Origin of the sequence: Streptomyces sp. NPDC052101 (assembly GCF_040680235.1) — a bacterium.
In the GTDB taxonomy this organism is placed as follows: Bacteria; Actinomycetota; Actinomycetes; order Streptomycetales; family Streptomycetaceae; genus Streptomyces.
Genome location: NZ_JBFAWH010000012.1, coordinates 166,100 through 221,548, shown reverse-complemented (window position 1 = coordinate 221,548; position 55,449 = coordinate 166,100). Strand labels below are relative to the sequence as shown.

Annotated in this window: 58 protein-coding genes and 5 pseudogenes (2 of these 63 only partly in view); 23 read left to right on the top strand and 40 right to left on the bottom strand. The window is 68.9% G+C overall.

Annotation, left to right across the window (positions count from 1 at the left end):
• Positions 1-568 carry the 5' portion of a LysR family transcriptional regulator gene (locus AB0L75_RS22800; RefSeq protein WP_365183739.1) on the bottom strand. It extends 329 nt beyond the left edge of the window, so the window shows 568 of its 897 coding nt (coding positions 1-568); it begins with the start codon at positions 566-568; its stop codon lies off the left edge, out of view.
• A 143-nt stretch (positions 569-711) separates the two neighbouring features.
• On the opposite strand from AB0L75_RS22800, the gene AB0L75_RS22795 reads away from it, so the two are divergent.
• Positions 712-1,446: a flavodoxin family protein gene (locus tag AB0L75_RS22795; RefSeq protein ID WP_365183596.1), complete on the top strand. Its 735-nt coding sequence runs from the start codon at positions 712-714 to the stop codon at positions 1,444-1,446.
• 46 nt (positions 1,447-1,492) lie between these two features.
• Here AB0L75_RS22795 and AB0L75_RS22790 read toward each other — a convergent pair whose 3' ends face one another.
• On the bottom strand, positions 1,493-1,993 hold the full coding sequence (locus tag AB0L75_RS22790) for an NUDIX domain-containing protein (RefSeq protein ID WP_365183594.1): 501 nt from the start codon (positions 1,991-1,993) through the stop codon (positions 1,493-1,495).
• Between the two features lie 35 nt (positions 1,994-2,028).
• Positions 2,029-3,385: pseudogene (locus AB0L75_RS22785) on the bottom strand (helix-turn-helix transcriptional regulator).
• A 225-nt stretch (positions 3,386-3,610) separates the two neighbouring features.
• Here AB0L75_RS22785 and AB0L75_RS22780 point away from each other — a divergent pair.
• From AB0L75_RS22780 to AB0L75_RS22765, 4 genes and pseudogenes are all read left to right on the top strand, one after another.
• Entirely contained in the window at positions 3,611-4,360 is a 750-nt protein-coding gene (locus AB0L75_RS22780; RefSeq protein ID WP_365183592.1) for a hypothetical protein, read from the top strand.
• An 82-nt stretch (positions 4,361-4,442) separates the two neighbouring features.
• Positions 4,443-5,353, top strand: a pseudogene (locus tag AB0L75_RS22775) (aminoglycoside phosphotransferase family protein).
• Between the two features lie 88 nt (positions 5,354-5,441).
• Positions 5,442-6,047, top strand: a pseudogene (locus AB0L75_RS22770) (class I SAM-dependent methyltransferase).
• Between the two features lie 30 nt (positions 6,048-6,077).
• Positions 6,078-6,656, top strand: coding sequence for an HAD domain-containing protein (locus tag AB0L75_RS22765; RefSeq protein ID WP_365183589.1), 579 nt, complete (start codon positions 6,078-6,080; stop codon positions 6,654-6,656).
• Between the two features lie 755 nt (positions 6,657-7,411).
• Here AB0L75_RS22765 and AB0L75_RS22760 read toward each other — a convergent pair.
• Positions 7,412-7,918: pseudogene (locus AB0L75_RS22760) on the bottom strand (type III effector protein); the annotation flags it as partial.
• 134 nt (positions 7,919-8,052) lie between these two features.
• Here AB0L75_RS22760 and AB0L75_RS22755 point away from each other — a divergent pair.
• Together AB0L75_RS22755 and AB0L75_RS22750 are read left to right on the top strand one after the other, a co-directional pair.
• A complete protein-coding gene (locus AB0L75_RS22755) occupies positions 8,053-8,487 on the top strand; it encodes an Hsp20/alpha crystallin family protein (protein ID WP_365183587.1) in 435 nt (144 codons plus the stop codon).
• Positions 8,488-8,580: 93 nt separating this feature from the next.
• Positions 8,581-8,968: pseudogene (locus AB0L75_RS22750) on the top strand (DUF2267 domain-containing protein).
• Between the two features lie 733 nt (positions 8,969-9,701).
• Here the strand turns inward: AB0L75_RS22750 and AB0L75_RS22745 are convergent.
• The 6 genes from AB0L75_RS22745 to AB0L75_RS22720 form a co-directional block, all read right to left on the bottom strand.
• Positions 9,702-10,190 carry an Asp23/Gls24 family envelope stress response protein gene (locus AB0L75_RS22745; protein WP_365183585.1) on the bottom strand — a complete coding sequence of 163 codons (489 nt, stop codon included), beginning with the start codon at positions 10,188-10,190 and terminating at the stop codon, positions 9,702-9,704.
• Between the two features lie 172 nt (positions 10,191-10,362).
• Positions 10,363-10,530, bottom strand: a complete 168-nt coding sequence (locus tag AB0L75_RS22740) for a hypothetical protein (RefSeq protein ID WP_167357509.1) — start codon at positions 10,528-10,530, stop codon at positions 10,363-10,365.
• A gap of 324 nt (positions 10,531-10,854) precedes the next feature.
• Positions 10,855-11,127: a hypothetical protein gene (locus AB0L75_RS22735; RefSeq protein WP_365183583.1), complete on the bottom strand. Its 273-nt coding sequence runs from the start codon at positions 11,125-11,127 to the stop codon at positions 10,855-10,857.
• A gap of 82 nt (positions 11,128-11,209) precedes the next feature.
• Positions 11,210-11,470 (bottom strand): hypothetical protein, encoded by a 261-nt coding sequence (locus AB0L75_RS22730; protein WP_365183581.1) that lies wholly within the window; start codon positions 11,468-11,470, stop codon positions 11,210-11,212.
• Between the two features lie 106 nt (positions 11,471-11,576).
• Positions 11,577-11,801, bottom strand: a complete 225-nt coding sequence (locus AB0L75_RS22725; protein ID WP_365183579.1) for a hypothetical protein — start codon at positions 11,799-11,801, stop codon at positions 11,577-11,579.
• A 4-nt stretch (positions 11,802-11,805) separates the two neighbouring features.
• On the bottom strand, positions 11,806-12,348 hold the full coding sequence (locus AB0L75_RS22720; protein WP_365183737.1) for a DUF5994 family protein: 543 nt from the start codon (positions 12,346-12,348) through the stop codon (positions 11,806-11,808).
• 278 nt (positions 12,349-12,626) lie between these two features.
• On the opposite strand from AB0L75_RS22720, the gene AB0L75_RS22715 reads away from it, so the two are divergent.
• Both AB0L75_RS22715 and AB0L75_RS22710 read left to right on the top strand, forming a co-directional pair.
• Positions 12,627-13,157 (top strand): DUF5994 family protein, encoded by a 531-nt coding sequence (locus AB0L75_RS22715; protein WP_365183577.1) that lies wholly within the window; start codon positions 12,627-12,629, stop codon positions 13,155-13,157.
• A gap of 154 nt (positions 13,158-13,311) precedes the next feature.
• On the top strand, positions 13,312-14,286 hold the full coding sequence (locus AB0L75_RS22710) for a magnesium transporter CorA family protein (protein WP_365183574.1): 975 nt from the start codon (positions 13,312-13,314) through the stop codon (positions 14,284-14,286).
• Positions 14,287-14,851: 565 nt separating this feature from the next.
• On the opposite strand, the gene AB0L75_RS22705 is transcribed toward AB0L75_RS22710, so the two are convergent.
• From AB0L75_RS22705 to AB0L75_RS22660, 10 genes are all read right to left on the bottom strand, one after another.
• Positions 14,852-15,607: a hypothetical protein gene (locus AB0L75_RS22705; protein ID WP_365183571.1), complete on the bottom strand. Its 756-nt coding sequence runs from the start codon at positions 15,605-15,607 to the stop codon at positions 14,852-14,854.
• A 260-nt stretch (positions 15,608-15,867) separates the two neighbouring features.
• The gene (locus AB0L75_RS22700) at positions 15,868-16,230 is read right to left on the bottom strand and encodes a UDP-N-acetylmuramoylalanyl-D-glutamate--2,6-diaminopimelate ligase (protein WP_365183568.1); all 363 of its coding nucleotides are present in this window, start codon (positions 16,228-16,230) and stop codon (positions 15,868-15,870) included.
• The gene (locus tag AB0L75_RS22695) at positions 16,227-16,778 is read right to left on the bottom strand and encodes a C39 family peptidase (RefSeq protein ID WP_365183566.1); all 552 of its coding nucleotides are present in this window, start codon (positions 16,776-16,778) and stop codon (positions 16,227-16,229) included. The genes AB0L75_RS22700 and AB0L75_RS22695 overlap by 4 nt, the downstream gene beginning before the upstream one ends.
• Before the next feature lie 12 nt (positions 16,779-16,790).
• Complete coding sequence (locus tag AB0L75_RS22690) at positions 16,791-17,882, bottom strand: ATP-grasp domain-containing protein (RefSeq protein WP_365183564.1); 1,092 nt, start codon at positions 17,880-17,882, stop codon at positions 16,791-16,793.
• Positions 17,879-18,679 carry a diaminopimelate epimerase gene (gene dapF / locus AB0L75_RS22685; protein WP_365183561.1) on the bottom strand — a complete coding sequence of 267 codons (801 nt, stop codon included), beginning with the start codon at positions 18,677-18,679 and terminating at the stop codon, positions 17,879-17,881. Before dapF ends, AB0L75_RS22690 begins: the two co-directional genes overlap by 4 nt.
• Before the next feature lie 389 nt (positions 18,680-19,068).
• Complete coding sequence (locus AB0L75_RS22680; RefSeq protein ID WP_365183558.1) at positions 19,069-19,611, bottom strand: NUDIX domain-containing protein; 543 nt, start codon at positions 19,609-19,611, stop codon at positions 19,069-19,071.
• On the bottom strand, positions 19,608-19,994 hold the full coding sequence (locus tag AB0L75_RS22675; RefSeq protein ID WP_365183555.1) for a hypothetical protein: 387 nt from the start codon (positions 19,992-19,994) through the stop codon (positions 19,608-19,610). Before AB0L75_RS22675 ends, AB0L75_RS22680 begins: the two co-directional genes overlap by 4 nt.
• A 95-nt stretch (positions 19,995-20,089) precedes the next feature.
• Entirely contained in the window at positions 20,090-20,935 is an 846-nt protein-coding gene (locus tag AB0L75_RS22670) for a helix-turn-helix transcriptional regulator (protein WP_365183552.1), read from the bottom strand.
• A 27-nt stretch (positions 20,936-20,962) separates the two neighbouring features.
• Positions 20,963-21,475 carry a DUF6879 family protein gene (locus tag AB0L75_RS22665; protein WP_365183550.1) on the bottom strand — a complete coding sequence of 171 codons (513 nt, stop codon included), beginning with the start codon at positions 21,473-21,475 and terminating at the stop codon, positions 20,963-20,965.
• On the bottom strand, positions 21,453-21,683 hold the full coding sequence (locus AB0L75_RS22660) for a hypothetical protein (RefSeq protein WP_365183548.1): 231 nt from the start codon (positions 21,681-21,683) through the stop codon (positions 21,453-21,455). Before AB0L75_RS22660 ends, AB0L75_RS22665 begins: the two co-directional genes overlap by 23 nt.
• Before the next feature lie 356 nt (positions 21,684-22,039).
• On the opposite strand from AB0L75_RS22660, the gene AB0L75_RS22655 reads away from it, so the two are divergent.
• From AB0L75_RS22655 to AB0L75_RS22640, 4 genes are all read left to right on the top strand, one after another.
• Positions 22,040-22,726: a DUF317 domain-containing protein gene (locus tag AB0L75_RS22655; protein WP_365183735.1), complete on the top strand. Its 687-nt coding sequence runs from the start codon at positions 22,040-22,042 to the stop codon at positions 22,724-22,726.
• A 102-nt stretch (positions 22,727-22,828) separates the two neighbouring features.
• A complete protein-coding gene (locus AB0L75_RS22650; RefSeq protein ID WP_365183547.1) occupies positions 22,829-23,275 on the top strand; it encodes a hypothetical protein in 447 nt (148 codons plus the stop codon).
• 93 nt (positions 23,276-23,368) lie between these two features.
• The gene (locus AB0L75_RS22645; protein ID WP_365183545.1) at positions 23,369-24,064 is read left to right on the top strand and encodes a hypothetical protein; all 696 of its coding nucleotides are present in this window, start codon (positions 23,369-23,371) and stop codon (positions 24,062-24,064) included.
• 1,667 nt (positions 24,065-25,731) lie between these two features.
• The gene (locus AB0L75_RS22640; protein ID WP_365183544.1) at positions 25,732-26,073 is read left to right on the top strand and encodes a hypothetical protein; all 342 of its coding nucleotides are present in this window, start codon (positions 25,732-25,734) and stop codon (positions 26,071-26,073) included.
• Positions 26,074-26,110: 37 nt separating this feature from the next.
• Here the strand turns inward: AB0L75_RS22640 and AB0L75_RS22635 are convergent, their stop codons facing one another.
• From AB0L75_RS22635 to AB0L75_RS22570, 14 genes are all read right to left on the bottom strand, one after another.
• Positions 26,111-26,539, bottom strand: coding sequence for a hypothetical protein (locus tag AB0L75_RS22635; protein ID WP_365183541.1), 429 nt, complete (start codon positions 26,537-26,539; stop codon positions 26,111-26,113).
• A gap of 341 nt (positions 26,540-26,880) precedes the next feature.
• On the bottom strand, positions 26,881-28,227 hold the full coding sequence (gene dnaB, locus AB0L75_RS22630) for a replicative DNA helicase (protein ID WP_365183539.1): 1,347 nt from the start codon (positions 28,225-28,227) through the stop codon (positions 26,881-26,883).
• A gap of 103 nt (positions 28,228-28,330) precedes the next feature.
• The gene (locus AB0L75_RS22625) at positions 28,331-28,939 is read right to left on the bottom strand and encodes a DUF721 domain-containing protein (protein WP_365183734.1); all 609 of its coding nucleotides are present in this window, start codon (positions 28,937-28,939) and stop codon (positions 28,331-28,333) included.
• Between the two features lie 50 nt (positions 28,940-28,989).
• The gene (locus tag AB0L75_RS22620; RefSeq protein ID WP_365183537.1) at positions 28,990-29,559 is read right to left on the bottom strand and encodes a hypothetical protein; all 570 of its coding nucleotides are present in this window, start codon (positions 29,557-29,559) and stop codon (positions 28,990-28,992) included.
• A 72-nt stretch (positions 29,560-29,631) separates the two neighbouring features.
• Positions 29,632-29,967 carry a DUF6083 domain-containing protein gene (locus tag AB0L75_RS22615; protein ID WP_365183535.1) on the bottom strand — a complete coding sequence of 112 codons (336 nt, stop codon included), beginning with the start codon at positions 29,965-29,967 and terminating at the stop codon, positions 29,632-29,634.
• A 491-nt stretch (positions 29,968-30,458) separates the two neighbouring features.
• Positions 30,459-30,845 carry a hypothetical protein gene (locus tag AB0L75_RS22610; protein ID WP_365183532.1) on the bottom strand — a complete coding sequence of 129 codons (387 nt, stop codon included), beginning with the start codon at positions 30,843-30,845 and terminating at the stop codon, positions 30,459-30,461.
• A 107-nt stretch (positions 30,846-30,952) separates the two neighbouring features.
• The gene (locus AB0L75_RS22605) at positions 30,953-32,692 is read right to left on the bottom strand and encodes a relaxase/mobilization nuclease domain-containing protein (RefSeq protein WP_365183531.1); all 1,740 of its coding nucleotides are present in this window, start codon (positions 32,690-32,692) and stop codon (positions 30,953-30,955) included.
• A complete protein-coding gene (locus tag AB0L75_RS22600) occupies positions 32,689-33,030 on the bottom strand; it encodes a plasmid mobilization relaxosome protein MobC (protein ID WP_365183528.1) in 342 nt (113 codons plus the stop codon). The genes AB0L75_RS22605 and AB0L75_RS22600 overlap by 4 nt, the downstream gene beginning before the upstream one ends.
• A gap of 381 nt (positions 33,031-33,411) precedes the next feature.
• Positions 33,412-34,407, bottom strand: a complete 996-nt coding sequence (locus AB0L75_RS22595; protein WP_365183526.1) for a DUF2637 domain-containing protein — start codon at positions 34,405-34,407, stop codon at positions 33,412-33,414.
• Between the two features lie 213 nt (positions 34,408-34,620).
• Complete coding sequence (locus tag AB0L75_RS22590; protein WP_365183525.1) at positions 34,621-35,325, bottom strand: hypothetical protein; 705 nt, start codon at positions 35,323-35,325, stop codon at positions 34,621-34,623.
• A 90-nt stretch (positions 35,326-35,415) separates the two neighbouring features.
• Positions 35,416-36,114: an ATP-binding protein gene (locus AB0L75_RS22585; RefSeq protein ID WP_365183733.1), complete on the bottom strand. Its 699-nt coding sequence runs from the start codon at positions 36,112-36,114 to the stop codon at positions 35,416-35,418.
• Positions 36,111-37,040 (bottom strand): hypothetical protein, encoded by a 930-nt coding sequence (locus AB0L75_RS22580; RefSeq protein ID WP_365183523.1) that lies wholly within the window; start codon positions 37,038-37,040, stop codon positions 36,111-36,113. The genes AB0L75_RS22585 and AB0L75_RS22580 overlap by 4 nt, the downstream gene beginning before the upstream one ends.
• 760 nt (positions 37,041-37,800) lie before the next feature.
• The gene (locus tag AB0L75_RS22575; protein WP_365183520.1) at positions 37,801-38,742 is read right to left on the bottom strand and encodes a ParB/RepB/Spo0J family partition protein; all 942 of its coding nucleotides are present in this window, start codon (positions 38,740-38,742) and stop codon (positions 37,801-37,803) included.
• Positions 38,743-38,861: 119 nt separating this feature from the next.
• Positions 38,862-39,104: a helix-turn-helix domain-containing protein gene (locus AB0L75_RS22570; protein WP_365183518.1), complete on the bottom strand. Its 243-nt coding sequence runs from the start codon at positions 39,102-39,104 to the stop codon at positions 38,862-38,864.
• A 786-nt stretch (positions 39,105-39,890) separates the two neighbouring features.
• On the opposite strand from AB0L75_RS22570, the gene AB0L75_RS22565 reads away from it, so the two are divergent.
• Positions 39,891-41,228, top strand: coding sequence for a tyrosine-type recombinase/integrase (locus tag AB0L75_RS22565; RefSeq protein WP_365183731.1), 1,338 nt, complete (start codon positions 39,891-39,893; stop codon positions 41,226-41,228).
• A gap of 66 nt (positions 41,229-41,294) precedes the next feature.
• On the opposite strand, the gene AB0L75_RS22560 is transcribed toward AB0L75_RS22565, so the two are convergent.
• On the bottom strand, positions 41,295-41,732 hold the full coding sequence (locus AB0L75_RS22560; RefSeq protein WP_003974483.1) for a hypothetical protein: 438 nt from the start codon (positions 41,730-41,732) through the stop codon (positions 41,295-41,297).
• Between the two features lie 571 nt (positions 41,733-42,303).
• On the opposite strand from AB0L75_RS22560, the gene hemL reads away from it, so the two are divergent.
• The 8 genes from hemL (at position 42,304) to AB0L75_RS22520 (ending at position 50,529) form a co-directional block, all read left to right on the top strand.
• A complete protein-coding gene (gene hemL, locus AB0L75_RS22555; RefSeq protein ID WP_365183728.1) occupies positions 42,304-43,620 on the top strand; it encodes a glutamate-1-semialdehyde 2,1-aminomutase in 1,317 nt (438 codons plus the stop codon).
• Positions 43,621-43,691: 71 nt separating this feature from the next.
• A complete protein-coding gene (locus tag AB0L75_RS22550) occupies positions 43,692-44,339 on the top strand; it encodes a histidine phosphatase family protein (protein ID WP_365183725.1) in 648 nt (215 codons plus the stop codon).
• Positions 44,340-44,486: 147 nt separating this feature from the next.
• Positions 44,487-45,746 carry a hypothetical protein gene (locus tag AB0L75_RS22545; protein ID WP_365183516.1) on the top strand — a complete coding sequence of 420 codons (1,260 nt, stop codon included), beginning with the start codon at positions 44,487-44,489 and terminating at the stop codon, positions 45,744-45,746.
• Between the two features lie 135 nt (positions 45,747-45,881).
• The gene (locus AB0L75_RS22540; RefSeq protein ID WP_365183513.1) at positions 45,882-46,472 is read left to right on the top strand and encodes a TlpA disulfide reductase family protein; all 591 of its coding nucleotides are present in this window, start codon (positions 45,882-45,884) and stop codon (positions 46,470-46,472) included.
• A gap of 1 nt (position 46,473) precedes the next feature.
• On the top strand, positions 46,474-47,244 hold the full coding sequence (locus AB0L75_RS22535; protein ID WP_365183510.1) for a cytochrome c biogenesis protein CcdA: 771 nt from the start codon (positions 46,474-46,476) through the stop codon (positions 47,242-47,244).
• 3 nt (positions 47,245-47,247) lie between these two features.
• Positions 47,248-48,960 carry a cytochrome c biogenesis protein ResB gene (locus AB0L75_RS22530; protein WP_365183507.1) on the top strand — a complete coding sequence of 571 codons (1,713 nt, stop codon included), beginning with the start codon at positions 47,248-47,250 and terminating at the stop codon, positions 48,958-48,960.
• Entirely contained in the window at positions 48,957-50,051 is a 1,095-nt protein-coding gene (gene ccsB / locus AB0L75_RS22525) for a c-type cytochrome biogenesis protein CcsB (RefSeq protein ID WP_365183505.1), read from the top strand. The genes AB0L75_RS22530 and ccsB overlap by 4 nt, the downstream gene beginning before the upstream one ends.
• A gap of 25 nt (positions 50,052-50,076) precedes the next feature.
• Positions 50,077-50,529 carry a hypothetical protein gene (locus AB0L75_RS22520; protein ID WP_365183503.1) on the top strand — a complete coding sequence of 151 codons (453 nt, stop codon included), beginning with the start codon at positions 50,077-50,079 and terminating at the stop codon, positions 50,527-50,529.
• 22 nt (positions 50,530-50,551) lie between these two features.
• Here AB0L75_RS22520 and AB0L75_RS22515 read toward each other — a convergent pair whose 3' ends face one another.
• From AB0L75_RS22515 to AB0L75_RS22495, 5 genes are all read right to left on the bottom strand, one after another.
• Positions 50,552-51,967 (bottom strand): condensation domain-containing protein, encoded by a 1,416-nt coding sequence (locus tag AB0L75_RS22515; RefSeq protein ID WP_365183502.1) that lies wholly within the window; start codon positions 51,965-51,967, stop codon positions 50,552-50,554.
• 128 nt (positions 51,968-52,095) lie between these two features.
• The gene (locus AB0L75_RS22510; protein WP_365183500.1) at positions 52,096-53,073 is read right to left on the bottom strand and encodes a 2-oxoglutarate and iron-dependent oxygenase domain-containing protein; all 978 of its coding nucleotides are present in this window, start codon (positions 53,071-53,073) and stop codon (positions 52,096-52,098) included.
• Entirely contained in the window at positions 53,054-53,503 is a 450-nt protein-coding gene (locus tag AB0L75_RS22505; RefSeq protein ID WP_365183498.1) for a nucleoside deaminase, read from the bottom strand. The genes AB0L75_RS22510 and AB0L75_RS22505 overlap by 20 nt, the downstream gene beginning before the upstream one ends.
• A gap of 72 nt (positions 53,504-53,575) precedes the next feature.
• Positions 53,576-54,586 (bottom strand): 2-dehydropantoate 2-reductase, encoded by a 1,011-nt coding sequence (locus AB0L75_RS22500; protein WP_365183495.1) that lies wholly within the window; start codon positions 54,584-54,586, stop codon positions 53,576-53,578.
• Between the two features lie 103 nt (positions 54,587-54,689).
• On the bottom strand, positions 54,690-55,283 hold the full coding sequence (locus AB0L75_RS22495) for a TetR/AcrR family transcriptional regulator (RefSeq protein WP_365183494.1): 594 nt from the start codon (positions 55,281-55,283) through the stop codon (positions 54,690-54,692).
• An 87-nt stretch (positions 55,284-55,370) separates the two neighbouring features.
• On the opposite strand from AB0L75_RS22495, the gene AB0L75_RS22490 reads away from it, so the two are divergent.
• Positions 55,371-55,449: the beginning of a hypothetical protein gene (locus AB0L75_RS22490; protein ID WP_365183492.1), read on the top strand. Its footprint extends 704 nt past the window's final position; 79 of the gene's 783 nt are visible here — the first part of the coding sequence; it begins with the start codon at positions 55,371-55,373; its stop codon lies beyond the right edge, outside the window.

Below are 55,449 nucleotides of genomic sequence, written 5' to 3'. Positions count from 1 at the left end.
GGCCGGTGGTGGACAGTTCGGACGCGCTCAGCTCGGCGTGCCCGGCGAGGGGGTGTGCCGCGGGTACGAGCGCCATGAACCTCTCGGTGGACAGCACCCTCGCGCGTACGCCGGTGACGTCGCCGGTCGCCCAGCTGATGCCCAGCCCGATCGTCTCCGCCCGCAGGGCGGTGAGCTGGGCTGTGGTCGGCATGGCCTCCGGCACGATCGTCACGTCGGGGAAACGGTCGCGCAGTTGCGGCAGACAGCGCAACAGCAGTTGGTGGCAGGTGTATTCGGCGTGGGCGACGACGAGGGTGGTGCGGGACCGGTCGCCGGCGGCCAGGGAGCGTCCGCGCTGCTGGAAGCGGCGCAGCTGGGCCAGGGCGGCGTGGGCGTCGGGCAGCAGCGCTTCGCCGAGATCGGTCAGTGACACCCGGCGGCTGGTGCGGTGGAACAGCCGCCCGCCCAGGGTGCTTTCCAGCCGCCTGACGGCGTCGCTGACGGTGGGCTGCCCCCGGTGCAGGCGCGCGGCGGCGCGGCCGAAGTGGAGTTCTTCCGCGACCGCGACGAACGCTTCCAGTTCCATCCTGTCCACGGGGCCAGGCTAACGCGATCGATCGGTGTGACCGATCGCTGTGTGCCGGAGTTCGGCGTTGATGTCGTGCCGTACGCAGGTTGTGATGGCTGGGCAAGCACGGATTGCCCCACGACCGGAAGGAGCGAAAAGACATGACAGTCAACGGTGTTGACCGTGAGCAGGATGGGCCGATGGTGACGGTGACGGTGGTCTACCACTCGGTGCACGGGCACACCCGGGTGCTGGCCGAGCACCTCGCCGACGGGGCGCGGCTGGTGCCGGGCGCCCGGGTGCATCTCGTCGAGATCCGGCCCGAGGACGTCACCGCGGGCCGTTGGCACGACGCGGAGGTGCTGGCGCTGCTGGAGCGCTCCGATGCGATCGTCCTCGGCTGCCCGACGCTGATGGGCAGCGTGTCGGCGGTGTTCAAGGCGTTCATGGAGGCGGCGTTCACGCCGTTCCTGACGCAGGCGTGGAAGGACAAGCTGGCCGGAGGGTTCACCATGTCCGCCTCGCAGAGCGGCGACAAGCTGGTGGTCCTGGAGCAACTGGCCGTCTTCGCCGCGCAGATGGGCATGCAGTGGATCGGCGTCGGCGACATGCCGGGCAACAACTGGAGCGGTGGCGCCCGCGACGATGTGAACCGGCTGGGCTCGTGGCTGGGTCTCATGAGCCAGAGCCATGCCGACCAGGGGCCGGAGCACGCCGGATCGCGCGGCGACCGGATCACCGCGAAGCGGTACGGCGAGCGGATCGCCCGGCTGACTCAGCGATGGGTCAACGCCGTCCCGTACGACACCCCCCGGATGACCGAACACGAGGCCCGCACCCTGTCGGCCTCCCTCAGGGAGACGGACGACGCACCGACAGCGCTGACCGGAACCTGACCTCCCAATCCCGCGAGACCAGGTATCCGCTGTCTTGCACGTGCGATTATTTCCATCCGTCCAGTGAAACGTCGGGGCCTCCAGCAAGATATCGATGGAGGGCGCTGGCGGTGGTGTCCACGAACTCGTCGGGAACGGCGTCGGCGTCGACCCAGCGGACTTGGGCGTGCTTGCGTGGCTCGCGGTTTTCGGGTTCGCCGGTCCACTCGTGGGCAGCGAAAACTACGGTGAGGAAGCCGCTGGGCGCTTCGACGCCCCAGGCGCCGTGGATGATGTGGGCGACCTTCAGGGCCTCCGGCTTCACGGTCAGACCGGTCTCTTCGTACAGCTCGCGTACGGCGGTCTCGATGATCGGCTCGCCGGGCTCGCTTTTGCCGACGGGCAGGTCCCACATGCCCTGGGCGAACTTGGCGTTCTGGCTGCGCTGGAGGAGGACGACGCGGTTGGTGGCCTTGTCGTGGACGATGACGGCGGCGACGAGGAGGGTCATGGATTCGAGGGCGGGCGGGAGGGCCTTCGACTGGTCGTCGGTTGTCCGCTGAGCCACGGTTGTGTCCCTTCGTCGGCCGGTTGGTGGGCAGCTTAGGCCAGTGCTTCGCGTGCGCGGCGGGCGAGTTCGGCGGCTCCGGGCACTTTGCGGCGCTGGTAGACGGCGAGGGTCGATCGGAGTGAGGTGATCGCCTTGCGGGTGCGGTCCGAGGTCATGCCCTCCATGAGGGACAGGGCCTGGGACCAGGCGGCGACGGCTTCGTCGGCGCGGGCCTGGGCGGCGAGGCTGTCGCCTAGGTTCGCGTAGGTGAGCGCGTGGACGCGCTTGTACTTCTGTGCGTCCCAGCGCACCAGGGCATCGCGGTGCTGCTGCTCGGTGCCGACGTGGTCGGCGAGGTCGGTCAGGGTGCGGGCGGTGTGGCTGGCCACGGTGCCGGCGGCCGGGCCGCTGACGCGGGAGTAGCTGGGCTGGGGGCCGTCGTCGCGTAGGAGTGCATCTTCGGCGGCGAGCAGGGCGAGGGCCGCTGCAGGCTTCTCGCCCACAGCGGCGTACGCGCGGGCATGGGCGATGTGGAGCAGCGCCTCGGTCTGGCCGTCGACGTGACCTAGACCGCGGGTGAGGGCGCCTTCGACGAGGTCGACGCAGTGGTGGGGCTGCTTGAGGCTCAGGGCCTGGTGGGCGAGGGCGCGCATCATCCAGGCGGCGTGGCCGTACGGGTCGGCCTCGCAGGCGAGTTGGTAGCCGACCTGGTAGTAGTGCTGGGCGGCACCTTCCTGACCGAGGTCGTGGTGCTTCCACCCGGCGAGGTACGTGAGTTCAGCGACGGCGCCGAAGGCCGCTTGGCGTAAGGCTTCATTCGGGAAGCGCCCGCGGAGCATGGGGGCGGCGGTGTCGGCAAGGTAGGCAGTGACGGTGGTCAGGCCGTGGCCGCCGCCGAGGCGCTCGTCGGCGGCGCTGAAGGCTGCGGTGATCTGGCGTACGACGTCCACGTCCTCCATCCCGACCACGGTCGTACCGGTGCGGGCACGGAGCATGCGCGCCGTTGCCTCGTGGTCGTAGGCGAGTGGCATGGCAACGCCGGCTGCTGTGAAGGCGGCTACGGCAAGGAAGCGTCGGCGTTCGACATCGGCTCGACCCAGATCACTCGCGGCCAGAATCGGATCAGATTCCTCTGCCAGGGCTGTCTCGGATGTGCGAAGGCCGATCTCGGTCAGAGTGATGGTGCGGCCTGCCCGACGGGACAGGGCTTCGGCGAGGTACTGGCCGGTCCGGCCGGTGGGCTGGCGTGTGCCGTTCACCCAATGGGAGACAGCCGACTTGTTGGTCTGGAGGATCTCGCCGTTCTCCGCCGCGATGCGCCGGATGCCTCTTCGCCAGAGCCTCGTAGGTGCAGCCGATCGCTTCGAGGGCCTCACGCAGGCGGGTGTTGGGTCCTCTCGGCGCTGCCACGATCGCCTCCGCTCCAGGGCTGTAAACCGCGTATACCGCTTCAACCGCCTCTCACCGTACCCACTGTGCGTGACGGCGTGTTCACTGAATATCAGCCGACCGGCCCGGTCCGACACCGTGACCAGGCTCCCCGCTTCGGCCGGGCGGCTCCCTGAAGTTCCGTACACCCGCTCCGGGTTCGGGCATTGCTGTGCCCGAACCCGGCCGATCAGAGACGGAGACACGGTGACCACCATCGACACCACGGCCATCACGGTCGAGCTGCCCGAGGCGTTCGACGAGCGCTGGAGCCGCCTGCCCGGCATCCGAGTCGACGGCCGACGCATCACCATCGACCCGGCCGAGTACTTCTTCCGCTTCGAGTCCCACACCTGGCTCGTCGCCGACTGGGAGCTGGCCAAGTCCCAGCTCCTCCACGCGGAGGAGACCACCGAGAGCGCGGTCGAGCAGCTCGCGCTGGACTTCATCAAGGCCCACGCCCACTCCACGTCGGACGCCTCCCGCGTACTGTCCACCGCCTACGAGGTGTACGCGTACCTCTTCCGAGACGAGCACCTCGCCGGCCTCGGCCGGCCGCAGATCACTGCTGAGCACCTGCGGATGCTGCGCGAGGCGGCCACCCTGATGGCACTGAACAAGGTCGAGCTGGACGGGCACATCTCCAACGTCGGTCCATGCTGGTTCTTCCCCGCCGCCACCTCCGTCGTCTTCGACCTGGACGACGAGATGGGCGGGATGCTGGACGAGGTCTACCACGGCGGCTGGTTCAACGAGCACCGCCGCATCGAGTCCATCAAGGCCCACGCAGCCCTCGGCGGCCGACTCGTGCACGGCTGCCAATCCGTGCCGGACCAGTCCGGCGGCGTCGTCGCCCCCTACGGTGCGTCGATGACCGCCTTCCGCGACGACCTCGCGGCCTTCAAGTCCCGCTGGATCGAACGGGTCTACTCCCACCGCGTCAGCCCTGCCGCGTAGTACCTGCACCGCACGCCCGGCTCCGGGGAGGGCTGGCACTTCTCTCCCGCCCCGGACGCCTCCACCGCACTGGAGCCCCCTCATGGATGCGACCCTCAACGCCGAACTCCTGGACAACCTGCTGACCATCGCCGACCGGACCGCTGCGGCGCGCGAGGAGGTGCGCGTCTGTGCATGTCCGGCGTCGAACGCCTCACCTTCACGGACGGCGCCACAGCCATCTTCAAGTACGCCAAGAGGCCCTTCGACCATGAGGACCAGGCACTCCGGTTGGCCCACACGCTCGGCGTCCCCGTGTCCGCCGTTCGAGCCTCCGCTGTCCTGGACGGCTGGCTCGGCATGCTGCTGGAAGACCTCGGCGCTCCCCTGCGCAAAGCCGACGATCTCGACGGGGCCGCCGCTGCGGTGGTCCTGCACCGCACCCGCACGTCCGCCGCCCTGCCGGTCCTCGATCAGGAAGGTCTGCGCGGCCTCCCCTCACGGGCCCTGGACCACCTCGGCCAGCTACGGAAGGCCTCCCGGTGGGAGGACACCCACGACATCGAGGACGCTCTCGACCGCATCGCCCAAGCCGCCGAAGCGCGCTCGGCCGGTGCCACGGTCGGCCCGTTCGGCTGGGTGCACTCCGAGTTCCATCCCACCAGCCTCCACATCGGCCGGCGAGGCTGGCGGCTGCTGGATTTCGCCCGCGCCTTCACCGGCCCCGGCCTCCTCGACCTCGCCAGCTGGCACGGCACCATCGACGATCCCGACCCCGTACGCCTGCGGTTCTTCCTGGAGACGTACGTCAGCGAAGGCGGTACCCCAGACGCCCTCGCCGAGCGTGGTGGGCTCCCGACCGAGAAGTGGGCGCTGGGCTGGCACCGCATGTGGGCCGTCGAGTGGTTCATGGAACAGTCCAACCGCTGGATCAACGACCCGGCCACCGACCCCGCCTACATCAAGACCGTACGCCGCCACCTCACCGACGTCCTCCACCTCCTGGAGGTCTGACGTGCTCGCCCAGGCATCCCCGTGGTAAGTCCACGCCCTCCAGCGCACCACGGCCAGCGCGGCCGAGCCTCTGTCCGTCCCCGCGCGGATGGAATGGACCACGCGGCCCGGCAGCGGGCCCGGTGCCGAGATCCTCGGGACGGATCTGCGCCACAAGCGGCTGCTGGAACTCGGCTGCGGCCCCGGCCACAACGCCGCCCATCTCTGCACCCGCTACGGCGCCCAGGTCACCGGCGTCGACCTCGTCGGGCTGCAGGTCCGCCGAGCCCGCTCCCACTACGGCCGGCTGAACAACCTGAGCTTCGTCGCCGGCCACGCCCTGCACTACCTGCAAGCCTCCACCGAGCGCTTCGATGCCATCTACTCCGTCTTCGGAGCCCTCGGCCTCGTCGCCCCGGAGCTTCTGCTCCCGGCCATCGCCCAGCACCTCAAAAACCGGATGCACCCTCGCCTTCTCCGTCCCTCACCCCCAGCGGGGCGGCAGGCGCCCTTCCACCGACGACCGGCCCAGCCGCGACTACGTCACCCTCCCCGACCGCAAGCGTCTGCCCATCACGCGCTGGGAGTTCGACGCCGAACGCTGGGAGAAGCACTTGGCCGAGCGGGCCTCTGGCTCGCCTCGGTCCGGGAGTTCCGCGACGCCCGCCTGGGCCGCTGGCCCACCACCCTGCTGATCACCGCGCGCAAGCTCTGACCCCCGCCCCGGCTCCCCTGGGAGAACCCGATGCGCTCGCCCTACCTGCTCCTCGACGTCGACGGCGTCCTCATCCCCTTCCCGGACAGGGAGGAGCTGGCCCCGAGACCCACACACGCCACGACGTCGTTCCCCACCGGCCGGACCGCTGACAACCCGGTCGCCATCTGGCTCAACCCAGCCCATGGCCCCCTGCTCATGCACGTGATCCGAACCGGCCTGGTCACCCCCGTCTGGTGCACCAGCTGGCGACGGGACGCCACCACGCTCATCGGCCCGCTCCTCGGGCTCCCGGCTCTGCCGCACGTCGACCTCCCGCGCCCGCAGATCACGACCAGCCACCCCAACGGCTACCTGTGGAAACGCGATCACGTCGACACCTGGCTCGGTGACGCACCCGCCATCTGGATCGACGACGACTTCACCAGCCTCGACCACGCATGGGCGACGGAGCGCACCGCCTACGGCCAGGCGACCGCCCTGATGCAGCCTGATCCCCATGTCGGGTTGCTGGCCGAGCACCTGGTAGAAGTGCTGGCTTGGGCCGCAAAGCAGCCCGCTGCACGGGCTGGAGTGTCGTGCGTCGCCCATGAAGCCGAAGCCGCGTAGCAGCACCGTACCCAAGACCTGGCCGCCTGACGGCCCTCCTACGGCACTCGCCAGGACGGGAACCGAGAGCCCCGCCCGAACCCGACGGAAGCCAAACTCACGGCCACACAAGGCAATAAGGCTGATGCCCCGCCTCATGCAACCGATGGCTGAAGTCCTGCCACTCGTGCAGCGATTGGTGATGGGAGGGCGCTGACCTGGGGTTTCGCAGGGGTATGTGTGTTGACCTGGGAAAACTCCTCTCGGTAGTTCTCACGGGTCAACGCCGTTTCCCAGGCTCATGTGCCCTGGATGTGCCCTGGGACGCTCGCTCGTGGGCTGGGGTATGGCGAGGCGGTTGCCCTGCTGGCCACTGCCGCGAGGCGATCCGGTGATTGCCTCCGGGCCTTGCAGGACAGGCCCGCACAAGCAATCGTCCTGACGTCTTCACGTGCGGACGTTAACTTGACCCGGTGTTTTCCTGTCGAGATGGCGGGATTTTAACCCACGACCCCTTCGTCCCGAATGAGGTTCGGTTACTGATCTTGCCAGCGCGGATGGCATTTTCCCTGGTCAGACCGTCGGTCTGTCGCGGTCTCGGGTGGTCTCGAAGGGGCTCGGGGAGCGGGTTGGCTCCCAGATGGCTCCCAGCGGGCCGCGCCTCAGTCTCGTGCTGCCAGGGCCATCGGTGCGGTTGGTGTCAGTTGCCAGCTTGGCCACAGCCTAGGAAATGCCGGAGATCCCGATTTCGGCAAGCAGGACGGCCAGGCGGTCGTGAGGTCGGCAAGTGGGGTGCGGGCGGCGGCGGGGAGGTCGGTGAGCGCGGTGATCTGGCCGGCGAGCTGGCGCAGGTCCGCGGCGTTGGCACGGGCCCAGGCGGTGACGGTGCGGTTGGCGGCGCGGCGGTCGCGGGTGGCCCGTACTCGCTGCTCGCCCGTGGACCCTGGGTTTCCTGGGCGTACGCGCAGGTAGCGGCGTTCGGCGGCCTGGCGGCTGGAGACGCCGAGGGGGTGGGCGAGGTCGGCCCAGCTGGCGCCCGCCTCCCGGGCCGCTTCGATCAGGCCCGGTTCCCACTCGGCGAGCTGATCGCGCGCTTCGCGGAGCAGCAGGAGCGCGGCGAGTGCCTGCTCCAAGCTGGCCTGGACGGGCTCGGAGTGGTCTCTGTCCCGCGATGTCCGGGCGGCGCAGGGCCTCGTGGATCGTGTTCAGCGCCGCGGCGGCGGCGAGGAAGGGCATGGGGTGAGACCGCGGGCGCGGGGGGTTGGCTGATCGTCAACGGCCATGGAGCCTCCAAACCTGCGGTGTCGTCATCTCGACGATGCTCTACATATCACCACTTAGGTGACATGTCAGAATGAGACCAGGTGAACCGCATTGGCAGCAACGCGCCTGACCTGAACACTGGAGGTGTTTCACGATGTTGATGCGCACCGATCCGTTCCGTGAATTTGATCGACTCACTCAGCAGCTCCTGAACACGACCGGCACCTGGTCGCGGCCGTCGACGATGCCGATGGACGCCTACCGTGAGGGCGAGGTGTACGTGATCGCCGTCGACCTGCCCGGCGTCTCCCCGGACGCGATCGACATCGACGTCGAGCGGAACATGCTGACCGTCAGGGCCGAGCGTCGGCCCGTCACCAAGGCGGACGACGTGCAGATGGAGCTCGCCGAGCGGCCTCTGGGCGTCTTCTCCCGCCAGGTCGTGCTGGCCGACACCCTGGACACCGAGCACATCAAGGCGGACTACGACGCGGGTGTGCTGACCCTGCGGATCCCGATCGCCGAGCGCGCCAAGCCCCGCAAGATCGCCATCGGTGGCGGCTCCGCGCACAAGGAGATCAGCGGCTGAAGTCGCCTCCCAGCCGCGCTGGAGGACGGGGAGACGACCTCCCCTGCGGCTGCCCCGTCCTCGGCTCGCCACCACACGCGCAAGGGAGCAGCGATGGCCATGAGATGGGAGGCGTTCCTGGATCAGATCGAGGAACGCGGCGCGTACGAGACCGCCGAGGAAGCCGAGCGGGCGGCTCGAACCGGTGCTGGCGCTGCTGGGCGCGCACTTGGGTGAGGTATGTGCGGAACTGGCCGCCCGGCTGCCGGAGGAACGGGCGCTCATCCTGCTCAATCCGCTCCAGGCGCACGAGCCGCTCTCCCTCGAGCGGTTCGTGAGGGCCACCGCGGCATGGATCGAGGGATCAATCGAACACGTGAGCGCTGTCCTCAGCGTGGCCGCGGACACCGCGGGCGAAGAGCTCACCCGCCGCATCCTGCTCCAGCTCCCGGCGGGCTACGCCCTGCTGTTCGGCCGCGCCGAGCTCACCCAGGCGGCCTGACGCGCGGGGAGATGGTGCACGGCTGTGGAACGAGGCTGGGACACCGCGGCTGAGAACTCCTCGTAAACCGATGCAGAGGCCGTCTTCGGCGGCTGGGCCAGCGAGTTCAACGAGATCGCGGACGACAAGGCCGGCTTCCGCCGGGTGCCGGAACGGCCGGTTGAGGTTGAGGGTGTACTGGCTGCGCCGTTTGGCCTGGTGCCGGCGCAGGTAGCCGGCCTGTTCGAGGTCGGCGAGGTTGGCCCGGACCGTCCGTCCGGTGATTCAGCCGGACGTTCGGGTCCGGGGCGGTGGCTATGGCGAGCGCGGGGTTGAGGTGACGGGGTCGGTTCCCTCCCCGATGCGGGTGAGGAGTGCGAGCTGGCGGTCGTTTAGCGGAGGCCAAGAGAGCATCGCGATCGTCGTACCGCCTGTGGTCACCTCGGCACAACCCGTAGGAAGAGCCTCGTCCGGGGCGCGCAAGGCTCACGGGGCGTCCGAGGGTGGAAAGCCACTCGCTGTGGCCGTCGGGGGCGCCGGTCCGGCACCGACGGGCACGATCATGCGCCGCGCGGGCCGAATCGCGGCGGCAGGCCCGGAACGCCGGACCACGGCAGCATCGGCGCAGTTGTGCTAGCAGCCACCACACCAGGAGCAGCAACAGCACACCGAGGACATCGAAGACGGTCGGCCAACGCCAATCGCTGTCACGGAAACCGGTGCGCTCCATGCTCGCTTCGGCTCAGGCAAGCGGTTACTCGAGCCGCCGCTCTGGTTGTTCCTCGCTCTCGTCGGGCAAGTGCACATCGCCGACCGCGATGTTGACCTCGACAACCTCCAGACCGGTCATCCGCTCGATGGCAGCGATCACGTTCACTCTGACGTCGCCCGCGACATCGATGATGGAGACGCCGTACTCCACGACGATCTCCAGGTCTACCGCGGTCTGTACCTCGCCGACCTCGACCTTCACCCCGCTGGTGACGGCCTTCCCGCCGGCACCGGGCATACGTTCACGCATCGCCCCCATGCCACGGGCGAACCCGCCGCCCATCGAGTGGACGCCCGGCACATCCCGGGCCGCCATCCCGGCGATCTTCGCCACCACGCCGTCGGCGATCGTTGTACGGCCACGCGACCCCGGATCGCTTCCGTGCGGCACCCCCGCACTCTTCCCGCCGCGCTCGCCCAATGACACCGCGCGAGGGGTCTCGGGCCGGCTCGGCAGTCCGGTATCCGTCATCTTCGGTCACCACTTTCCGACGCGCAGGCGGCCTGTCGTGCCCCTTCCTTCACGCTAACGGCGAGTGCCCGACGTCGCTCAGGCAAGTGGCATGCGAGCGATGTCGGGCACGGCGCCAGGAGACGGTGGTACGCGATGCAGAAGGGCAGGTCGGGTGGCCGGTCGAGCCGTTCTACCGGACGCGGGGTCGGCGGCTGCGCCCCATCCGCGTTCTGAGGAGCACAAGGTCGGCGATGAGCACCATCACCCCGATGATCAGCAGGTAGAGCGTGTCCCTGCCGAGCGCCCCCATGACGCCGAGCGCAACCGCCACGATGAGCAGCAGAAGAAACAGCACCACGTCAGCCTCCGGGCGTCAGCTGCGGGCCAGTCGTTGTCCGCCGTCCACGTGGACGGCGGACTGATCTCTTGGCCCTTCGGGTCGACGACGTCGCAGTTGATCCACTCGCGGCGATCGGCCGAGTGGATCACACCTTCTCCCTGTGGCATGGGCCGGTGACGCAACGACCCCGGCGTATACACACCGGGGCCGCCCTTCCGGGTCGTTGCACGTGAGAGTGCACCGGCCCACTCACCAGGGTATGCCCAGGATCCCATTTCGGTCATATAGGAGGACGTGGCCGTCATGCGGCCAGCCACCGCCCTGAGGGTGGCTGGGGCAGTGTCAGTCACTGTCCTTCTCCTCGGTCTCCATGAGCTGGATCCCCTTGTGCGTCAGTGTGACCATCGCGGGTGTGTTTCCTCGGGCCCAGTCGACCTGGATCAGTCTCTCGGCCGCCAGATACGTGCAGGCGGCGGCCAGGTCCTCCTCGGGCATGGCGAGATCCTCGCGCAGCTGCGCCCCGGTGAGGCCGAGGAGGCGATTGCCTTCGATGGCCTCGTACAGGGTCTTCATGATCGCCTCGCGGTAGTGCTCCCGCTCGTGCAGTGTCGCCATGATCTCCCGCCTCTCGTGCGGCACCGACGGAAACCCGTACGTCTGAGGCGGTGTCCTCCTCCCCCCACTGAGGCCCATCTCCTCAGATTTCGTCCGGCTGCGTGTGATCCTCCCTAGAGGACTGGCTGGTCAACAGCCAGGAGCGCACCGGCTCCGCCATGCGTGTGGTGTCCACGGTGAGGTGGAGGCGTGTTCCGCCGTCGGCACCCGCGGGGTAGCTGCGAGCTTCTGTGGCGGCGAAACAACGGCGGAGAATCTCCGCGACATGGCGAGCCGCCTCCGGGTCCGCGGCGACGATACGGACCTCCGCGTGCCCGGCCAACGGCAGTTCCGGTGACTTCAAGGTGACCCCTTGCTCCTTCAGGAAGACGTGCATCAGGGGCGACGTGCCGATGGGTGCGACGGCCGTCGCCTCACACCCACCCCCGGCTGGAAGCAGGTCTGCGGCATCAGCGGCTCCCCTCTCGATGCTCACGGCGTGTGGCGTCGGCCGGAGGGCCGTTCGGCACGGTGGCACGTGGGCTCTTACGGGTCCGCCGACCGATTCCCGGCAGGGCGTCGCTGTAGCGGAACGCCCCGATCCTTTCGTCATGCTGCGCGTTGAGCCGGTGGATCAGGAACATGCCCGCGATGATCACGAAGATGATCACGGCGACGGTGACGGCTGTCTCCACGTCCTCACCTCATCAGGGCGGAACTGAAGATCCCGACCGCGGCTCCGCCGTCGGTCTCCCATTCCTCTTCCCGGCTCTGAGCATCCATCGCGTCGTGGCCGATGGCCTCGTCGGCCATCAGACCGCTGGCGGTGCGGATACCTCTCGAAACGGTTGCCGCAGCCATCAGCCGGGCGGCGGCGGCCGGGTCCGTCTCCGGAGGGATCACCAGCAGGTCCAGGCGGCCCACCGTGTAGGAGAGGAGGATTACTTTGTTCGGGTCCTGCTCGGCGGCGAACCAGCCGACATGCACCGTGTGCCCCGTGACGGGGACCTTGCGCGGGATGACGGGCCAGTGGGTCGGGTTCACGGTGACGTGGGTGATCCGGCCCCAGCACGCGTCCAGCGCGTCTGTCAGAGTGGGGATCTCCCGGAGGAGATCGCGGGAGCGGGGCCACCAGGCACCGTCCAGGAGACCTGGAGCCGAGCCGGTCGGGGCCAGGGACAGCCGGGCCGGCGCCGAAGGCAAGCGCTCTTCGATGATCGTGGGTTCGATGGTCGCGGTCATGACGCGGACCTGTCCCCGGGCCTCCTCTCGGAGGCCGGTGTTGTTGCTCGCCGGGAACGACACCGACATGGCGGCCGGTGTGCGAAGTACTCCCGGTCCTTTCACTCTACGCCGTCCCGAGGTCCCGGAGCGTGCGCGTGAGCGGGCGCTTTACCGAGAGGCAGCGAGTCCGGAACCACCAGCGAACGCAGCCGGTGCGGCGGCGCACGACTTACGGTGAGAGGAGGAGGTCCCGCGTTCGGCGGTGACACCGAAGCCCGCAGACAGGCGGACATGCCATGAACGAATCCGACACCCCTCGCGCCCCCGGGCTCCTGCCGGACGCGATCCATCGGGCCGCGAAACCCGGGACAGTTCTTCTGCGGCTGGAGACGACACAATCCCGGGAAGGCAACCTCGACGGCGCGTGGTGGCCGCGTTCCCGCGACATCGGCACGGAGCTGCCCGACCTCATCCACGTGCTGACCGGGCACCTCGGCCCCATCACGCGCGTCGGCCTGGACGCCACCGCCTGGGATGAACTTCCCACGCGCCTGGTCATCGACGACCAGGTCGTCCATATCGACTCTTTTCCGGTCGGTGATGACACCGTCCTGATCACTCGGGGCGACCAGGACCACTTCTCCCTTCTCGTGGTCCCGCCACACGCGACACCCGACGCCGCCCGTGCCGCGATGGCCAGGGCCGTCCGAGCCGACAACGACACCTGTGCCGCACAGATCCTCATCGACACCGGCACCCACCAGGCACACCCGATCCCCGCGGAGGACCCTCGGACCGGCGAGAAACGCCACGAGCCCGAGGAATGACCCCTGGAACCATCTGGAGGGCCGGCGCCCGTAGGGCTGTCTCTGCTGGGCGGGCACCCCGACCGCAAGGCGATCGAGGCGGTGCCGCCCGTCGGGGTGGATGTCCGGTAGTGGTGTCCGCTGATGTTCCGCCGGTGCCGTTAGGGTGCGCGACATGGCCCGTACTCGGCTGTACCGCGACGGCTGCCTGGTCGAGGAGAACTTCCCGGTCCGGGACATCTCCCGGCATCTGGCGGACCGGTCTTCGACCGTGTGGTTGGACCTGTACCGCCCGGACCGCGCCGAGTTCACGGCGGTCGGCGAGGAACTCGGTCTCCACGAGCTGGCTCTTGAGGATGCGCTGCACGAGGGACAGCGGGCGAAACTCGACAACTACCGTGCCCATCACTTCCTCAGTGTCTACGCGGTCGCCGTCGACCCGGACGGCGCCGGACTGACGATGAGCGAGCTCGCGGTCATCCTCACACCGCAGGCGCTGATCACCGTCCGCAAGGACGCCGCGTTCGCCCTGGACGAGCTGGTCGCCCGCTGGGACCGTACCCCGGCTCTGGCGGCACACGGGGTCGCCTTTCTGCTCCACGGCCTGCTCGACCATGTCGTCGACGGGCACTTCGCCGCGGTACGGCAGCTCGACGAACGTATCGAGGAATTGGACGATCTGCTCTTCGCCGAAGGAGGCCGGCAGATCCAGACCGTACAGCGCCAGTCCTACGCCCTGCGGAAATCACTGGTTCGGCTCCGTCGCGTGGTCCTGCCCATGCGAGAGGTTGTCAACGCCCTCATGCGCCCCGACCTCGACGTCGTCGACGGCCCTTTGCTGCCGTACTACCGAGATGTGTACGACCATGTGCTGCGTGCCGGCGAGTGGACGGAGTCGCTGCGCGACCTGGTGGCCTCGGTGATGGAGACCAACTTGTCGGTGCAGGCGAACCGGATGAACCTGATCATGAAGAAGGTGACGAGCTGGGCCGCGATCATCGCCGTGCCCACGGCGATCACTGGCTTCTACGGACAGAACCTTCCCTACCCCGGCTTCGGACACCAGTCGGGATTCATCGTTTCCAGCGCCGTCATCGTCGTTGTCTCTCTGACCCTGTACTTCGCTTTCAAGCACTGGGACTGGCTCTGACCGCACACGCTCCTGCGCGCTCGTCGGCAGACGGGCCCTGGGAGCCGGTTCCCGAAGTCGGCTCCCAAATAGCTCCCAAAATGGGCCCGCAAAGCAAATCAGGCCCGGTGCTGATCTCTCAGCACCGGGCCTGACCTGGTGTTACGGCTGTCGGGGTGGCGGGATTTGAACCCACGACCTCTTCGTCCCGAACGAAGGGCACACACGGTCCCAAGCTGCCGTGATCGACCTTTGTGCAGGTCAGGGTGTTGGTTTCCGTTGGTCTGGGATGGCTTGCGCAGGTCTCTGGGAGAAGATCTTCTCCCAGATTTCTCCCACGGGCGTCGGATACCTTGGCGCTGATACCTGGCACTTGGCATTACGCTGGCGAATTTGCTCCCTTGCTGCGGGTGCTTGGATCGAAGCCGAACCTGTGACACCTGCTTCAGGAGTGGGATCGAATCCTTGCCAGGTGGTGCTCGACGCTGCCGCATGGCGCTGTTTCACCAGAAGCTGGAGATCGAGGGCACCCACACGCAACGGCTCGCCTTCTATTACGCCGAAGGGTCAGCAGATCCGGGGCCACTCAGGGCCCAAGCACGTGGAAAGGCGCAGCTGGCGACCCAGCCCACTCAGGCAGATGTCGTGCTCTCTGGGTCGGCGAAGGATCGGAACAGTTCGTTGAGGGCCTGGGCTCGCTCCCTGAGGGGACTGGCAGGTTGTCGAAGGCTTCCTCATCGTCCGGATAGTTGCCATACAGGGCGGCGAGTGCGGCTTCGAGCGCATCTTCGCGCTCCGGACACGACCATCCGGTGCCGTCGGCGATGGATGCGCCGACGTTTTGCCAGACACCGGACTGGTTCTCCGTGGCGGTCTTGCCCGTCAGCCCGGCGAGGTGGGCCAGAGCGCTGGGCGTGACGAATGCCTGCACCGCCTTGTCGTCCCTGACCTGCAGGTGGGACCGGATCTGCCCTGGGGCGACACGCTGTTCCTGCAGGTAGGCCGTGACCGTGCCAATAAGGAGGTTCAGGTGTTCCAGGGCGTCGGTCAGGTGGTACAGCGTCATGCGCTGCCACTCGTAGAAGGGCAGGCCCGTGTAGCGTGCGCGATGAACGGCGTCGTTGAGGTAGCGGCAGATGGTGTCCGCGTGGAAGCGGACGAGCGCTGACAGCTCGCTCGGTACGGGTCCGTCACTGGCCGACGCCCAGGGCGGCTGGTTGAGTACGTCTTCGCGGTGAGCGAGCCGCTCCTCGCGGAGGTCCTTCAACGCGGCCTGGTAGGGCTGCCCTGTCACCTCTTGGCGTACACGTGTTGCGTTCTTCTCGGCTTGGCTGCGGGACACGCGATTCCCATCCGGCGGCGGCCCCGTGACCCGTCGCCCGCTGGGGTGTGTTCAGACGAGTCGACTGGAGTGATGCCGCAGGGCGTCTTCGGGTCGTGAACGCTAGACGTGATCACGGGCCACGTCAGCTGGGCCGAGGCCGTCACTAGGCGACCGCTTTGGTGAACGAGCCATCCCTTCGCCAGGTCACGCCATGCGAGCGGTTGTGGTGCAAACGCGGCGGTGTCGCGGCGCACGGCACCTAGCGGGTTGGAGGCGACTCACAGGCCCGTGACGGGTTGCCCGGTGAGGGCTTGGGCGATCTGCCAGAGCTGGCCGCCGCGGCTGGCCTTGATGAGCACGACGTCATCGCGTCGGAGGATGGTGCTGAGGTAGGCGGTGGCGGTCTCGTTGTCGCGCACCAGCGCGATGTCGGGGACCCCTGCCGCGCCCGCTGCGAGAGCGAGTTGCTTGGCGAGGTCACCGCCGACGGCCACGACGAGATCGATGCCGGCCTCGGCCGCGAAGCGCCCGATCTCGCGGTGGGCTTCAACGGCTTCGTCGCCCAGCTCCAGCATCTCTCCGAGTACGGCGATTCGCCGGCCGCCTGCGGCCTCGGTCGTTTCGCCGTCTGCCTCGGTCATCGGGGTTCTCCGTTGGGGGTCAGGGGCGCGAAGGTGATCGCGCGGCCGGTGTAGGAGTGGGACAGGCGGCTGAGGGTGACTCGGTCGTGTGTCTGGCCCCACGCCGACGGGTCCCGGAAGAGGACCACGGGGTCGGGGCCGTCCTCGTAGCCGCGCAGGATGACGAGGTGGCCGCCGGAACGGCCGTCCTCGGGGAACTGCTCGGTCACGGACACGATGAGCGGTGCGTCATCGAGGCGGCCGAGCAGTTCTTCGACGGGCACGGGCTCGGCGAGAGCGGGCACTCCCAGGTCGGTCGCCAGGCTCGCGATCCCCGCGTGGAGTGCACCACGCGGGGTCAGGACCTCGTGTTTGACCGCGAGTTTCAGGAGTTCCGTCACCGTGGGCGCCTCGTGCCCGTAGGCGAGCAGGATCATTCTCAGCGATGCCAGGCCGCACGCCCGGTTGGACCATTCGATCCTGTCTCCCAGTGCCCAGCCTCCGTGTTGCTCCCATTCGGCGGGGTCGATCAGCTGTCGGCACGGGGGGACATCGTGGACGCGCGGCACAGCGGCAGGCTCCTACTGCGAGACGGCAGCCTCCCGAGTCAGTGTGGTGCTGGAAAACGCGGGAGTGGGCAGGGGGACATCGTACGGCGGACGGGCCAGGGCCTCGTGCAGCATCGCCAACACGACGTCCGTGTGCGTGAGTCCGACCATCGCGGCTCCCACCGCGAAGTTGCTGTCACGGGACATGCCCGGTGTGCTGTTGACCTCCAGCGCATACGGCTCGCCGTCGGCGGTGAGGATGAAGTCGATACGGGCTGCCCCGCGCAGCCCGATCCCGTCCCAGAGCGTCTGGGCGTCTCCGGTGATCTTGTCGAGCACGTCGGGTGCCAGCTCGGCGGCGCGCACGGTGACGGTGCCCCTGGAGTCCACGTCGAGCTTGGTGTCGGCGTCGTAGAAGTCGGCCTCGGTGGCTTCGGTGGCCAGCGGCGGGAAGACGACGACCGAGCCGCCCGGCAGCTCCAGCAGTCCCACGGTCAGCGGCGTGCCGACCACGTACTCCTCGATGAGCACGGCCGCACCCTCGTCGCCGGCTGCGATTGCCAAGGCTCCGGGCAGATCCGCCGGATCGCGGACGAGGCTCATGCCGACGCTGGATCCGCCCAAGGGCGGCTTGACCATCACCGGGCGCCCGTTCCAGGTCGCCGGCCCGCCGGTCCAGGCATGCCAGCCGGGCGTCGGGACGCCGAGGGTGAGCATCACGCGCTTGCAGAGGATCTTGTCGGCGGCCACCGCGGAGGCTCCGACTCCGCTGCCGCAGTAGGGCACGCGCAGGTAGTCGAGCAGGCCCTGCAAGCGGCCGTCCTCTCCGTACGGGCCGTGCAGGTTCGAGAGGGCTACGTCGTACCCGGCCAGGTCCATGATGAAGTCCGGTTCGCACGGGTCCAGCACCGTCCAGCGGGCGCCGATCTCCTCCAGCGCCTTGGCCAGGGCGGTGACGGAGCGCTGTTCGACGGGGCACTTCGAGTGGTAGAGCCTGTCCTCGACGGAGACGGGCCCGTAGATCAGGGCGACGCCGAGGCCCTGGCGGCTCTGCCCCCAGGAACGAAGCTCCTCGGCAGCCTCCTGTACCGCGAGGTCCGAGCTGGGGCTGAGGAAGAGAGTCATGCGAGTACCCCTTCGAAGGTGTGGGTGACCGGCCCGCCGACCCATTGAGTTCGGTTCGGCCGGGCCTCGTGCGGCCGGACCGTGAGCGGTTCGCCGGCGCGGTTGTGGACGGTGACGGCGCGGCGTGCGACCAGCCCCCGCATGGTGGCGACGACGACGGCTGCGACTGCTCCGCTTCCGCACGACAGTGTTTCCGCTTCGATGCCGCGTTCGTAGGTGCGGATCTTCAGCGCCTGGCCGCCTGCGGACTGAACGAAGTTGACGTTCGTACCCAGGGGAGCCAGGTCGGGATGGTGGCGTACGAGGTGGCCGACCCATACCGCGTCGATGGCATCCACGTCGTCGACGATGGCTACGACGTGCTCTGTGCCGGTGTGGGCGCTGTCGAACCAGGTTGGCCTGCCGTTGACGACTGTCTGTAAACGACGGGGGAGGATTTCGCCCACCTCGGCCGTGACCCAGACGGAGTCGTCCGAGACGACCGCCTCGTGCGCCACTCCGGCCATGCGCAGACTCATCTGGTGAAAGCCGTGATCGTGGTGAGCGGCCCAGGCGGAGCATCGCAGGGCGTTGCCGCACATTGTGGCGACCGAGCCGTCCGCGTTGAAGCACGTGACATCAAGGATGGCGGGGTCGTCACTGACCAGGCGGCTGAGGACCAGTCCGTCAGCGCCTACGCCGGTGCGCCTGGTGCAGAGGCGCTCCGCCTCCTTGGGCCAGTCCTTGTCGTCGTCGGGTTCGAGGTCGGAGAGCAGGACGAAGTCGTTCCCTGCACCGTGGATCTTGCGAAAGCGCATGACAATGCTCCTCGCGTAGTGAGGTGAGAGGGTGACGCGGGCCCGAGTGGGCAGAGATCAGCGGTATTCGATGGGCCGGTAGACGGTTCGGGCCTCACGCATGATCCAGGGGCAGCGTCCGGCGAAGTGCAGAACGCGGACCGATGTGCTGGGGGCCCTCATGTCCTGTATCCGCTGGTAGCGGCCGTCGAGAAGAAGGAAGTCGCCAATGCGGACGTCCCAAGGAGTCCTTCGTGATCCCACCGTCCCGACCGGCGGAAGGGGCGGGTCGGGCAGAGCCACTTTGAGGGCCTTGCGTACGTACATTCAGCCCCTCCAGACATCGAGCAGGATGGCGCCCCCGACCGCTACGACGCATGCGATGTAGGCGAGCTGTTGGTTGCGGGGACTCACCGGATTCCGATCAAGTGGCGCTCGACGCGGGAGCGGACTGCCGGGATACCGATCTCGGTGAGAGGCACCCAGGCCGCTGCGCCCGTTTCGATCATTGAGGGGAAGACCGCGCCCGAGTGGGCCCGGAAGAGGTAGCGGATGCCGACCCGCAGGCGCGGCCCGTACCTGTGCTGCCCTGGCCTCGTCACGTCGACCAGGAAGGGGCCCTCGGTGCCGGGCTGCGTCCACACGTCCCAGACGCCGACCTCCTCGGCCAGCAGGCGCAAGGCCGCCTCGCTGAGGGATTCGTCCTGGTGCTCCGGCTCAGCCTCCGCGAGCGCGTAGCCACCCTCGTGCCGCAGGCACAGGACGCGATTGCGTTCATCGACGAGGACGGCTCCCGTCATCACGAGGGGGCAGCACTGGTCGTGGGTGCAGGCTCGGCGCCGCGAGTGGTCGAGGGCTGCGTCGTAGACGGGCATCAGGGCCGTCTGCTCGGCAGGGTGTTCGTGGATGTAGTGGGAGAGCTCCCGAATGATCTGGTCTTCCCTGACGCTCACGGTGCATCCAGCCCGTTCCGCTCGGAGTAGATCCACAGCAGCCGTCGCGTCAGAAGGGCGACGTCGCGGAGGTACAGGAAGGTTCCGAACGTGGGTGTTTCGGGGGTCGGCCGGTTGGTGAGGTCGATCAGCCTGGTCCCTTTGCGGACCAGCTCCCGCACCTCGCTGTCGTCCTCGGCGCCCAAGTCCTCGCTGAGCAGACGGTTCAATTCCTTGGCTATCTGCGGCAAGTGCCTGTCCATCGCCGCGCGGGTCGTGGTGCCCATCCGCAGACAGAGGACGGCATCCGTTTGTGAGGAGATCACCGCCACGTTGATGGAGCAGTCATCGGCCTCGGTGTCCTCGGCCGCCTCCATCGCCTTGCCCGTGCTTGCCACAGTCATCACTGGCCCCTCCGGAGCACGCTGTAAGCCGTGCCAATAAAGCTAGGAAGGGGGAGGGACGAGGCTCCACGAGTGTGCCCGAACTTGCCCGGCCTTCACCCTAGAGATTCGATGGCAGAGGTGATGAGTTCACGCGCGGCGGGGCCGTAGACGGCAAGTTCGGCCAGCTCACCGAACGTCTTGGCATACATGGCAAGTTCGTGTTTCTGGACGACGGTGAGATGAGCCGAGACCAATTCGACGTTCACCAGCTCGTCGTCGTACAGGAAGAATCCCTCGACGGGCCACAGGCCCGAGCGGTCGGCGTTCTGGGGGATGATGCCGAGGCTCACCGAGGGGAGCGCCATGACGCTGAGGAGGTAGCCGAGCTGGCCCGCCATCACGTCGGTGCCGCCGATGCGGTATCGCAGGACGCTCTCTTCGAGGATGATGGCGAACTTGTGCTTCCCGTAGACGACCTGCTGCTTCTCCACTCGCACCTTGACGGCCGCCGGCACATCGTCGATGAGTCCTCGGCGGTCACGAATGGAGGTCAGAAGCGCGGTGATGTATGAGGCAGTCTGCACGGGGCCGGGGATAAGCCAGGGCGAGTAAATACGGAAACGCTCGGTGCGCTCCCACAGGGGCACCACCGATTCCTGTGCCCACTTGAGCCCGTGGCGCTCCATCTTGCGCCACTCGACGTACATGCCCTCAATTCCGCGGGCCGTCGAGATGAGATCCTCCGTCTCACCCTCCGCACCGCACGCGGAACACCAATCGCGAAGGTCGCGCTCCGAGGGGGCCCGGGCGCCGCTCTCGAAGCGCGAAGCCTTCGACTCATGCCAACCCAGACTCTGGGCCAGCGCTCGCTTGGTGAGACCGGCTGCTAGCCGGATCTCGGCCAGGCGCTGTCCGAGCGCCTTGCGGGCTTCCTGGACGCTCGAAGATGGCGATGTCATGTCAGGGTGACGGTACTGGTCGGACGGTCAGGCCGGCTCGAACTCTGCGTGCGGCGTTCCCCGCTTCCACACGGCCTCGAAAGCCGACTCGCAGAGCTTCGCCACCCCCGGGTCTTCCGTGAGTTCGACCTCCATGTTCTCGCCCTCGCCGTCGAAGTGGTTGACGAGGACGAGGTGGGAGTCGAACAGCCAGAAGTCATTGCCTGGAAGTGCGAGGTCGGTTGCACTTCGCCGCGAGAGCCAGCGCACGTCTTCGCCGGCCGCGATGTTCAGGCCGTCCGTCACGTCGTACTCGAAGCGGATGTACTCGCTGACCGGTGTGGAGACGATGCGGGCGCGTCGGACCTCGACGCCTCGTGAGGTCGCCTCGGTGACGATGGCGTGCCAGTCGGCCCAGCGTTCGGCCGGATCGAGGTCCACGCCGGCCTTCCAGTCGATGAAGGCCGCGTCCGACTTCATGTATGCGTCGCGCATCTCCAGGTGGACAGCGGTCCTCTGGCAGTCGCGGAACAGCTCCTCAAACGTCGGGGTCCTCGTCACGCTGCTTCACCTCCTGGAAGAACTGCACCATGCGCCGGGGGATCTCCACCACCGTCTCGTGACCGGGGATGTCCATCTGCCCGAGGCGCTCGGCGTCCTCCACCTTCCACCCCTGCACGAGGTAAGTGTCCTTCTCCTCGTCGAGGTAGACGGTGGGGGAACCGCCGCTGGGGCTCTCCGGGTCCTTACCGAGCCTAATCAGGGCCATGATGACCTCCTCGGGTGCCGGTAACGAATTCTGTGCCAGAGCTTGCCCGGGCGTCGGCTGTGAAGCGAGGAACTTGCCAGAACTTGCCAGGACTTCGAGAGCGACCTAGGTAGGGAGACCTGGGCGACGGTGCACGGGGCGCCCGGAGGTAGCCCACTTCGGCGGCTCACTAGTTCACCGGCGGCAGACAAGAAAGATCCCCAAGCCTCTGGTGCACGGGGAGCGAGGTATGTCAACGTGGACGACCTTCCGAAACCCCAGGTCAGCGACGGCAGTGCCCTGTCCCCGAGCCTACGGAGGCGCCCCTGCAACCGCACCACCCCAGCGAGCCCTTCCCATCCGAATTGCCCGACCCCGTGTACTGGGTCACCCCACGCCACTTGGCCGGCGATGACGATGCGCTCGCCGAGCGGATCGGCGACACCCTGGCCAGCCTCGGCTGGCGCATGTGGCCAACCGCCCGCCACACCCTGCTCTACGTCAGCCCGGACGGGCTGTGCGGCGCCGAGTGGATTCTCGCCGCCCATCCGTTCGAGCTGGGCGGACTGCCGGTGGCCTGGCAGCTGAGCGCCCGCGCGCATGCCGACTCCGTGATGCCGACGTGGAACGCGTACTTCACCACCGGCGTTCCGTACGAGGTGCTCGTCGATCTCCTCATGGCAGTCGATGCCCGTGAGGCGGCCGACGTCGGCTTCGAGGGGCCGGAGACGGTCCTCAACGCGCTGAGTGCCCGCGGCTGGATTCGCGATGCGGACCGCCCCTGCACCACTGCCATCGACCCCGGGTTCTCCTGCAGTGTCTCCCTGGAGATGCTGCCGCCCCTCATCGAGGACGCCGACCCTCGTCCTGATTTGGTGGGCTGGCAGGCGTGGGCGGAACCCGTCCTCGGCACCCCATACCTGTGGTGTGCCAGCTTCAGCGCCAGCGTCCCCCACGACCTGGTCGCCGCGTTCGCCTCCTCGCTCGCTTCACCGTTTCCGGTGCCCCGCCGCACCGTGCCCGAGAGCGCGGAGGGCCGGCTCACCGTCGTCCGCCGTACCTGACGACTCCCGCGCCGCCGGAGCCGCTGTCGTGCGGCCCGTCGCCGATCTCCCCGAGCGGAGGCACGTGCCCTGTGCCCGCCAGATGACAGAGAGGAAGGGATCTTGTTCTTTCGACGCGCTCGCGAGGACCACGCATTCCGTGAAGCCCAGCATGCGGGCTACGCGATGCTGCTGCGGCTACAGGCCACGCAGCCCTGGCCCGACACCCCCGAGCGGAACGCACCGGCTCCGGCCGAGGAGGACGCGGTGGCGCCCGACTTCCTGCCCCCGGACCTGCGAGTGCCGTCACGGCAGGAGGTGGCCGGGCTGATGATGCGCTGGCAGCAGCCGCTCGTCATCGACGGCGAAGTCCGTACGTGCCCCGGGTGCGGCGCATACCGGGACTGGATCATCTTCTGCCTGCGCGACGACTCGGTGTGGCTGCGCTGCCGGGCCGGCCACGAGACGAAGGAACCGCGCTTGGACGCGGCCTGGTACAACCGCCACTCCGGTCCCGTCGACCGGTTCCACCCCACCCTCGAAGAGGGCCTGCGCCACCTCGGCCACTGAACCCCCGAACCCCCTCCGCCCCTTCGTACCGCCGGCGCCCGGAGGACCGGCCTGGCCAACCCGTCCGCTTCGCAGACCACCAAAGGGGTTCGCATGCGCCTTCACACCACGACCATCCTCAGCCTGAGTGTCATCGCAGTCCTCGCCCTCACGGGCTGCTCGACCGACAGCGCTGATTCCACCGACTCGGCCCCGTCGACGACCGTCTCGGTGCGCCCGGACGGCGAGAGTGCCCCGGCATCTGATCCGCTTTCCTCGGCCGCACTGGCCAAGCGGCTCCTGGACGAGAGCGACCTGGGCGAGGGCTACACCCGTGTGCCGCAGCGCTCCGCGCAGCACGACGACGTGACCGTGATCGGCTGCCCGGCGCTGGCGATGCTCGGCAGCGAGGCCGCGGTCGGCGGCAGCCTCGACTTCCCGCACAAGGCGAAGGTGTCCTTCACCTATGCGGGCGGCAGCGGCTCCGAGGTGGCCGAGGAGCTGTACAGCGACACCGAGGACAAACTCTCCCGGAGCGTGGGCCGGATCTTCGAGGCGATGACCTCCTGCCCCACCTACCAGGTCCTCACCGGCGGTACCCCCGTCACGGTCACGACTCAGAAGGTGCTCGTCGCGCAGCTGGGCGACGAGCGGTGGAGCCAGCTGCTGACCTTCACCGCCGGCGGGCGCAGCAGCTTCGTCAAGCAGACGGCCGTCCGCACCGGGACGGTGGTCGTCGTGGTCTCCGGCAGCCCCGGCCTTGTCGATGCCCACGTGCGCAAGGCGGTCGCCAAGGCCACGGTGGATTAGCTCTACGGGTTGATGAAGCGGGACCGGCAGGCGGGGCAGGCGTGGGCGGCTCCAGCTCCGTAGCGGCGCATCGGCCGGCCGCAGCCGGGGCAGGAGCCGATCTCCCACACGGGGCACCCGTACTGTTCGGCTGCCTCCTGGCGTTCCGCACCGCTGATGGGCCGTCCCGATGCCTGGCTGGGGATGCGCGGTGGCCAGCTGGGCGAAGGTTCTCACGCCGCGGTCGTCGGCCCCGCCGCGAGCGGGGCGAGGGTCGTTGCGCACGGTGCTCTCCTCACCGAAGCGGCACTTCGTGTCCAACTCCTCCTCGTGGAAGGTGAGGTCCTCGTCGGGCGGTGCTTCTTCGCAGATGGGGGCCGGCTCGTGGTCGCCGATGCTGAGCCAGCGCTCGCGGTCCTGGGCGGGGACCCACATACGGGACGCTCGCCGGGGATCTGCGGGCAGAGGGACTTGGAGTGGAACGAAGGAGCCGTCGGCGCTGGCCACCACGAGTTCGTCCACCTCGGTGTGGCGCTTCATCGGCAGGCACAGGGCGGGGAGTTCCCAGATGGTGTGGAATGCGCCGCAGCCGTACATGCTCGCTGACTTCTCCGGACACTGGCGTTCAGCGCCCGCCACACATTTCCACTCCTGCAGGTGACGGACACCACCGCGGACCAGCATCCGCGACCGTGATGCGATCTCCTGCCATGGCAGGTCGTCCACCATCGCCCAGGGAGCCCTGTTGATCAGCGCAGCCTGGTCAGTGTCGGTGACCCACAGCGGAGTGATGCCTGCCTCCACGGCGATCTGAGAGCGCCTGCGGACCGTGGGCGCGGTGATCGGCGAGTACTGGGCCTCCCAGCCGACGGTCCGAGCCGGACCGGACACCCGTACGTCACTGCGGATCTTCCGCTTGCTGCCCTGCGCCGTGGTCTCCGCGTCGGCTGTCAGACCGCGGCGCTCGGCAGCTCGGACGATACGTTCCTTGAGGGCTTGATGCCGCATGCTCTCCGGCTTCGTGGGCGCACTGCGCACCGGTAGGTGGGCGGCGACCAGGATGAGTTCGTCTCCCCGTCGGCACCGTCGGACGGTCATCCATGGTGACTGTCCCTCCTGCTCGGCCTTGCATACCCCGTGCTCGTGGTGGTTGAGGCATTGCAGGCGTTCGCGTTCCCGTTCTTGGAAAGGGCGGGTGATGTCTTCCAGGACCTTGTCCGGTGTGAGGTCCGCCAGCAGGCGGTGCCGGTAGTCGTTCAGCCCGAGGTCGGAGCGGGTGAGGTTGATGGGGATGTCGTATTCGGTGTGCCAGATTCCGTTAGCCATAGCGCGGGACCGTAAGGGCAGCCACTGACATTTCCGGCTGCTTGGGGTGATTCCTGGCACTGTCCTACTGACCGCCGTTGACGGCCGTGACAGGTGGCCTGACCGGCCAGCGCTTGGCTCTTGAGCACCGGTCCGTCAAGGCGTTGCGTACGGCATCAGGTATATGGAATCGGTTCTGCCTGGTTGACGTGAGCAGCGGGGCTGTAGGGTCCCGCGGCTCGTGTCATCCGCCGCGTATCTGGCCTGGGCGTTCTGCAGGCATCTCACGCCGTGTCACCCGTTGGTTGTCTCAAGGCCCGTGTCATTCCCTCAACTCTCGTGGTCGAGTAAGCAACCGTCCCGCGATCGTCATGCCGGACGCCGTGGCCGTGCTGACCAGCTGTCTCCGCTCGGCCCTCGCGGCAGCCGGCGAGCCCGTACCCGTGGTTTCCCGCATCCCCTCGCCCCGTCCCGCGCGGTTCGTGCGTGTCGAACGAATCGGTGGCCTACAACAGACCGTCGTGTCCGACCGGCCCCGACTCGACTTCCATGCGTGGAGTGAGACCGAAGCCGACGCGCATGACTTGTGTGCCCTGGTCCGCGCCCTGGTCGGCGTGGTCCCCGGGGTCCGGGGTGGGGTCACGGTGTACAACGCGACCGAAGTCGGTGGTCCGCAATGGCTGTCCGATGCCCCGAGTTCGCAGCCGCGCTATGCATTCGCCTGAATTCCACATGCGGGGTAGGACACTCTGAATTGCGTCACTAGACCCCCGTCACTTCTAGTGACCTCTGGGCCTCTTCCATGAAGACCCTTAACGCGGCCGAGAGTTCTCTGTGGCCCTCGCTGATGCGGTGGTGATGGACGCTCGTCCTCTCTTTGTAGCTACTGAACTCTTCACTCTCGATATCGCATCGAATATCAGCAAATTGCTCGGGTACCTGTGCAGGATCTATAAGGCTGTACAGACTTTCCACACGTACGACGATATGGTACGACCGCTCCATTAGCTCCAGGGCTACATCATTTACAGAAGATGGCCCCAGGAATAGCGTGTCCATGCAGGCTTCCTTTATTGCACTGTGCATGGGAAAGACTGTCTCTGCGTTAGCTGTATCATCCCAGTAGGCATCCTCTCTAACGCAGCGCGCTAATCCCTCGCATATCCCTCTCGCTCGCTCTTCCAGTTCCATACATGAGGTCGCAAGTCTTTTGTACGCGTCGCGCCGTGGAGTCCGTAGTTCTCTTTGATGTTCAGCGCGCACCGTGGCGCGCACCGTGGCACGTGCCGACCACGTGGACAGAAACGAAGCCCCAAACGTTGCTGCTGCACCTGCGAGTGCGCCACCAATGGCGGCCAATCCTGCGTCCATAAACGCGCATCTTACTGCCGTGCGTCGAGTTGCGTGCCTAAAACCCGAAATACGAGTGATAGTCGCGACCTGTGAGTCTCAATTCTGTGTCGGATCCGAAATTGATCCGACATCGACCGTGAGATTCCGACACGGAAATTGAGATCCTACAGGGGCCCCGGCTATGTCTGCGCCATGTCGACGAAGCGGGAGTAGTGGCCCTGAAAGGCGACCGTGATCGTGGCCGTGGGACCGTGCCGGTGCTTGGCGACGATCAGATCGGCCTCGCCGGCGCGAGGGGAGTCCTTCTCGTAGGCGTCCTCGCGGTGGAGCAGGATCACCACGTCGGCGTTGTCTTCGAGTGCCCCGGAGTCGCGCAGGTCGCTGATCAGGGGCTTCTTGTCGGCGCGCTGTTCTGGTCCCCGGTTGAGGGTGGAGATGGCGACGATGGGCAGCCGAAGTTCCTTGGCGAGCAGTTTCAGACAGCGGGCGATCTCGGAGATTTCCTCGTAGCGCGAGCCGAGCTGCCTCGTACCGAAGGTGAGCATGTGGACTGCGTCGACCACGATGAGCTGGACGCCCATACGGCTGTGCAGGTACCGGCAGTGGGCTCGAAGGTCGTGCAGGTTGGCGTAGGAGCCGTCCTGGATGTAGATGGGTGCGGCGCTGACGTCGGGCATCCGGCGGGCCATCCGGGTCCAGTCCTCATCGGTGCACGTGCCGGAGCGGATGTGGAAGAGGGAGACACGGGCCTCGGCTGACAGGATCCGCATGCCGACTTCCTTGCGGTCGGCTTCGAGCGTGAACAGGGCTCCGGGCAGGTCGTGCTTGATGCTGGCGTTGCGCAGGAAGTCCAGCGCGAGTGTGGATTTGCCCATGGCCGGCCGGGCCGCGACGACGATGAGCTGGCCGGGGTGGAGTCCGCCGGTCAGAGCGTCGAGGTCGGTGAAGCCTGTGGGCACACCCGGAAGGGTCGCGTCACGGCTGCCAGCCGCCTCGATCCAGTCGAGTGTGTCTTCCATGACGTCCCCCAGGGGACTTGCTGGGGGCAGCAGGGGACGCCGCGTGGTCGCTGCGAAGATCTCCGCCTGCGCAGCGTCCGCGATTCGGTCCGCGGAGTCAGGCTCCGCATCGGCGATCAGGTCTTCGATGTGGACGGCAGCGGCCTTGGTGCGGCGCAGCAGGGCGGCGTTTTCTACGCGTTCGGCGTCGGCGATCCACTTCCGCGAAGGCGACGGGCCGTCGACCAGTGCGGTGATGTAGGCAGCGCCGCCAGCTTCGTCCAGCTGTTCATGGTCGCTGAGGTGGGCGATCACCGCAGTGGGATCGGTTGGGTGGCTGCGCCCGTACAGGTCGAGGATCGAGTTGTAGAGCAGGGCGTGGGCGGGCCGGTAGAAGTCGTGGCCGCTGAGGACTTCGACGATGTCGGCGATAGCGTCCTTCGACCGCAGCATCGCCCTCAGGACGCCTTTCTCAGCGTGCAGATCATGTGGGTGGTGCAGTGCTGGCTCGGTGTCCTCGACGGTCACCTTGGAATCCCCCTCCTCGTACCTTCTCCCCCCGAGTGGCCAGGCAAGTGGTGGCCACAGGCGAGCGTATCTGCGGTGCCCCGGCGGGAGTAGCTGATCGTCTCTACGGGCCCTCATAGGGATGAAGGCGCTCACTTCCCGTTCCCGTGCTGGCCGAGGAACCTGACGGCTCACGACAGCCTGCGGGTTCATGTGGAAGGCACTGCCTTTGGCGCTGAACGGCGGCCTGGATGGCAGGGTCAGGCAACGGTGGTGCGGGCTGCCATCGCCGCGCGCGTGTGCCGCCCGGTAGCGCAGGGGGCGGTAGGGCGGAGGGTGGTGGGGGGCCGGTCGGGTCCCGCTTCACCAGACGGATACGGCGTACGGTCTGGGAGCCGAGTTCGACGTTGATCCGTTGGATGAGCGCGTCTGTGAGGAGCTTGACCTGGGTGATCCAGGCGGTGGAGGACTCGCACAGTGTGAGGGTTCCAGATTCCCGGTCGAAGCCTGCCAGGTCCACGTGCCCGACCATGGGTCCGGCTACGGAGAGCCAGCAGTTGAGCAGCGTCGCTTCGGTCTCGCTCCAGAGCCCGTGCTCGGAGAACATCTCCAGCAGCGCCTTCCCGAGTTGCACCGGCGGTGTACGCCCGCGCACTTGCCTACGAACGGCGGGGGAAGCCGATCGCTCGGTGAAACGGTGCAGACGGGCGTCTTCCTTGGCTCGCCTCAGCATCACCCGGGCCAGATCTGGGCGTTGCCCGCCGCCCGCCGCCCCTTCGTGAGTCACAGGTCGACCTGTTGGCGGAGGGTTGGGGTGCCCCAGGTGCGGACGACGTTGTGGTCGGTGAACGCATACACGAGCCGGTAGGCGGGCGACGGGTTCGGCTCTTGCCGCAGCTGCGCCAGGTACTGCTGTGCGTCCGATTCGCTGCGTCGAGGTGTTCCGCACACCTGCCAGGCTCGGCCGTTCCACATCTCGGGGATCCAGCGCTTTTGCGGCTCGGGCTGTTCGGCGCGCAGCCGGTGCCGAGACTGCACCCGTGCTGCGGGGGCATCGTCGTCGGGGTCCGCGGAGCGCGGCCGGGGCGGTGTGCGCCGACCCGCCCGGCGGCGGGTCTCACAGAGCAGGCACAGGTCGGCGGCGTCCGGATCGACCGGTCCGTTCGGGTGCTCGGAGCATCGGGTGACCGCCTTGGGCGAGCTGATCGTCTCGTCCAGCAAGGCCACTGCGCGTTCGAGGTCCTGGCGGATCTCCTCCACATTGAAGACGGCCTCGCCGCCGGTGAGCCGCTGCTCGTGTTCACCGGCGACGCGCAGGGCACGGCCCAGCGCGGCGAGTTGGGCATGGTTCATGGGCGGGCCTCTCCTTCGTCTCCGGCACCTATCGGGGATTTTGTCGTGCCGCTGTGCGGGACCAGTCCTTGGTCAGCGGCGTGGTCGTGGGCCTCGGGCCAGCCGGATCCGCATCGCCCGCCACAGCTCGGCCGCGCCCGGACTGCTGCTGGGAGCGCTACGGTGCAGGCCCGGGCAGCAGGCATCGTGAGCCACTTTGGCGGTGCCATAGTCACGGTGGTGAGGTCCGGGCCGCGCGATCCCGCCGGCGAGATGGTAGACCTCGTCGTCGGCGAAGTGTCGAGCCGGGTAATCGCCCGGCATCAGGGCGATCCACGCCACTTCCTTGTCGGGTTCCTCGCCCTCGACCGCGGAGACCGGGGCGGCCCCCGCCTGGGGCCGGTAGATGTTGACCCCGTCGTAGTCCATGGTCCGGTGACGGTGTGTGGGAAGACCGCAGGCCGGACACGGCACCGTCAGCTTGCGCCCCCACGACGGCACGAGATCATCTGCCCAGCCTTGCCGGGGAGGGACGCTCATCGCCACCCGCCACCTCCGATGTGTGAAGGACCGCAGGGGGTCGGCTCGCCCCTGGGCAGCAACCTCCAGGGTAGCGACCCGAGTTGGCACCACGGCAGCAATCAGCATGCCCGATGGCTGCCAGCCAGCTGCCATCCTGCCTCGGAGCACAAGCAGATGGCCGACGGCGCAGCAGGTACTCGACGTGCGCAAAGCCGGGCCTCCCGTTTGGGAAGCCCGGCTTTGCGCTGTGGTTTTGTGTTCTGGTGCCTCCTGCGCGTCACAGCCCGTGGCCGCTGGGGGCGGTCCGTCCCTGCCTCGGGGTCTGGGTGGCGGATGACGGTATCGGCCCCGAGCCCGGTCACTTCCTCATATCGGTCGTGGCGGTACGCGGGCCGTCGTCAGAAGGTGTTCGGGGTGAAGGGCCGAAGCGGCTGGATCATGAGGCCGAGTAGCCGCTCGAACTCGGTCCGCTCGTCCTCGTTCATGAGCTGGACGGCGTTGCCGAGGTTCTTCTGGGTCAGCTGCGCCATGAACGGGGCGAGGAAGCTCTGGAAGGCTTCCGGCGCTTCTTTCCATGTACGCCGGTACTCCCGGTACCGCGCGAGCTGTGCGCTTACCTCTTCGACTTCGACGCGGGTGGCGGTGAAGGCGAGGGCCTGTTCCTCCTTGCTGAACGGGCGTCCGTCGCGGTGGCTGTATGTGTCGGTGTCAGGCCGGCGCTTGAAGTCTGCGTCGCACAGGAGGGCGACGATGTCGGGGCGGGGTCGGATGTCTGTCGCGGGCATGCAGGTGTTCCTCATGGGAGTCGGGTGGGCGGATGCATCAATAGTCCGGAGGATCGCCGGTTTGGGTAACCGGCGATCGTCGGCTATGTTTCGCCCGTTTCGGCCGGTCAGCGTCGACGGCTGGAGTCGTTCACCGCGCTGGTCGCCACTTGTGTGGTGGGCGCCGGGGACACGGTGTGCCGGTTGCCTCGAGCAGGTGTGCCGTGGGGGCTTTCGGGCAGGGCGGGAAGGTGGGCACTGCGGCGCAGGCGCCACACGAGGACGTCGCTGATGGAGCTGGCGGTGTCGAGCTCGCGCCGTCGGGCGGCGTCGGTGAGCAGGGCGGCAGGGTCGTGGCCGGCTCTCTGGGCGTCGTCGAGGGTGGCGGCCAGGGCGGGCCAGCCGTCCTCGGCCCGGATCCGTTCGGCCAGCTTCGGCAGCACTTGGTGGAGAAGGTCGGCCTGCCGCTGCTGGACACGCGGGGTCAGACGACGGCCTCGCTGGCGTAGCACGGCCATGGGGTGGGCTGCGGCGGCCTCGTACGCGGCACGGAGGTGTTCGGCGGCTTGCTGAGCGGCGGACGCCTGCTGCGCGTGCTCCTTCTTCGCGTGCCAGTTCGCCGCGGCGATGGCGAGGAAGAAGGCCATGTCGATGAGCATGGCGGTGGTGGCACCGTCCTCGCCGCGGCCGAGGGCCGGACCACTGTGGACGAGATCGCGGGCGGCCTGGCGCAGAGCGCGGTCGTGCCCGCGTACGGCCTTGATGTGAGAGCGGCTGGCCCGCTCGAACGCAAAGGCTGCCTCGCGGAGTTCCGCGCGGGTGTGGGCGGCGGAGGTCTTGGCGAGCGCGTCCAGGATCTCCCCCGCCGCGGCGATCTGGGCTGCTGCCGCGCCGTCGTCGCCGTGGTCGATGATCAGCAGGGCCTGCCAGGTGGCGGCGGTGGCCCGGCGCCGCGCGAACGCGGGACCTGTTACGTCCGGCAGGGTGGGCTGATCCCTCTGGGATCCGTCCGCCGAGGCAGCAGCATCTTCGGGAAGGACCCAGCGTTCGCGGATGCGGGGCAGGGACAGATCGGGCGCGAGGGTGGAACCGGAGTAGAAGACCGGCTGACCGTCCTTGTTGCGATCATCCGGCAGCGCCACCTTGTAGCCGAGCAGGTCACCGGAGGGCGCCACGCGCTTGCGGATCAGCAGGCCGGCAGCGGCCAGGCGGTCGAAGAACTCCTCCTCGCCGGCGGCGCCGGCCACCGCCCGCCGTACGGTCTCCCGGAGTTCCTCGCGGGAGGCGCGGTCCTTCCCCTGGCGCTTGGCCTTGTGGCGTTCGGCGCTGGTGGGGCGCTTGGCGGCGGTGCCGTCCCCGGCGGGGACGCGGCGCAGGTTGTAGTCGGCTTCGATGCGGCGGCATTCGGTTTGGGCGCGGTGGGCCTCGTTGTGCAGGCGGGGCCGTCGGCCGTCGTCGCGGACCAGGGTGGCGATGATGTGGATGTGGTCGTCGGCGTGCCGGACGGCCGCCCACCGGCCTGCGGCGTCGTCGCCGTCGGGGGCGATGCCGGTGGCGGCGACCATGCGGCGGGCGATGGCCGCCCAGTCCTCATCGGACAGGATCGGATCCTCAGGTGCAGCCCGTACCGACAGGTGCCACACGTGCTTCTTCGGGCGCCGCCCCGCGGGCAGGGCGTTGACGGGCTGGTCGAGCAGCCGCTGAAGCTGCCCGAAGGTGGCCTCCGGGTCCCGGCCCGGGTCGGGCGTGAGCGGATCGAAGGCGGCGACCAGGTGCGGGTCGATGTGCTCCTCATCGGTGCCGGGGCCGTAGAGGTAGCGGATCAGCCCGATCGTCTCGCTGCCGCGTTTGTGGATGCTGGGGATCACTCAGCGGCACCGCCGTCACGGTGGGCCAGCAGGGCATCGGCGGCGTCCTCCATACGGCGGGCAGCGCTGCGCACGGCCTTGGTCGCGGCGTCGAGGTGGGGTGCGTCGGCGCCGGAGTTGAGGGCCTTGGCGACCTGGTTGAACAGGCCGTGGAGGCGGCCCAGGTGTCGGCGGGCGGCGAACAGCTCGCCGATGATCTCCCGTTCGGTGGCGATCTCGGCGGCGGTGCGGGTCAGGTCGCGGGCGGCCTTGTCGACGGCGTAGGCGAGGAACGCGGCGTTGGTCATCTCGCAGTTGGCGGCTGCGTCGGTGAAGCGCTGGTACTCGGCATCGTTCATGCGGCAGCTGGGCTGGTGCAGGCGCTTACGCGACTTCGGCTGACGGGCGCGCTGGCGCCGACGCGAAAGGGACTCGGCCCGCCGTCCTCCTCCCGGCTGCGGTCCGCCCTCGGTCGCTGCCTGACCGTCCGGTGCCCCCTGGCACCGGTCTGTTCCCGCCACCCCTGGGGCGGGAACTCCGGGAGCATTGCTCCCGGGACAACTTGCTCCCGCCGAGGTCGGTGGTGTGGTCATCCCCTTTTGGATGGTGGGGAGTTCGTGGTGAGGGTGGTGCATGGATCGGTTCTCCGTGGGGGTGCTGGTGCCGGGGGCTTCGCTGTGCGTGGCCCCCGTGCCCCGTGCTTGTCTGCCCGGGGCACGGGGTGAGTCGGAAGGGGTGGGTCAGGCGGCGCCGGCGGGGGCTGTGCCGAGTTCCCTCTGCTGCTGGGGTGCGGCTTCGTCGGGGTCGTCGGGAGGCTCGGCCTCGGCGCCGTCGTACGCGACGGGCTCGGTCTGGCCGGTGCGCTCGGCCTGCAGCTTGTCGCGCACGCGGCGGGCGCGCTCCTGGCCGATCCCTAGCTCGATACGCAGACGCTCGGCGGAGAGCTGGTCGTCGCTCCAGTCGGCGGTCAGGAGTCGGGCCTCGTCCAGGACTTCGGTGCGGGTGCGGGCACGGGTGCGGGTGCGTTTGGCGGTCGATTTGGCCGTGGTGGGGCCCCGACGGGTCGCTCGACGTGGGGCGGTTTTGGTCGTTTGTGCTACGGCGGTCGGCCGGGGCGGTCGGGGAGTGGGGGCCGACTCGTCGGCCTCGGTCGGCCTCGCACCGGGTGCCTTGCCGGTCTTCACGGGGGTCGGGTCGGTCGGCTGCTCGGGGGCCGATTCGGCCTGGTCAGACCCCGACCATGAGGCCCGCTCGTCAGCCTGCCGACTCGGCGACTGGGCAGAGGCGGCTTCGGCGGAGTCGGCCGACTCGGGGTTGTGGTGCAGGACCTTCGCCACGAGGTCCGACCCGAAGTAGATCGACCCGACCGGGAGCGAGGTCGCCAGCAGTACGAGGGCCCAGTTCGCGAGGTCGCAGTCGGTCAGTCGGCCCCACCGGACCGACGTGGTGTGCAGGGCCGGGACGAGGCCGTGCACGTAGTTCAGCAGGAGGCTGGCGATCGTGTAGATCGCCAGGACCCGCAGTGCGAACGTGCGGTCGGTACCGGTCAGCACGAGCGTGGCGACCAGTGCGAGGGCCATCAGTCCGTCGACGACGATCGGGTAGAGCAGGGCGGCGGTGGAGTCGGCGCCGATGGCGCGGGCCACGTCGGACAGCGCGTTCCACGAGACCCGGAAGGCCATGAGGACGACGGCCACCAGGCCGGTGACGAGGGCGCGGTGTCCGTTGCGGTTCACGCGCCGGTCCCCGGCGGGTGCGGGTGCTCGGCGGCCGGGGCGAGCGGCAGCGAGGCGATGCCAGAGCCGATGCTGCGGCCGCCGGGGATGGCTGTCGGAGGCTATCGGGGCAGGGGAGGGCAAGTCAGGTCTCTCCAGGGGCGGTGCGGTGGGGGTGGAAGCGTGGGACCGTCAAGGGCGGCTACCGAGGGCGTGCTGGGCGTGTGTGAACGCCTACGCAGGCTGATCGGGGCCCGTCGTCGGTGGTGCGTCGGTAGACGGAGCTGCGGCAGCCGGCCCACTGTCCGTTTTCGGGCTGTGTTCGACGGGCCCGGGGCGGTCCAGGACCGGCTTGCGCCCGTCTTGGCAGGATGTGGCCGCTGCTGCGCGGAACGCGGAGCCGGGCGTGAGGTGCGGCTGATCGATTCCTATGGCCTGTCGCCACAGTGCGGCTGCCATCACCGGGCCGACGACGGCGGCCCAGGTGCCGCCGACGAGGCCGTACTCGGCGTAGGCGGGGATGGACAGCACGGCGGCGATCACCCAGAGCATGTCGGCGAGGAGGCCAGCGTCGTGACGTGGTCCGTACAGGTTCCTGCGAGCCATCGCGGCGATGGCGATCATGCCGAGTTCCCCGGTGAAGCAGGTGATGCGCTGGGCGGTGTTGTGCATGCCGAGGTAGTCGGCGGCGAACCGCCAACTCGTCAGCGCGCTGACGACGGTGCAGAGGAACGCGGCGACGGCTGTGACCCGTTCAGCGACGGTGCTCCGTCGCCGCCCGTTACGGGGCTTTCGGACGTGCCGCCACAGCGACCAGCCGGCGGCAAGGGCGGCGACGAGGAGCAGGCATATGGCTGCCGCGGGGGAGGCGAGCCAGCGCGCCAGGAACGATGTGCCGGTCTCTGCGGCGCTCAGGAGCGTGGTGTTGCCAGGTGTCATGCAGGGGTTCTCCAGGGCCCGCGCCGTCGAGGGCATGCTGGTGCGCGGGCGGGGTGAGGCAGGGGGCGGGAAGGGAAGGCGCGGCTGCCGTTAGGCGGCGGGCGTGGTGTGGCGTCGTCGGTCGGGGCCGGTGAGGATGACGCGTTCGGTCATCTCGGCGAGGCGGGAGGCGACGCGGTCGCCGAGGGTGGTGCGTAGCTCGGCGGTGGGGAGGTTGGTGGTGATGAGGGTGGGGAGCATGTGCTCGTACCGGTGGTTGATGAGCCGGTAGGTCAGCTCCTCGGTCCACTCGCTGGCCTTGGCAGCGCCGAGGTCGTCCAGGAGCAGCAGCGGGCAGCGCGCCAGGATCTGCAGGTCCCGTTCGGCGTCGTGGCCGGCACGAGGGCGGAGGCGGGCGTGGAGGTCGGCGGTGGTGGTGGCCTCCCAGCGCAGGCGGACGCCACGGCTGAGCAGGCCGCGGACGGCGCCGTATGCCTGGTAGGTCTTGCCGGTGCCGGTGGGGCCAGCGATCAGCAGCGACGGGCCTTCGGCGATGCCGGGTCCGCCGGGGCCGGGGCGTCCGGCGCGGGCGATCTCGTCGGCCCAGGCGGTGACCTGCGGGTGGTCGGCCAGGGCGCGGCGATAGCGGGCGGGGATCCGGGCATCGGCGAGCTCCAGGGCGGTGACCGGTTCGATCGGGGGCTCCGCGGCGGTGGTGGCGGGGTCGATGCCGCGGCTGGCCAGGATGCCGTTGAGCCGGTCGGCGAGAGGGCCGACCCGGTGCGGCTCCCGGGTGAGGGTGGCGGTCAGAGGTCACCTCCGAAGGCGGCTTCGACGTCGGTCGGGTTTGTCCATGCCCTGTGGACAACCGGCGTGGTCGGCGCGGTGGTTGTCGCGTTCATGGCCTCGTGGACGAGGCTGGGCAGGGTGCTGGGGTGCAGGCCCTTGGCACGGTGCCCTTCGAGTCCGGCCCGGATGTGCGCGGGGGTGATGCCCTCGTCGAGCAGCTTGCGCACCTGTTGGCCGAGATGGCCCAGGACGTCCTTGGGAGGGCGGTGTGTGCAGGCGGCTGCGTACTCGGCGATGAGCTGCTGGGCCGAGACGGTGTCGAGTGCGTGGGCGCTCGCGCCCCCCGAAGGGGTATCTCCTAGATCCATGATCCTAGGTCCTAGATCCGGACCATGAGACGTCACCACTGCCTCATTGAGTCCTGCACGCACCATCAGGGAGGGTTCTGTGAAATCGCTCTGACCTGCGGCTTCTGCATCGGTGACGGTATTCACCGCGGGCTCGCGCCTTTGCCCGGAGCCAGCACGGAGCGTTCCGTGAGGCTGTGGCGAGGGCTCCGTGACACCCGCATGCGGTGCGCTCCTGACGACTGCCTTCGCAGCTTCGTGGAGCGGGCAGGCGGGGAGGCGGCTCTTGCTGGGCCGGTTGATCTTCTGGTGCTGCTGCCAGGTGACGACGTGCAGGTAGCGCTTGTCGTCCGGGCCCTTGTAGCGGCAGACCAGGCCGGCGTCGGCGAGCTGGGCGAGGTCCTTCTCCACGTCCGCGGGCGTGTGCTCGGGGCGCAGGACCCACAACTGCCCGGCGATGATCGCCGCGTGGTCGCGGTGCCGGCCCTGGTCGTCGGCCTGGGTGAGCAGGCCGAAGAAGGTCCGCTCGGCGGTCAGGGAGACGAGGGCCAGCGACTCGGAGACGAAGGCTTCGGGCTTGATCGTGCGGATTCGTGCCAAGAGGGCGGGTCCTCACTCGGTGGCCGGTGGGTGTGATGCCCATGGCTCACCGTCGGTCGGGGCGGCGGTAGGGGTGTGAAGGGCGGGGAGCTGTCCGGCTGTTGGCGCAAGGCGTGCTGACGGCCGCTCGCGTTTTCCGGGCGTGACGTCAACACAGCCACACCCGTGCCGCACAAGTCCAGCCCAATCCGGCGCAATCTCTCACGGCAGAAAGGCCGCTGGAAATCGAGCTCGGTGAGGGCGGTGCGAAAACCGTGGGGCACGATCGCCGGTTGGCGAAACAGTTGCCCCCAACGACGAGCCAGAAGGATCACATCGGCAAGCCGTTGACGTGTCAGCGACGGCGAAGCCGCGACACAACACCCCATGTCAAGAGATCATCGGCAGGGTGTAGGTGTGAGGCCGTGCCACACCGGACCGGGGGTGTAGACAAGCCTGCGAGCCGTCCGTGCAGGGCGGAACATAGCCGACGATCTCCGGTACCGAAGCCGGCGAATGCCCGCCATAAGCGGAGCCATGGCAGCACGCTCTCTGGAAATGGGGCCCGCAGGAGTACGACCGCTCGCACCATCGAAATACTCCGCACCGAACACGGTCTCGCCCAACGTCAGTTGGCTGGCAGGGCCACCGCCTTCGGCCGTCCGGTGGTCCGGAATCGGTTCCGGACCACCGGTAGCCCAGGGCTGCGGGGACGCGTCCGCGACGCCGTCACACAGCGCACTGTGCCGTGGGTCCGAGACGACATCACATCCGGTGAGCCCTACGGCCGCACTCGCCCATGGACCGGCCCTTCTGGGTCTGACGCTGAGGGGAGGTGCTGTGTCAGGCCAGAGTGGTCAGGCTCCGGGCGAGGGTGCGGGCTTCGAGTGCGAGGCCGCCGAGGACGTCCCGGGCGTAGGGGGTGTCGGGGCGCGCGGCGAGGTGTTGGACGGTGGCCCAGTTCTCGGCGATCGCCCGGAGGGGCCTGCTGTGCTTGGTGGATGGCGTCCCGCCGGTGGGCGAGGAACTGTTCGGCACGCTCGTGGGCCTCGCTCCAGGTGATCTCTCCCTGTTCGACGAGCTGGACCAGAGGCAGGGCGGGGTCGCCGTCGGCGAGACGGAGAGCGTCGGCGTGCTTCACGGACTGCCGGAGCTGTTCTTCGTGTTGCCGCTGGCCGAGTGTCGCCGTGGCGTCGTCGAGGGTGAGGAGGCCCTCGGTGACCTGTTCGGCGAGGTCGGGAGCATGCTCGCGCAGGCGGTCGTGCCGGGCCTGGATCGCGGCGGCGCGGGCCTTGTTCTCGCGGACGGTGTTGTAGGCGGCGTCGAGGCTGAGAGTGCCGATGCTGACCTGTTCGGCGAGGTGGGGGGCGTGCTGGAGGACCGTGGCCGCGTTGGAGAGGCGGGTCAGGCTGATGCTGTGGAGCTTGGCGTGCTGCCGCAGCGGGTGTTCCGAAAAGGAACGGGCCATCGCGAGGATCATGGCCTGCTGGCCTTTACTGATGCGCCGGCGGTACAGGTTGTGGGAGAGGATCACCCCCTTGGCGTCGTCGCCGGTGTAGGTGGTGAAGCGGGGCTTGACGCCGGCGATCTTGCAGGCGGCGAGACGGTTGCGGCCGTCGAGGAGGACACCGTCGGCGTCGAGGACGATCGGCTCGTGCTGGCCGTCGGTCTTGATGGACTCGGCGAGGTCGTGCAGCTCGTCCTTGCTGAGTGTCGGGAACATGCTGGCGGTGGGGTGGATCTTCAGAGCGGCTTCCTTCCCGGATGGGGAGTCTTCGGTCCTCGGCGTCGGCGCGCAGGGCTGGCTTGTTGCCCGCGTCAGACGCGGGGGCAGGTGGGGGGTCAGGCCGTGAGGTCGTACGACGCCTGGGCGTCGAGCCAGGCGTCCACCTCCTGCCAGCGGTAGCGCAGGTGACGGCCGACCTTGTGGACGTTCGGGCCGGTGCCCCGGTACTTCCACTGATAGAGCGTTTTCACCGGCACTCCGAGGTGCACGGCGACCTCGGCGGGAGTGGCGAGTCGGCCGCGCGGGGTGGTGGCAGTGGTGGCAGGGGCGTTGGTGCTACGGGGAGGGGTCTTCGGCACAGGGCTCCATTTCGGTCTTGGACAAGGGGCCGGGACAGCCCAGCCGCACCACTCGGGGAGAAGTCCAGAGTTGCCTCCGAAACCCTCCGCAAGTTCTCTCGGTGCGACCGGGGGGACAAAAACAGTACGCCCGGATCGGCCGTTGCCGAAATCGCTCCCGCAGTGCCTGAAAAGGATGTGCCGGTATCCGGCACCCCCGGGGTGCCGGATACCGGCACATGGGGGTCAGATTCTGACCCCCCTCACAGCTCAGAGGTGCTGCCCAGCAGCCGGAATGGCGCGGTCAGACCGCCGGATATTGCGCCTGATAGTGACTCAAATCGCCCATCTTTGAAACGCGGAGGGAATGTAGCACGGCCTCCCCGAGAAAACTGCTCGCGATGTGCCGGAATTCGATGAGACGAACGCCACTCCGCCTCCGAACGACTATTACGGAGTTTGTGAGTAAACCCTTGCGGAGATGCCCGGCTGCAAGTTACAGCTAACTGTCATGGCAACCCGACCTGTCGAAATAGGCCCCGCCGGCCTCCACGCCGCCCGCGCCATCGAGCATCTACGCCTCGTACGCGGCCTGACCCAGCACCAGCTCGCCGCCCGATAACCAACACCGCGCCCAGCCGTACCGAATGCGCCCGCCGCCGCTGCGATATCGACCACCTCGTCGCCATCGCCACCGAACTCGGTGCCCCGCCCGTAGCCCTGCTGCTCCCGTGGCCGACGCACGCCGCCGCGTCCCACAGCACCGCCCACTCCCACACCCCACCCAGGAGGCCCTTCTTGGCCGACGTGTACGACCGCTGGCACAAGTCCCACCCCAAGCCCACCGAGGCCGTGTGCAGCGAGCACAAGAGCCGCACACGGCAGATGGTCGCCACCGCCGACCACGGCGTCGGCAAACGCTGGCAAGTCCGCTACCGCGACCTCGACGGCCGCCAGCGCAAGGAGAACTTCCACACGAAGGCCGAGGCGGACAACCGCGCCGCTGAGGTCGACGTCGAGATCCGACGCGGCTCCTACGTCGTCCCGGCCGAGACGAAGCAGACACTCGGCGCCTACGCGCAGAAGTGGCTCGACGCGAACTCCGTCGGCCCGACGACCGCGCTCCGCTACGAGGCGACGGTCCGCAACCACATCGTCGAGCACCTCGGCCGACGCGAGCTGCGGTCCCTCAACCAGCCCTCGATCATCCAGGGTTGGATCCGCACCCTCCAGGACGCGGAACTGGAAGTGTCCACGATCGAGGGCATCTTCGACATCCTCTCCAGCATCCTCGGCATGGCCGTAGAGGACGGGCTGCTGCCGAAGAACCCCTGCAAGGCGAAGTCGGTCAAGTTGCCGACCGCGACCAAGAAGAAGATCATCCCTTGGCCGCTGGAGCGCGTCCGCACGGTCATCGCCGCACTCCCGAAGCGCTTCCAGGGCGGCGGCAGACTCGCGTTCGGCTGCGGCCTGCGCCAGGGTGAGGTGTTCGGCTTCGCCGTCGAGGACATCGACTTCAAGGGCGGCTGGATCCACGTCAACCGCCAGGTACGGCTCGTCGGTACGAAGCCCGTCTTCGCCCTGCCCAAGGGCAACAAGATCCGGTCAGTACCCCTGCCGGCTCAGATCGCCGTCGCCCTCAAGGCCCACATGAAGGAGTTCTCGCCGGTCGAGGTCACCCTGCCCTGGGGCAAACCTGGCGGCGAGCCGAAGACCTTCCGCCTCCTCTTCGTCGACAAGAAGGGGCGGGCCTACAACCGCAGCGTCTTCAACATGGGCGACTGGAAGCGCGCCCTTGCCGCCGCCGGCGTGATCCCTCCGCGCGAGCGTGGCGCGCGCTACCTCCAGGCGGCCCCAGAAGACGGCATGCACGCCCTCCGGCACGCCTACGCCTCCGTACTCCTGGACGCGGGGGAGAGCATCAAGGCGCTCTCCGAGTACCTCGGCCACTCGGACCCGGGCTTCACCCTGCGGACGTACACGCACCTGCTGCCGTCCAGCGAGACCCGCACCCGCAAGGCGATCGACGACGCCTTCACGGAAACGGAAGCCGAGGCGGAAGGCGACGGCGATCCGGCCGCCGCCCAGGGCACATCCGTGCCCCCAGCGAAACCAATGTGCCCTCAATGTGCCCTGGCCGCCTAACGGCCCTTTCCGGCACCAGCGAGGGCGGGGCCCGAAAGCCCCGCCCAACCCCACCGAAGCCCCAGCTCAGGGCCACACCAGGCAGTACGGCTGATGCCCCGCCTCATGCAGCCGATGTGAGAAGTCCTGCCACTCGTGCAGCAGCTGGTACACGTTGAACGCGTCGCGCGGGCCGCCGCGGTCCGGGACTGTGGACCAGATGAAGGCCGCCGCGCCCACCGCTTCCTCGCCGATGCCGCGCAGGGGGTCGACGACGGTCATGGGGAGCTTGACGACCGCGTAGTCGGGGTGCAGGACGACCAGTTCCAGGGGCGGGACCTTGTGCAGGGGGACGCCTTCGATGCCGGTCAGGACCATCGCCGCCATCGTCTCCGGCTTGATCTTGGTGAACATGCCGTTCATGCCCAGCTCGTCGCCGCCGAGTTCCTCGGGGCGCATCGAGATGGGGACGCGAGCCGCAGTCGCGCCGTCCGGCGCGCCGAAGTATTTGTACGTCACCCCCACCCGACCACCATTCCTGCTCCCCGCCCGCTGGCGGTCGGCCCGGTGGTCGAGCCGGCGGTCGATCTGCCGGTCCGGTTGACGGTCCAGCTGGCGATCGGCCTGCCGGTCGTACCGCTCGGGCTCGCTCGGTACACCCTGTGTCTGACGTGCGTCGTTCTGTCGTGCTTCGGTCGTTTCCTCCGCGTCGCGCCGGTGCCTTCCCCGCCGGGCACGTCGAGGACCCAGGTCATCAGTCCCCTCGCCCAGTCCGCCACCGCGATGCATATCTCCACCCGACTGCTTTTCTAGGACGCGTGGCCCCCGCCGCGCAACCCGATCATCGTGTCAGTGACCTCCCCCACGGCCGCCCGCCGAAACGTGCGGTGGAACAACAGTCCACGGGTTCTATCCGGCCCCTGCTCATGTACGTGCGTACGAGCTGTGTGTATCAGCTCTCAGTCTCGCAGATGGCGGACGGCGCCGCTTCGATCCGGAGGCGGGCCGCGCGGCTGCCCCGCGGCGGCCTACCCTGAGGAGGTCACCCCAGCAGCCGGAGTCCGAGAAGTCGGAGAAGTCGCACGTCATGAGTGCCCTGAGCGAAACGCCCTATCCCTACGATGCGCCCGCCTCCCAGGCGCTCTTCGAGCGAGCCTCCACCGTCACGCCAGGCGGTGTGAACTCGCCGGTCCGCGCCTTCCGCGCGGTCGGCGGCACGCCCCGGTTCATGGTGTCCGGCCGCGGCCCGTACCTGACCGACGCCGACGGGCGCGAGTACGTCGATCTCGTGTGTTCCTGGGGGCCGATGATCCTCGGGCATTCCCACCCCGAGGTCATCGCCGCCGTCCAGGATGCCGTCGCGCGCGGTACGTCCTTCGGTACGCCCGGTGAGGGAGAGGTCGCGCTCGCCGAGGAGATCGTCGCCCGGGTGGAGCCCGTCGAGCAGGTGCGGCTCGTCAGCAGCGGCACCGAGGCGACCATGAGCGCCATCCGGCTCGCTCGCGGCTTCACCCAGCGGTCCAAGGTGATCAAGTTCGCCGGCTGCTACCACGGGCATGTCGACAGCCTCCTCGCCGCCGCCGGATCCGGTGTGGCCACGTTCGCCCTCCCCGACACCCCCGGCGTCACCGGTGCCCAGGCCGGCGACACGATCGTGCTGCCGTACAACGACCTGGAGGCCGTGCAGGAGGCCTTCCACCGGTACCCGGGCGAGATCGCCTGCGTGATCACCGAGGCCTCGCCCGGCAACATGGGCGTCGTGCCGCCGGAGCCCGGGTTCAACCAGGGGCTGAAGGACGCCTGCCGGAAGAACGGCGCCCTCTACATCTCCGACGAGGTCATGACGGGCTTCAGGACCAGCCGGGCCGGGTGGTACGGGATCGACGGGGTCAAGCCCGACCTCATGACCTTCGGGAAGGTGATGGGGGGCGGGTTCCCCGCCGCCGCGTTCGGGGGGCGCGCCGATGTGATGGCGCATCTCGCTCCGGCCGGGCCCGTGTACCAGGCCGGCACGCTGTCCGGTAACCCCGTCGCCACCGCCGCCGGGCTCGCCCAGCTGCGGCTGCTCGACGACGCCGCCTATGACAAGGTCGACGCGGTCTCCGCGCAGATCCGGGCGCTCGTCACCGAGGCGCTGAGCAAGGAGGGCGTCGCGCACCGGCTGCAGAACGCCTCCAACATGTTCTCCGTGTTCTTCACCGACCGGCGGGTGCGCACCTACGAGGACGCCAAGCGGCAGGAGTCGTACCGCTTCACGGCGTTCTTCCACTCGCTGCTGTCGAACGGCGTCTATCTGCCGCCGTCGTCCTTCGAGTCCTGGTTCGTGTCCACGGCCCATGACGAGCGGGCCATCCAGAAGATCGCCGACGCCCTTCCGGCGGCGGCCCGGGCGGCTGCGGAGGCCACCGCGTGAGCAACAGCATCGGCAACGACATCGGCAGCACCGTCAGCGGCAGGGACAAGGACGTCACCGTCGTCCATGTCATGCGGCACGGTGAGGTCGCCAACCCGGACGGGGTCCTGTACGGGCGGCTGCCCGGCTACCACCTGTCCGACCTGGGGCGGCAGATGGCCGACCGGGTCGCCGAGCACCTCGCCTCGCGGGATGTGACGTACATCTGCGCCTCGCCGCTGGAGCGGGCGCAGGAGACGGCCACCCCGATCGCCAAGGTGCACGGTCTCGACCTGGACAGCGACGAGCGGCTCATCGAGGCCGACAACGTCTTCCAGGGCAAGACCTTCGGGGTCGGGGACGGCGCCCTGCGCAAGCCCGACAACTGGAAGCACCTGGTCAACCCGTTCAAGCCGTCCTGGGGCGAGCCGTACGTCGACATCGTCGTGCGCATGATGGGCGCGCTGAACGCGGCCAAGGACCAGGCCCGCGGGCACGAGGCGGTGCTGGTCAGTCATCAGCTGCCGATCTGGACCGTGCGGTCCTATGTGGAACGGCGCCGGCTGTGGCACGATCCGCGCAAGCGGCAGTGCACACTCGCCTCCCTGACGACTTTCACATATCTGGGCGACAAGATCGTGTCGGTCGGCTACAGCGAGCCCGCCATCGATCTCGTCCCGGTCCATCTGCGGGCCGGTGCGAAGCCGGTGCAGGGGAAGAGCAAGGCCTTCGGCGCCTAACTGCCGGTCCTGGCACTCCATTTGACATATCATAGGGTGCTTTTGCCGGAGATATTGCGAAAAACATACGAATCAAGGTGAACCTCCCCGGCCGTCGCGTCATCTCAGTGGGTGACTACCAGAAGGCGCGACGAATCGGGGATTTCCATGCGCACCGTCTCCCGGACTCTCTCCCGCCGGGGAATACTCGGCCTCGGCGCGGGCGCGGCTGCCGCCGCCACCCTCGCCGGTTGCGGTACCCACACGTCATCGGACGGTGCCGGGCACTCGGCCGGTTCCGATGACGGGAAGAACGGCCAGGGCGAAGACGGTTCGCGCTCCGGCCGGCCGATCGGGGACGGTTCGACGTCCTTCACGGGCAAGCAGCCGCACCAGCCCGACAAGCCCGAGCCGCTGGAGCCGGGCCAGACCCCTCCGCAGTTCGTGATCTTCTCCTGGGACGGCGCCGGCGAGGTCGGCAACGGGCTCTTCCCGCGCTTCCTGGACCTCGCCAAGGAACACGGCGCGAGCATGACCTTCTTCCTCTCGGGGCTGTATCTGCTGCCCGAGGCGAAGAAGCGGATGTACGAGCCGCCGAACAACCCGCGCGGCGCCTCCGACATCGGCTACCTCGCCGACGACCACATCAAGGCGACCCTCACCAATGTGCGCCGGGCCTGGCTGGAGGGCCACGAGGTCGGCACCCACTTCAACGGGCACTTCTGCTCCGGTCACGGCACGGTGGGCAACTGGACCGCGTCGCAGTGGGAGAGCGAGATCCGCCAGGCCAAGGCGTTCGTGAAGGAGTGGCGGACCAACACCGGCTGGTCCGACATGCCCTCGCTGCCCTTCGACTACGACAAGGAACTGGTCGGCGGCCGTACGCCCTGTCTGCTCGGCCAGAACAACCTGCTGCCCACCGCCAAGAAGCTGGGCTGGCGCTACGACGCCTCCTCGCCGGGCGGCCGCCAGGTGTGGCCGGAGAAGAAGCTGGGGATCTGGGACCTGCCGCTGCAGGCGATACCTTTCCCCGGGCATTCCTTCGAGGTCCTGTCCATGGACTACAACATGCTCGCCAACCAGTCCAAGAACTCGACCAAGGCGCCCGCCTACAACTACCCGGGCTGGCGCAAGCAGTCCGCGGGGGCGTACATAGCGGGCTTCGAGCGGGCATACAAGACGAACCGGGCGCCGTTCTTCATAGGCAACCACTTCGAGCACTGGAACGGCGGCATCTACATGGACTCCGTCGAGGAGGCCTTCAAGCACATCGCGGCGGAGAAGGAGAAGGGCGCGGACGTCCGGATGGTCTCCTTCCGGCAGTTCGTCGACTGGATCGACGTACAGAAGCCCGAGGTGATCGCCAAGCTGCGCACCCTGGGCGTCGGGCAGCAGCCCATCGGCGGCTGGAAGCAGTTCCTCGCCTAGTCGTCCGGCCGGCTGCTCGGCCGGCCGCCTGACCCCCTGCCGGAAATGTCCAGTGTAAATACGCCCTGAAATGCGGTTTTCCGCCCGGCAGGGGGGCGCGCGAGATCGCCGGAACTGGCATGCGAAACTTTTCACATGAGTACCCGTAGCCGCGTCGTCCTGCTTGGCACCGTGGCCGCCGTGGCGGCTGTGACCCTGTCCGCGTGCGGCAAGGGCGGCACCTCCGGCGGCGGTGGCAACACCAACTTCGTCACCGGCAACAACGGCATCGACACCGTGTCGGCGGACAAGCGCGCCACGGCCCCGGACCTGTCCGGCAAGACCATCGACGGCAAGACCATCGACGTCGCCGACTACAAGGGCCAGGTCGTCGTCATCAACGTCTGGGGCTCGTGGTGCAGCCCGTGCCGGGAAGAGGCGCAGTACTTCGCCAAGGTCTCGAAGCAGTACGAGGGCAAGGGCGTCCAGTTCGTCGGGATCAACACCCGCGACACCAGCACCACCCCCGCCGTGACCTTCGAGAAGGAGCACGGGATCACCTACCCGAGCCTGTACGACCCCTCGGGCAAGCTGATGCTCCGCTTCAAGAAGGGCACGCTCAACCCGCAGCTGATCCCCTCCACGCTCGTCATCGACCGGCACGGCAAGGTCGCCGCGCGCGCCCTGGAGGCGCTCGACGACGCGACGCTGCTGAAGATGCTCAAGCCGGTCCTCGCGGAGAAGTGACGTGAGCGCAGTCGTGACGCTGGCCCTGACGGGCCAGAACGAGACGGTGCGCAGCGGTGCCCTGCTGATCGCCCTGCCGGTGGCGCTGCTCGGCGGGCTCGTCTCCTTCTTCTCCCCCTGCGTCCTGCCGCTGGTCCCCGGCTACCTCTCCTATGTCACCGGGGTCGCCGGCACCGACCTGGCCGAGGCCCGGCGCGGGCGGATGGCCACCGGCGCCTTCCTGTTCGTCCTCGGCTTCACCGCCGTGTTCGTCTCCGGCGGCGCGCTGTTCGGCTTCTTCGGCTCCACTCTCCAGGAGTACAAGGACACCCTGTCCAAGGTGCTCGGCGTCCTCATGATCCTGCTGGGCGTCTTCTTCATGGGACTGATGCCCTGGCTGACCCAGCGTGAGTTCCGCTTCCACAAGCGGCCCACCGCGGGCCTGGTCGGCGCGCCCCTGCTCGGCGCCCTGTTCGGAGTCGGCTGGACCCCCTGCATCGGTCCGACCCTCGCCTCCGTCATCGCCCTGTCCTCCCAGCAGGCGAGCGCCGGCCGGGGCGCGATACTGACCGTCGCCTACTGCCTCGGCCTCGGCGTCCCCTTCGTGCTCACCGCCATCGCCTTCCGCAAGGCCCTCGGCGCCTTCGGCTGGGTCAAACGCCACTACGTCTGGGTGATGCGGGTCGGCGGGACGATGATGATCGCGACCGGTGTGCTGCTGCTCACCGGCGCCTGGGACAGTCTGGTGCAGCAGATGCAGACCTGGTCCGACGGCTTCACTGTGGGGATCTGATCGATGAGCACAACCGAAACCGACAAGAGCCGGGACCAGGAGGACCGCCAGGAGGATCTCGGCGCCGCCGGCTCCCAGCTGTCCACCGCACCGGCGGAGGAACTCTCCGCCGCGCCCGGCCTCGGCGTCATCGGCTGGGCCCGCTGGTTCTGGCGGCAGCTGACCTCCATGCGGGTCGCGCTGCTGCTGCTCCTGCTGCTCTCGCTCGGCGCGATCCCCGGCTCGCTGATCCCGCAGGCCGGCGCGGACCTGAACAAGGTCGACGACTTCCGCAAGGCCCACAAGACGCTCGCGCCGGTCTACGACAAGCTCGGCCTGTTCCACGTCTACAGCTCGGTGTGGTTCTCCGCGATCTACATCCTGCTGTTCGTCTCCCTCATCGGCTGTATCGTCCCGCGCACCTGGCAGTTCGTCGGCCAGCTGCGCGGCCGGCCGCCGGCGGCGCCCAAGCGGCTTACCCGGCTGCCCGCCTACACCACCTGGCGCACCACGGCCGAGCCCGAGCAGGTCCGCGAGGCCGCGCTCGCGCTGCTCAAGAAGCGCCGCTTCCGCGCCCATGTCGCCGGTGACGCCGTCGCCGCCGAGAAGGGCTATCTGCGCGAGCTGGGCAACCTGGCCTTCCATATCGCCCTGATCGTGCTGCTGACCGCCTTCGCCTGGGGCCAGCTGTTCAAGTCCGACGGCACCAAGCTGGTCGTCGAGGGCGACGGGTTCTCCAACTCGATCCTCCAGTACGACGACTTCAAGTCCGGCAGCCTGTTCCAGAACGACGACCTCGTGCCGTTCAGCTTCGATCTGAAGGATTTCAAGGGCACCTACGAGGTCACCGGCCCCAACCGGGGCACGCCGCGCACCTTCGAGGCGAAGCTCGACTACAGCCAGGGTGCGTACGGCAAGGAGAAGTCGACCACCATCAAGGTCAACGAGCCGCTGCACATCGGCGACGCCAAGGTCTACCTCGTCAGCCACGGCTACGCGCCCGTCGTCACCGTCCGCGACGGCAAGGGGAACGTCGTCTACCGCGACGCCGTACCGCTGCTGCCGCTCGACGGAAACGTCACCTCCAACGGCGTGGTCAAGGTGATGGACGGCTACCGCAACGCCCAGGGGCACAAGGAACAGCTCGGCTTCCAGGCCTTCTTCGTGCCGACCTTCGATCCCAAGGCCGGCACGATGCTCTCGCAGTTCCCGGCGCTGGTGAACCCGCTGCTCGCGGTGAACGCGTACCACGGCGACCTCGGCGTCGACGCGGGCATCCCGCAGAGCGTGTACCAGCTGGACAAGACGCACATGAAGGCGTTCAAGGACGGCAAGGGCCAGCTGCTGAAGAAGCTGCTGCAGCCGGGCGACACCCTCACCCTGCCGAACGGCGCCGGGTCCATCACCTTCGAGAAGGACATCAAGGAATGGGCCGGCTTCGAGGTCGTCCAGCAGCCCGGCAGCGGCTGGGCGCTCGGCGGTGCCCTCGCCGCGATCTTCGGTCTGGCCGCCTCCCTGTTCATCCAGCGGCGCCGGGTGTGGGTGCGCGCGGTGCGCGGCGCCGACGGCGTGACGGTCGTCGAGATGGCCGGGCTCGGCCGCAGCGAGTCCGCCAAGGTGCCCGAGGAACTGGGCGACCTCGCCGGAATCCTCTACGACCAGGCGCCGGGGGCAACCGAACCCGACGACGACTCCACCGAATCCTCCGTCGTACCTGCCGAAGGGGCTGAGAAGTGACTCTCGCCGCCGCAACCGATCTCGCCGTCGCGACCAACGAACACCTCGCGAGCATCAGCAACACGCTGATCTACTCGTCGATGGCCGTCTACACGCTGGCCTTCTTCGCCTACATCTTCGAATGGCTCCTCGGCAGCCGCAGCAAGGTCGCCCGTACGGCGGCGGCGCTGACGGCGGACACCTCCGCGAAGGCTCCCGCCGTCACCGTGAAGCAGGCCGGCGGCACCGCCGTGCTGGAGCGGCCCAAGGTCGTCGTCCGCTCCGCGTCCGGCGCCCGCGATGTGCCGGACGGTCCCGGCGCGCACGGCGGGGACGTGCAGGGCGACCTCTACGGCCGTATCGCCATCTCGCTCACCGTGCTCGCCTTCCTGGTGGAGCTGGCCGGTGTCGTCGCCCGCGCGGCCTCCGTGCAGCGGGCGCCGTGGGGCAACATGTACGAGTTCAACATCACCTTCTCCACCGTCGCCGTCGGGGTGTACCTGGCGCTGCTGGCGCTGAAGAAGAACGTGCGCTGGCTCGGCCTGTTCCTGATCACCACGGTCCTGCTCGACCTCGGTCTCGCGGTCACCGTCCTCTACACCGCGAGCGACCAGCTCGTCCCGGCGCTGCACTCGTACTGGCTGTACATCCACGTCTCCACCGCGATCTTCTGCGGCGCGGTGTTCTACGTCGGCGCGGTCGCCACGATCCTGTACCTGTTCAAGGACTCGTACGAGAACAAGCTGCAGACCGGCGGCAAGCCCGGCGCCTTCGCCACCTCGGTGCTGGAGCGGCTGCCCGCCTCCGCCTCGCTGGACAAGTTCGCCTACCGGGTCAACGCGGCCGTGTTCCCGCTGTGGACGTTCACGATCATCGCGGGCGCGATCTGGGCGGGCGACGCCTGGGGCCGCTACTGGAACTGGGACCCGAAGGAGACCTGGTCCTTCATCACCTGGATCGCCTACGCCTGCTATCTGCACGCCCGGGCGACGGCCGGCTGGAAGGGCCGCAAGGCCGCCTACCTGGCGATGATCGCCTTCGGCTGCTGGCTGTTCAACTACTACGGCGTCAACATCTTCGTCAGCGGCAAGCACTCCTACGCGGGCGTGTGAGCCGAAGGGCGCCCACACTGGTGTCATGAGCGGTTCCATCGCACAGGGCACCAGTCAGACCCACGGGAACACGCACATACTCCACTTCCAGGTGCGGCTCCCGAGGACCATGGAAGACGTCTGGCCGGCGGTGGCCACCCCCGAGGGACTCGGGGCGTGGTGCACCGCCGTCGATCTGCTCGAACCCCGGCTCGGTGGCGCGGTCGCCCTGCGCGACCTGGGCAGCGGGCGCGTCACCGCGTGGGACGTGGACCGGGTCGCGGAGTACACCGTCGAGGGCGGCGGCCGGATCAGGTTCCATCTGGAGCGGGCCGGGGCCGACGGCTGCGCGCTGCGCTTCACGCACGAGTTCCAGGGCGAGCAGGAGTCGGAGCGGCGCTGGCGGGCCCGCTTCGAACGCCTGATCGAAGGCTTGCGGTCCGCGCGGACCCTTCCGGGACAGGAGCTCTCGGAACCCCTGCCCGGGCAGTTCACCTAGGTCGGCGCCGGCTGCGCACCCGTCAGGACACCGCGGACAGGCTGTCGTGAGCCACCGAGACGATACGGTCGCGCAGCCGCTCGACGTACACCCGCAGGTTCTTCGCCGCCACGTCCGTGTCCGGGTACCGGCTCGCCAGCCACAGCCCCTCGTGCAGCCGGTTCACCCACACGCACACCTGGTCGCCGTACGACACCCGCAGCAGTGAGTGCGCCCGCTGCTCGGCCCAGCGCTCGGCGCCGGGGACCGCCCGGGCGTCGACGTAGGAGACGATCGAGTACAGGTCCGGCGAGGTCGGCCGGAAGTCCGCGCCGAGCAGCCTGAGCACCCGGGCCAGCGGCATCCGGGCCAGCGACCGGTTGGCCTGCAGCTCGGCGCGCACCGCCCGCAGGGTGTCCGGGAAGCCCGCCGCGGGGCCGACCGGGATCTCGATGGGGGCGCCGCCCACGTACCAGCCCACCGAGTCGTTCCAGCGCGACTTCACCCGGGTGTGGAACGGCACCACCGTCCGGTACATCGAGTGCCCGCCGACCTCGTGCACGATCAGCCCGGTCGCGGCCAGCAGGCCGACCAGGCTGCCGCCGTACGGCCTGCAGTACGCCTCGAACGCCGCGGCCTCGGCCGCGTCCGCCAGCGGCTCGCACAGCATCCGCTGCCGCGGCAGCGGACCGCCCGGCTCCAGGCCGAGGTCGACCGGGAAGCTCGGCAGCCTGCCCTCGCAGCGCCGGATGAAGTCGCGCCAGCGGTCCACGATCGCGTGCCGGTCGTCGATGGCGTCCGCGTCGGCCCGCTCGATCTCGCAGAAGTCGACGTAACTGGCCGCCGGGGCGAGGGAGTCGGGCTCGGTGCCGGCCAGGCCCGCCGTGTACAGCTCGTGCACCTCGGCGGCGATCCGGCTCAGCGAGTAGGCGTCCACGTTGCTGTGGTCGAAGGCCATGTACACGCTGACGCCGTCGTCCCGTACGACCGCGGCGTAGATCAGGTTCGGCCAGCGCAGCGCGTCCGCGACGGTGTCGAAACGGTCCTGGAGGTGCCGGACCAGCTCGTCCGCGTCGGGGAAGTCGCCCGCCTCCTCCTGGTGCAGGGACACGTCGGCTGCGTCGAGGGTGAACCGGCGCAGCTCGTTTCCCGCGGGGCCCGCCCAGCGGAAGCCGCTGCGCAGCGTCTCGTGCCGTACCGTCCAGGCGCGCAGCGCCCCCTGCAGCACCTCCAGGTCGACCGGGCCCGGCAGGTCGAAGGCGGTGCCGAGCCAGGTCGGCACGAACAGCCCGTCCTCCCGGACGCACTTGGCGGTCCTGATGTGGGACTCCTGGATGTAGGCGGGGGGCCGGGAGTCCTCCGGGAGCGCCGTCGCCGCCGCGACGGTCGCCGGGCTCAGTGTCCACTCGACGAGCCGTCCCGGCCGGACCTCGCAGCGCTGGATGTCAGTGATTCGCACGCGTCTCCCATCACAGAAAAGGGGCCCTGGTTACGGGCCCCCTTCAAGGCAATGCCGCAGGGCGCGGCCGGGACATGCGCGCCGGGTTCATTTCAACGGAACGGGTGGTGGCGTTGACACCGGATTGACTAATCGACGGTGATCGAGTCGAGCTTCTCGCGCAGGTACACATGCGAGTCGACCGGCGGATACGCCACCCGGCCCACCGGCGCCGGCACGGACTCCACGAGGGTGCCGGGGGTGCACTCGCCGAAGTACACGAGCGACATCAGCTCCTCGGCGGGCGCGTCCAGCGGCGGCGGCAGCACCCGGTGCCGCCCGGACCGCCACCGGTCACCGGTCCAACGGGCCAGCAGATCGCCGACGTTGACGGTGAACGCGGCGGGGTCGTACGGCGCGTCCTGCCAGCCGCCCTCGTCCGTGTACACCTGGAGCCCGCCCCGGCCGGCCTGCCGGTCGAGGATGGTGACGGTCCCGAAGTCGGTGTGCGGCCCGATCCGGAACTGCCCCGGCAGCGGCTCGCCGACCACCTCCGTGCCCGGGTACCAGTTGATGTTGAAGCCGTACGTCGGATGGTCCATGTGCCGGGAGAAGAAGTCCCGCTCCAGCCCCAGCGCGTATCCCAGCAGCGACAGCAGCTCCTTCTCCAGGGCGGCCATCCTCGCCAGGTACTCCGTGCAGAGCGCCCGGAGCCCCGGCACCTCGGCGGGCCACACGTTGGGCGCGTACCACTCCGCGTCGACGACGGGATCGTCGAACGGCTCGTCCGTGGCGAAGGTCAGCGACTCCTTCAGGTCGGGCGGGGTCTGCGTACCCTCCGCGTACCCGTTGGCCTCGGCGCCGGGCCCGAGCCAGCCCCGGCCGCCGACCTTCACCGCGTAGCGCCGCTTGACCTCGTCCGGAAGCAGGAAGAACGCGCGCGCCGCCTCCCGCACCCCGGCCCGCAGCCCGGATTCCACCCCGTGCCCGGTGACCAGCAGGAATCCGGCGGTGCGCAGCGCCCCGTCGACGGTACGGGCGAGAGCGGCGCGGGCCTCCTCGTCGCCGCCGAACCAGGGGCGCAGATCAATGGTCGGAACACGCGTGTCACTCACCGATGTCCTCATTCCACAGCTCCGGGTTGTCCTCGACGAAGGCGCGCAGCACCGCGGCGCACTCGGGGTCCTCCAGGACCACGATCTCCACACCGTGCCCGGCGAGCCAGTCGTGACCGCCGTGGAAGGTGGTGGCCTCGCCGATCACCACCCGGGAGATACCGAACTGGCGGACCAGGCCGCTGCAGTACCAGCACGGGGAGAGCGTGGTGACCATGGTCGTGCCGCGGTAGGTGCGCCGCCGTCCCGCCGCGCGGAACGCCGCTGTCTCCGCGTGGGCCGAGGGGTCGCCGTCCTGGACGCGGCGGTTGCGGCCGCGGCCGAGGAGGGTGCCGTCGGCGGCGTACAGGGCGGCGCCGATCGGGATCCCGCCCTCGGCGAGCCCGGCACGGGCCTCGTCCAGCGCGGTGGCGAGCCAGGACCGGGCCTGTCGTTCGTCCATGCCCTCACTGTGCGGGGCGGGGGAGGGCGCGGGCAACGAGGGCACGCTGGGCGGGGGCGGGCAGGGCCGGCCTCACCCGTTGTGCGCCGCCCGCAGCTCCGCGTACAGCTCCGCCCCCGGCCACGTCCGCGGTGCCGCCTCCGCCTCCCGCACCAGGGTCACCAGACGCGCGTTCACCGGGGCGCGCAGCCCCCGCGCCGTGGCGAGGGCGACGATCTCGCCCTGCAGCGAGTCGATCTCCGTGGACCGGCCGCGCTGCAGGTCCTCCCACATCGAGGAGCGCGCGTGGGCGTCGATCCGCAGGGACGCCGCCGCCACCCGGCGGAAGACGGCGTCGGGCAGTCCCAGCAGATACGGGGTGACGCCGGGCGCGGTGGGGCCGAGGCGGGCGGGAGCGACCCCGGCGGCCCGGTAGGCGGCGAGTGCCTCGCGCTGGCACAGGGCGAGGCAGCGGCGGTACGCCCGCAGGCCGAGCTGGTCGCGCAGCGGCAGCCCGGAGAGGGCGTTGATCGCGTTGTTGAGGTTCATCAGCAGCTTGGCGTGCTGCACCTCCGGCATGTCGGTGCGGGCCTCGATCGCCAGGTGCGCCGCGCGGAACGCGGCGAAGAGCCTCTCGTCGGGCTCGGTCATCAGCCTGCCCGGCATGCCCTGGTGCACGGTGCCCGGCTCGGACCCCACCACGTTGTAGGGCACCATCCCGGCCAGCACGGTGCGGCCGGGGAGCGCGGCGCGCAGGGTGGCGGGGTTGTGCAGCCCGTTCTGGAAGCTGACCACGACGGTGCCAGGGGCGAGATGGGCGGCGAGGTCCCTGGCCGCCGCCTCGGTGCCGGCGCTCTTCACGGTGACCAGCACATAGTCGGCGCCGGCCGCCGCCTCGGCACCGGTGGCCAGGGTCAGCCGGTCCGGCGAGAGGTGGACGGGCGGCCGTACGGAGGTGCTGAGGGTGAGTCCCCGCTCGCGCAGCACCGCCATGGCGGCGGTCCGGCCGATGAGGGTCACGTCGTACCCGGCGGCGACGAGGTGGCCGCCGAGATGGCAGCCGATGCTGCCGGCGCCGAGGACGGCGAAGCGAGGCTTGGGCATGCGGGACTCCTGCGCGGGGACGGGCGGGGCGGGGCGGGCAGGGCCAGCCTGGACCACGGGGGTCGCCCCCGGCCAGAGGAGGCCGGCGGGACCCGTCAGTGGTTCAGGCCGCCACCGCCCGGCAGATCCGCTCCGGCAGCAGTACCGCCGCCTGGTCGAGGTCCACGTCGCCGGCCCCGGACAGCCAGCGGCGGGCGACCGCGACGACCGGGCCGAGGATCAGGGACTCCAGCAGCGGTGCCGGGAGCGGGGCGAGGTCGCCGGAGGCCACATACCGCTGCGCCCACTGTGCGAGCGGCGACAGCCGGGCCTCCTGTGCGTCCCGCAGCCGCTTCCCGTCGGCCATTCCACGCCGGTCGGCGTACGAGGAGTGCAGCAGCAGCGCCGCCTCCCGGTGCTCCTGCACGAAGTCCAGGTACGCCCTGACCAGGGCGCGGATCCCGGTGTGCGCGGTGCGGGTGTGCTCCAGCGCCGCGACCAGCTCGCCGAGCAGCCGGCCGAGCCACCGGGTGAGCAGGGCGTTCATCAGCCCGTCGACGCTGCCGAAGTGGTGGTACAGGCTGCCGAGGCTGACCCCGCTGGCCTTGGTGAGGGCCGCGACCGTCAGCCCCTGCTCGCCGGACTCGGCGTACACCCGCAGTGCGGCGTCCAGGAGTTGTTCGGCGGTGGCCTCGCCACGCTGCTGCTTGGGGCTCATTCTGAAGTACTTTTCTAGAAAGATATTTTAGTTCTGTGGGCTGTTGGCTCACACTGGTTGCCTCATCCTCACATCCAGGAGCGGTTGGTGTCGTCACCCGAGAACCCAGGAATCCCCGAGATCCCCGTCTCCCTCACCCCGCAGCAGGCCGCCTCCGGCACGGTCC

Excerpts from the sequence above, each read along its gene's own strand:
- AB0L75_RS22610 (WP_365183532.1), bottom strand. The coding sequence starts at position 30,845 with ATGCCCGCGACAGACATCCGACCCCGCCCCGACATCGTCGCCCTCCTG.
- AB0L75_RS22675 (WP_365183555.1), bottom strand. The coding sequence starts at position 19,994 with ATGACTGTGGCAAGCACGGGCAAGGCGATGGAGGCGGCCGAGGACACC.
- AB0L75_RS22635 (WP_365183541.1), bottom strand. The coding sequence starts at position 26,539 with ATGGAACTGGAAGAGCGAGCGAGAGGGATATGCGAGGGATTAGCGCGC.
- AB0L75_RS22715 (WP_365183577.1), top strand. The coding sequence starts at position 12,627 with ATGAACGAATCCGACACCCCTCGCGCCCCCGGGCTCCTGCCGGACGCG.
- AB0L75_RS22625 (WP_365183734.1), bottom strand. The coding sequence starts at position 28,939 with ATGCTGAGGCGAGCCAAGGAAGACGCCCGTCTGCACCGTTTCACCGAG.
- AB0L75_RS22575 (WP_365183520.1), bottom strand. The coding sequence starts at position 38,742 with ATGTTCCCGACACTCAGCAAGGACGAGCTGCACGACCTCGCCGAGTCC.
- AB0L75_RS22670 (WP_365183552.1), bottom strand. The coding sequence starts at position 20,935 with ATGACATCGCCATCTTCGAGCGTCCAGGAAGCCCGCAAGGCGCTCGGA.
- AB0L75_RS22720 (WP_365183737.1), bottom strand. The coding sequence starts at position 12,348 with ATGACCGCGACCATCGAACCCACGATCATCGAAGAGCGCTTGCCTTCG.
- AB0L75_RS22600 (WP_365183528.1), bottom strand. The coding sequence starts at position 33,030 with ATGAACGATGCCGAGTACCAGCGCTTCACCGACGCAGCCGCCAACTGC.
- AB0L75_RS22510 (WP_365183500.1), bottom strand. The coding sequence starts at position 53,073 with ATGAGGACATCGGTGAGTGACACGCGTGTTCCGACCATTGATCTGCGC.
- AB0L75_RS22710 (WP_365183574.1), top strand. The coding sequence starts at position 13,312 with ATGGCCCGTACTCGGCTGTACCGCGACGGCTGCCTGGTCGAGGAGAAC.
- AB0L75_RS22660 (WP_365183548.1), bottom strand. The coding sequence starts at position 21,683 with ATGGCCCTGATTAGGCTCGGTAAGGACCCGGAGAGCCCCAGCGGCGGT.
- AB0L75_RS22545 (WP_365183516.1), top strand. The coding sequence starts at position 44,487 with ATGCGCACCGTCTCCCGGACTCTCTCCCGCCGGGGAATACTCGGCCTC.
- AB0L75_RS22765 (WP_365183589.1), top strand. The coding sequence starts at position 6,078 with ATGCGCTCGCCCTACCTGCTCCTCGACGTCGACGGCGTCCTCATCCCC.
- AB0L75_RS22495 (WP_365183494.1), bottom strand. The coding sequence starts at position 55,283 with ATGAGCCCCAAGCAGCAGCGTGGCGAGGCCACCGCCGAACAACTCCTG.
- AB0L75_RS22700 (WP_365183568.1), bottom strand. The coding sequence starts at position 16,230 with ATGACCGAGGCAGACGGCGAAACGACCGAGGCCGCAGGCGGCCGGCGA.
- AB0L75_RS22690 (WP_365183564.1), bottom strand. The coding sequence starts at position 17,882 with ATGACTCTCTTCCTCAGCCCCAGCTCGGACCTCGCGGTACAGGAGGCT.
- AB0L75_RS22795 (WP_365183596.1), top strand. The coding sequence starts at position 712 with ATGACAGTCAACGGTGTTGACCGTGAGCAGGATGGGCCGATGGTGACG.
- dapF (WP_365183561.1), bottom strand. The coding sequence starts at position 18,679 with ATGCGCTTTCGCAAGATCCACGGTGCAGGGAACGACTTCGTCCTGCTC.
- AB0L75_RS22620 (WP_365183537.1), bottom strand. The coding sequence starts at position 29,559 with ATGAACCATGCCCAACTCGCCGCGCTGGGCCGTGCCCTGCGCGTCGCC.
- AB0L75_RS22500 (WP_365183495.1), bottom strand. The coding sequence starts at position 54,586 with ATGCCCAAGCCTCGCTTCGCCGTCCTCGGCGCCGGCAGCATCGGCTGC.
- AB0L75_RS22755 (WP_365183587.1), top strand. The coding sequence starts at position 8,053 with ATGTTGATGCGCACCGATCCGTTCCGTGAATTTGATCGACTCACTCAG.
- AB0L75_RS22520 (WP_365183503.1), top strand. The coding sequence starts at position 50,077 with ATGAGCGGTTCCATCGCACAGGGCACCAGTCAGACCCACGGGAACACG.
- AB0L75_RS22745 (WP_365183585.1), bottom strand. The coding sequence starts at position 10,190 with ATGACGGATACCGGACTGCCGAGCCGGCCCGAGACCCCTCGCGCGGTG.
- AB0L75_RS22550 (WP_365183725.1), top strand. The coding sequence starts at position 43,692 with ATGCGGCACGGTGAGGTCGCCAACCCGGACGGGGTCCTGTACGGGCGG.
- AB0L75_RS22590 (WP_365183525.1), bottom strand. The coding sequence starts at position 35,325 with ATGACACCTGGCAACACCACGCTCCTGAGCGCCGCAGAGACCGGCACA.
- AB0L75_RS22505 (WP_365183498.1), bottom strand. The coding sequence starts at position 53,503 with ATGGACGAACGACAGGCCCGGTCCTGGCTCGCCACCGCGCTGGACGAG.
- AB0L75_RS22615 (WP_365183535.1), bottom strand. The coding sequence starts at position 29,967 with ATGGACTACGACGGGGTCAACATCTACCGGCCCCAGGCGGGGGCCGCC.
- AB0L75_RS22735 (WP_365183583.1), bottom strand. The coding sequence starts at position 11,127 with ATGGCGACACTGCACGAGCGGGAGCACTACCGCGAGGCGATCATGAAG.
- AB0L75_RS22645 (WP_365183545.1), top strand. The coding sequence starts at position 23,369 with ATGCGCCTTCACACCACGACCATCCTCAGCCTGAGTGTCATCGCAGTC.
- AB0L75_RS22530 (WP_365183507.1), top strand. The coding sequence starts at position 47,248 with ATGAGCACAACCGAAACCGACAAGAGCCGGGACCAGGAGGACCGCCAG.
- AB0L75_RS22540 (WP_365183513.1), top strand. The coding sequence starts at position 45,882 with ATGAGTACCCGTAGCCGCGTCGTCCTGCTTGGCACCGTGGCCGCCGTG.